This window comes from Nocardioides luteus (assembly GCF_000960475.2).
In the GTDB taxonomy this organism is placed as follows: Bacteria; Actinomycetota; Actinomycetes; order Propionibacteriales; family Nocardioidaceae; genus Nocardioides; species Nocardioides luteus_A.
Genome location: NZ_JZDQ02000043.1, coordinates 1 through 48,651 on the forward strand (window position 1 = coordinate 1; position 48,651 = coordinate 48,651).

A 48,651-nucleotide genomic window follows, 5' to 3' on the forward strand; every position below is an offset into this window, starting at 1 on the left:
CCTGACCCCTTCTCACATCAGCCCGTACGCCGCGGCCGCTCCGATCCCGGAGCGGCCGCGGTGGGTCATCGGCGCGGCGAGACCCGTCTCGTTGCATAATCGTCGGGACTCCCACGGAAGGACTGACCACACAGATGCCCCAGGTCGAGCTGCGCCTTCCCGCTGAAGGTGCCTACGTCTCCGTGCTGCGTACGACGACCGCCGCGCTCGCCGCACGCCTCGACTTCACCCTCGAGGACATCGAGGACCTGCGGATGGCGGTCAGCGAGGCGGCGGCGCTCTGTCTGGAGTGCGCCGCGGACGACGCCGATCTCGACGTCGTCTTCGACCTCGGCGAGGACACCATCGGGGTCACCGTGACCACCACCTGCGACGCCGAGGCCGAGATCGACGAGGAGAGCTTCGCCTGGCAGGTGCTCACCACGCTGGCCCGGGAGGTCACCGCCACCCCTGACGGCGACCAGCTCAGGATCTCCCTGGTCGCGGGAGCGACCCCGCTTGGAGCCGCGCGCTGACATGGCGCAGGAGACGATCCGGTCGTCGAGGTCGAGGAGCACGAGCGAGGTGGAGGACGCCCGCGCCCGCTCCCGCGAGCTCTTCACGACCCTCGCCGGCCCGGACCTGAGCGACGCCGAGCGCATCGAGGCACGCGAGGAGCTGGTCCACCTCAACATGGCGCTGGTCGAGTACTGCGCCTCCCAGTTCTACGGCCGGGGTGAGCCGCACGAGGACCTCGTCCAGGTCGGCGTGGTCGGTCTCCTCAACGCCGTGGACCGCTACGACCTCTCCCGCGACGTGGAGTTCTCGACGTACGCGGTGCCCACGATCCTCGGCGAGATCAAGCGCTACTTCCGTGACAGCCGGTGGGCCGTCAGTGTCCCCCGTCGCCTGCGCGACCTGCAGCAGAACCTGCGCGACGCGACCGCCGAGCTGTCCCAGGAGCTCGGCCGCTCCCCCACCGCCCGCGACCTCGCCACCCGCCTCGGGGTCAGCCTCGAGACCGTCGTCGAGGGCCTGGAGTCCAGCAACGCGTACGCCGCACTGTCCCTCGACTCCGAGAGCGACGAGACGGCGCCGATGCTCGACTCGCTGACCGCCCACGACCTGCGCCTCGACGACGTGGAGGTGCGGGAGTCGATCAAGCCAGTGCTCGACAGCCTCTCCGCGCACGAGAAGCAGGTGCTGATGCTGAAGTTCTTCCGCAACAAGACGCAGACGGAGATCGCGGCCGAGCTCGGCGTCTCCCAGATGCAGGTCTCCCGGCTGCTCAACCGCTCGCTCGCCCAGCTCCGCAAGGCGCTGGAGGAGGACTGAGTCAGCGCTCCTCGAGCGCGGCGATGCTCGGCGGCGCGAAGACGCCGACGAGGGCGACCACCGCGACCAGCGCGAGCCCGCCCGCGACGGCGAGATCCTCGCGCAGGTTCCAGGCCAGACCGAGCACGATCAGCTGGACGAGCACCAGCGGTGCCCGCGACCACGACTCCAGGCGCCAGAACATAAAGGCGCACCAGCCGATGCAGGCCGCGCAGAGCAGGAAGAACAGGCCGCCCGCGATCGCGGTCGTGAGCGAGGCGGCGTCGGGGATGCGTACGAAGTCCAGCGCTGCCCAGAGCAGCATCGCGGCAGCCTCGATGCCTGCGGCGAACACGGTCAGCAAGAGAGTCCAGGGACGATGCGGCGCGGTCACTTCAGCAGCCTAGGCCATGCCCGTACACTGGACCTCACGGGCGTGAGAGCGACGAGAGCATACACCACCGGTTGTGCGGGTAACTCACCGCGTTACCGAATTGTCTAGCCCCAGGAAGACTGAGTGTTACGGTCCGGTGACGAACCAGACACTGGTTAGGGGTTGTTTCGGAGTCCATTTCTTGGAACTCTAGAGACCAGCACGCACGTGAAGACATTCACACATCCCCGCCACGTGCCGACTCGCAGGGTCTCGAAGCACCAGGGCCTTGCCCATCCTACGTCAGAAAGAGGGTCTACCCAGCCATGGATTGGCGCCACCGTTCGGCTTGTCTCGATGAAGACCCGGAACTGTTCTTCCCCATCGGCAACACCGGCCCGGCCATCCTCCAGATCGAGGAGGCCAAGCAGGTCTGCCGGCGTTGCGACGTCCGGGAGCAGTGTCTTCAGTGGGCTCTTGAGGCCGGTCAGGACCACGGCGTGTGGGGCGGGCTGAGCGAGGACGAGCGTCGTGCGCTGAAGCGTCGCAACGCCCGCTCGCGTGTCCGCACCGCCGTCTGATCAACGCCCTAGAGGCCACCACCACTAGAGCTCCAACGGCAGCTCGACCGCAGCTCGTGCCCCATGGCCGTCAGGCCGGGGCCCCAGCGAGAGCCGGCCACCGAGCTCGCCTTCGACGAGAGTCTTCACGATCGACAACCCAAGATTTGTCGATGTGTCGAGACTGAACCCGTCGGGTAGTCCATGACCGTCGTCCTCGATGGTCACCTGGAGATGCCCGGCGGGTTGCTGTCGTACGGACATCACGATCGTGCCCGTCTCGGGGTCGCCGGGACCGCTGCCGCGGTAGCCGTGCTCGACGGCGTTCTGCAGGAGCTCGGTGACGACCATCGCCATCGGCGTGGCCACCTCCGAGGGCAGCAGCCCGAACGAGCCCTCACGGCGGACCCGCACCGCGACGCCGACCGAGGTGACCTCGCCGACCATGGAGGCGAGCCGGTCGGCGATCTCGTCGAACTCGACGGTCTCCTCGACGGCCTGCTGGGAGAGGATCTCGTGGACCAGCGCGATCGACCCGACGCGGCGTACGGCCTCGTTCAGGGCGTCCTGCGCGACACCGGAGTCGACCCGGCGCGACTGCATCCGGAGCAGCGCGGCCACGGTTTGTAGATTGTTCTTCACCCGATGGTGGATCTCGCGGATCGTCGCGTCCTTGGTGACGAGCTCACGATCGCGGCGGCGCAGGTCGGTGACGTCGCGCAGCAGCACCAGCGCACCGATCGCCTCGCCGCGCGGGCGCAGCGGGATCGAGCGCATGATGATCGCCATCACCCCGGTGTCGATCTCGGTGTCGCGGTGCGCCCGCCCGCCGAGGACCGCACTGAGCGTCTCCTCGTCGGGGCGCTTGCGCGGCGGCACCAGCGCCCGGGTCATCCCGGCCAGGGACTGGCCGGCGAGATCGCCGGAGAGGCCGAGCCGGCGGAAGACCGAGAGGGCGTTCGGGCTGGCGTAGTCGACGACCCCGTCGGCATCCACCCGCACGAACCCGTCCCCCACCCGCGGGGTGTCGGTGTGGTCGCTGCGCTGCCCGGCCGCCGGGAAGTAGCCGTTGGCGATCATCTGGGTCAGGTCGGCCGCCGTCTGCAGATAGGTCAGCTCGAGCTTCGAGGGCGTGCGTACGCCGAGCAGGTTCGTGTTGCGGCTCAGCACCGCGATGATGCGGCCGGCGCGGCGTACCGGGATGGTCTCGACCCGCACCGGGAGGTCGTCGCGCCACTCGGGGTCGCCCTCACGCACCAGCCGGCCGGCGTCGACCGCGTCGTCGAGGGTGGCGTGGCGGCCCTTCGGCACGAACATGCCGACGATGTCGTCGACGTAGGCCGTCGGGCCGGTCGTGGGACGCATCTGGCCGGCCGCCCAGAAGCCGTTGCCGGACTTGTCCGGCAGCCACAGCACCAGGTCGGCGAAGGAGAGGTCGGCGAGGATCTGCCAGTCGGCCATGAGCAGCTGAAGCCACCCGACATCCTCGCTGTCGAGGTCGGTGTGGCTCTGGGCAAGCTCACTCAGGGTGGGCACGCGCACAGCGTAGATGTAGACCAAGGTAGGGGCATTGCGCGGGTCGGTGGTACGCGCCTGGGCGGGTTTGGCAGGATGTTCCCCATGTCGGAGGCGTACTGGCGGGAGGTTCACTCGACCGGTCTCGCCGTACCCACGGACCGGCCCTTGGGCGATCTCACGATCGAGCTCACCCGGATGCTCGGCGACCCCGATCCGGACGTACGCAGCGGCCTGGCCGTGCCGGCCCTGTCGACGTGGATCCAGCGCGGCGTCTACGACGACCTGCTCGCGGGTCTGGGCGACGGAATGGCCGCCGGCCTCGTGGTCGGGCTCGGCGACTCCGGCAACAACGGCGTCTTCCGCCGGGCCTCCTCGGTCGAGGCCCTGGCCCAGTGCATCGCCCGCGACAACGCTCGTTCGCTGGTGCGGGCGGAGAAGGTGCTGGAGTGGGGCGACCGGATCGCCACCTGGCTGCTGCGTGAGCGCGACCTGCGCGCCTTCGTGCCCGAGCGCGGCTGGGCCCATGCGGTCGCCCGCGGCGCCGACGCGCTCGGCACGCTGGCCGCCTCCGAGCACCTCGGCAAGCCGGAGCTGACGGTCATCCTCGACGTGGTGGCCGACCGGGTGCTGGCCCGCGGGGACACCATCTACACCCACGGCGAGCCCGACCGGCTGGCGGCCGCCACCATGTCGGTGCTGCGCCGCAACCTGGTCCCGCTCAACATCATGGAGCCGTGGATCAACCGCATCGTCACCGTCGCCACCGCCACCCCGGAGACGCCCGACCGCGACCCGTTCCTGCTCACCGGCAACGCCGAGTCGTTCCTGCGGGCGCTCTACATCCAGCTCGCGCTCAGCAACGACATCCCCCAGATCCGCGGCGACCTGCTGCTGGTGGTCGTGGCTGCCCTGAAGAAGTCCAACCAGACCTATCTGACCTGACCGCGGGCCCCAGATTGGCCCTCACGCGCCTGGGTTTGAGAGACTGTCTCGAGGCCCCTCGGGGTCCACGTACCCCAATGGAGGAGATCATCATGGGCAAGACCGGCCGCAAGCGCCGCGCGCGCCGCAAGAAGGGCGCGAACCACGGCAAGCGCCCCAACAGCTGATCACGGCCCATCAGGGTCAGAGCTGTAATGACGTGAGAGCCCCAGCCGATTCGGCTGGGGCTCTCGTCGCGTCTGAGGCCGGGTCAGGACCTGGTGCGGAGCTCCTGGATCTGGACCATGATCTTGGCGCGCAGGTCGCCCGGAGCGACCTCGGTGCACGAGCGCGCGACCACCGCCTTCACGATGCGCTGCTGGTCGTAGGTCTCCAGGCAGGGGTTGCAGCTCTGCAGGTGGCGCTTGACCTCGTCGGCGTCCGGCTCGGCCAGCTCGTTGTCGATCAGGAAGACGATCTGCTCGAGGAAGTCCGCGCAGTCGGTGGGCGAGGCGTCGTGTTTGTGAGCACTCATGACGCACCTCCACGAGCGCCGGTGAGGTCGTTGGTCCGGACGTAGTCCGAGAGAAGATCACGCAGCTGGCGGCGGCCGCGGTGAAGACGCGACATCACGGTGCCGATCGGGGTTTCCATGATCTCGGCGATCTCCTTGTAGGCGAATCCCTCGACGTCGGCGAGGTAGACAGCGAGCCGGAACTCCTCCGGCAGGCGCTGCAGGGCGTCCTTCACCTGGGAGTCGGGAAGGTGCTCGAGCGCCTCCATCTCCGCCGACTTCAGACCGGTCGAGGTGTGCGACTCGGCCCGCGCCAGCTGCCAGTCCTCGACGTCCTCGGACATCGACTGCTGCGGCTGGCGCTGCTTCTTGCGGTAGGTGTTGATGAAGGTGTTCGTGAGGATGCGGTAGAGCCAGGCCTTCAGGTTCGTGCCGGGCTTGAACTGGTGGAAGGAGGAGTACGCCTTCGCGAACGTCTCCTGCACCAGGTCCTCAGCGTCGGACGGATTGCGGGTCATCCGCATCGCGGCCGAGTAGAGCTGGTCGAGGAAGGGCAGCGCGTCCCGCTCGAAGCGCAGCGCGCGCTCCTCGGGCGTCTCGGTGGCCAGGTCGACGACCTCATCATTGTTGTCGCTCATCACGTCCCAGGGTACGCGCGTGAGCACAGGTGCGCTCATCGGCGACACGTTTGCCGCGGGGCGTTCGAGGAGGATGGTCATGCTGCATGAACGCCGCGACGGCCGCCAAACATTCCCTGGTGTCAGGGATACCTGCCGGCGGCCGCCGGCTACGTCACGACGTCTGCAGGACGAACATGCTCCACGAGGCAGGAGGCAGCTCGGCCTCGAGCGCGCCACCCACGACCTTCGCCGAGTCGAACGTCGTCGGCACCACCCGGTCAGGATCCTCCATGGTGTTCACCGCGTACAGGTCCTCGCCGCCCAGGACGGCCGACTCGGCCAGCTCCACGTCGCCGAAGCGGCGCAGGTCCGTGGAGAAGGCCACGGACTCCGACGGGTGCCGGTTGACGACGAACACCGCCACCCGGCCGTTCTCCCGATCATGGGTCGCCACGGCGTCGAGGACGGAGACGTCACCGTGCTTGGCGGTCACGATCGTCGGAGCGACCACCCGCGGATCGAGCACCTCCCCCTGCGCGAAGCGGGCGGTCAGCGCGAACGGGTGGAAGATCGACTGCCGCCAGGCCGGGCCGCCGGGCTCGCACCTGATCGAGCCGATGGTGTTGACCAGCTGGGCCTGGCAGGCTGCGGTCACCCGGTCGCTGTGCTTGAGGAGCGTGATGAGCAGGGAGCCGACGACGACGGCGTCGAGCGCCGTGTAGGCGTCCTCGCTGAGCCGCGGGGCGACCGTCCACTCCTCCGGGGAGCCCTCCTGCTGGAACTTCTTCAGGTACCAGACGTTCCACTCGTCGAAGGAGATGTTGATCCGCTTCGGCGAGGAGAGCTTGGCTCCGACGTGGTCCGCGGTCGCGACGACCTCCCGGATGAAGAGGTCCATGTCGACCGACGAGGCGAGGAAGCTTGCGACATCGTCGCCCTCGAGCTCGTAGTAGGCGTGCGCCGAGACGAAGTCGACGACGTCGTAGGTGTGCTCGAGCACCGTCGCCTCCCACGCGCCGAAGGTCGGCATCGAGCGGCCCGAGCTGCCACAGGCGACCAGCTCCAGGTCGGCGTCGTACTGACGCATGCCGCCGGCCACCTCCTTGGCCAGCCGGCCGTACTCCTCGGCCGTGGTGTGGCCCAGCTGCCAGGGGCCGTCCATCTCGTTGCCGAGACACCACATCCGGATGTCGTGCGGCTCGCCGGCGCCGTGCGCGACACGACGGTCGGACAGCTCGGTCCCGCCGGGGTGGTTGGCGTACTCGAGCAGCTCGATCGCCTCCGCCAGCCCGCGGGTCCCCAGGTTCACCGCCATGACGGGCTCGATACCGGCCTTCCGAGCCCAGGTCATGAACTCGTTGAGACCGAACGCGTTGGTCTCGATGGTCCGCCACGCGGGGTCCAGGCGGGTCGGCCGCTGGTCGCGCGGCCCCACACCGTCCTCCCACCGGTAGCCGGAGACGAAGTTGCCCCCGGGGTAGCGGACAGCGGTCACCCCGAGCTCACGCACGAGATCCAGTACGTCCCCGCGCAGGCCGTCGGCGTCCGCGGTCGGGTGTCCCGGCTCGAAGATGCCGCCGTAGACGCATCGCCCCATGTGCTCCACGAACGACCCGAAGATCCTCCTGTTGACGGGGGCGACGGTGAACGCCGGATCGATCGTCAGCTTGCCGTTCTCCATGGGTTCCTCTCTCTGGTCTGGGCAGCGGTGACCCGGGCGCCGGCGACAGGCCGGCGCCCGGGATCCTTCGCGGCTACTCGAGCTGGTTCTCCAGATCGGCCTGCGCCTGGTCCAGCGCCTTCTTGGCCGGGACACCGTCCCCGAAGATCTGGTTGTACGTGCTGGTCGTGAACACCTCGTCGACCTTGGGCAGGTTCGGGTCCGCGAAGGACTCGAAGTGGCCGATGTCGCCCTTGACCTGGTTGAGCACGTCGAAGAGGTTGGTCCGGAAGTACTTGTTGAACTTGTTCTCCGGGTTGTGGGTGACCTCCTCGTCCTCCCACACGGACATGTTCACCGGGTCGAAGCCGAGCTCCTCCCAGACGGCGACGTTGGCCTCCGGCGACAGCTTCGCGAAGGCGAGCCACTCCATGGCGAACTCCTTGTCCGGGGAGCTGTCGATCACCGCGGTGCCGGTGCCGCCGCCACCGATCGTGGCGACCTCACCGCCCTCGACGATCGGTGCCGGTGCGATCGCGATGTCGCCGGCCAGGTCGGGCATGTAGTCGACGAACCGGGAGGTGTACCAGGCCGGGTAGACGACGGCCGCGTACTCGCCGTCGTTGATGGGGCCGTAGGCCTCCTCGATGTCCGGGCTGCCTCCGGGGATGGTCGAGATCGCTCCGGCCTTCTGCATGTCCTGCAGCATCTCGACCGCCTCGACGACCTTCGGGCTGTTGACGGTGACGTTGCCGTCCTCGTCGAACAGGTTCCCGCCGAGCTGCGCCATGATCAGCGGCTGCACGATGTTGGTGTCGGTGCTGGCGATGCCGAACGCCTTGCCGGTCGCCTTGTGGTACTCGGCACCGGCCGCCTTGAAGTCGTCCCAGGTCTTGATGGTCTTGTAGTCGACCCCGGCCTTCTCCATCAGCGGCACGTTGTAGAAGGCCACCTGAGCCCCGACGTGGGTCGGGAAGCCGAGCTGCTTCCCCTCCCGGTTGTACAGGTCCATCCGGGCCTGCACGATGTCGTCCTCGTACGGCTCGGCGGCCTCGGACAGGTCCGCCAGCGGCGTACGCCCGTCCTCGGAGACGAAGTTGGAGAACTTGTTCACCTCGATGTCCACGACGTCCGGGAGCCCCTTGCCGGAGTTCACCGCCAGCTGGAGCTTGTTGTGCATCTCGTCGTACGGGAAGACCGTGACGTCGAGCTTGATCTGCTTGTCGGGGTTCTTCTCGTTCCACTGCTCGGCCATCGCCTCGTAGTAGGTGCCGTGCAGCTCGGCGAACACCCACATCTCGATGCTGGTGCGACCTTGCGCGTCGGGCCCGCCTTCGTCCTCGGAGCCGCCGCAGGCGCTCAGCGCGAGCGTCGCGGCGAGCCCTGCGGCGAGCAAGGAGGTGATTCTCCGCCGTGTCGTCATGGTTCTCTCCATCTGTGAGGTGTGTACAAGGGGTCACCCCTTGAGCGCCCCGGCCGTCATCCCAGCGACGAAGAACCGCTGGAACAGCAGGAAAAGCACCAGGACGGGAAGGAGCGAGAACATGGATCCGATGATGAGAAGCTCGTAGTTGTTCTCATGCGGGGTGAGCAGGGTGTTGAGCCCGATCGGGAGGGTGAACTTCGACTCCGAACGCAGCACCAGCAGCGGCCAGAGGAAGTTGTTCCAGATGATCATCCCGTTGAGGATGGCCATCGCCGCGAACGCAGGCTTCGCCACCGGCACCACGATCTTGAAGAAGATGCCGAACTCCGTGGCACCGTCCATGCGGCCCGCCTCGAGCAGGTCCTTCGGGATGCCGAGGAAGTACTGCCGGAAGTAGAAGATCGTCACCGAGGCGGCCAGGAACGGCAGCACGATCACCGAGTAGGAGTCGGCCAGGCCGACGTCGTTCACCAGCACGTACAGCGGCAGCATCATGATCTCGAACGGCACGGCCATGAGCAGCAGCACGGCGATGAACAGCGCGGTCTTGCCCTTGAAGTCGTAGACCGCGAAGCCGTACGCCACGAACGAGCTGACCAGCAGCGTCCCGGCCACCTGCACGACCGTGAGCAGGATCGAGTTCGCGAACCACCGGAAGTACGGCCCGGAGTCGGTGAAGAGCATCACGTAGTTGTCCAGCGACAGCGAACCGAGATCGACGTCGAAGGAGAGCCCCCGCCGGATGACGTCGTTGCCGTCCTGGAACGTCGCCACGAACATGATCAGCAGCGGAGCGAGCACGACCAGGGTCAGCACCAGCAGGAACGCGGTCTGGACGGAGCCGTGGAGCCAGTAGGGCAGCTGGATCCTCGTACGTGTGGACCGCTCGCCGCTCATCGCGCACTCTCCTTCTTGAAGGTTCCGCTGAGCGTGAGGAACGTGAGGTTGATGGCCATGATCACCACGAGGAGCACGACGCCGACCGCGGAGGCGAAGCCCAGGTCGTTCTGCTCGATCCCCCGGCGGTAGAGGTAGCCGATCACCGTGAGCCCCTGGTCGTTCGGCGAGGCGTTGCCGCGGTAGAGCATGAAGCTCTCCAGGAACATCGCCAGACCGCCGTACACGCTGATGGTGGTGACGTAGACGATGGTCGGCTTCAGGTTGGGCAGGGTGATGTGGAAGAACTGCTGCAGCCGGCCGGCCCCGTCGATGGTCGCGGCCTCGTAGTACTCCTCCGGGATGGCCTGCATGCCGGCGAGGAAGTAGAGGATGTTGACGCCGGTCCAGCGCCACATCGCCAGTGCCAGCAGGGCGATCAGGCCGCCGGTGTCGATGCGGAGCCACCGCACCGGGTCGAGACCGACCAGCCCGACGATCTGGTTCATCAGTCCGGTGCCGGTCTCGGCGAACATCAGCCGGAAGATGATCCCGGCGACGACGACGGAGGTCAGCGCCGGCACGAACATCGAGGCCTTGAAGACCGCCTTGACGCGGTCGCTGCCGATCTTGGAGTTGATGAGCGCCGCCAGCACCAGCGGGATCGGGATCAGGAGCGCGATGGTCAGCACCATGTAGCGGGCGCTGTTGAACATCGCCTTCCAGAAGAGCCGGTCCTCCCAGAGCCGCTGGTAGTTGTCCAGGCCGACGAAGGCGGCCTGCCCGAACACCACCTCCTGGGTGCTCAGCATGAAGGTGCGCGCGAGCGGGAGCATCCAGAAGGCGAGCAGCGTGATCACGAACGGCGCGATGAAGAGGTAGGGCGCCGCCCTCTGCGAGTACAGCAGCCGCCGGAGAACGACCATCTGAAGACTCCTCTTCGCTGAGGCATCCCACGCGCGTGGGGGCATCGAACCACCGGTTTACGACGATGTACGCCTCTCACCAGCGGATTTACCACGTGGTAATCAGCGCATATCCTTGTCCTGTCGTCAGACCCCTGTCAAGGCTCGAACGTGACATTCGCCACATCGAGTGCTCGAAAGGGCAGGCGGGGCCGACGCAAACACCGATGTAGGCTGCCCCTGAACCGGGGGCACGAGGGAACACGAGGCGACGATGGCTGTGACGATGCGCGACGTCGCGATCCTGGCCCGCGTCTCCCCCAAGACCGTGTCCAACGTGGTGAACGACCATCCGAACGTGCACCCGGACACCCGTGCCCGCGTGCAGCAGGCGATCGCCGAACTGGGCTACCGGCCGAACCACTCCGCGCGCGGGCTGCGCTCGGGTCGCACCGGCGTCATCGGGCTGGCGGTGCCGGAGCTGAGGCAGGCCTACTTCGCCGAGCTGGCCGACGCGGTCATCGCGGCGGCGGCCAAGCGTGGGCTGAGCGTCATCGTCGGACAGCTCGGTGGCGACCGCGAGCACGAGATCGAGCTCCTCACCCACGGGCTCCCCCAGACCGACGGGCTGCTCTTCAGCCCGGAGCGGCTCGGCACCGAGGACCGCGACCTGCTGGCGTACGTCGACTTCCCGCTGGTCATGCTGGGCGAGTGGATCTTCGGCGGACCCACCGACCACGTGACGATGCACAACGTCAGCGCGGCCCGCGCAGCCGTGGAGCACCTGATCTCGCTGGGGCGCCGGCGGATCGCCGTCATCGGCGCGCATCCGGACGACGAGACCCGGGTGATGGGGCCGTCGAACCTGAGGATCCAGGGCTATCGGGAAGCTCTGGCCGCCGCCGGCATCGAGCACGACCCACGGCTCGAACGCGTGGTCGCGCCCTGGCATCCGGAGGACGGCGCCGACGCGGCCCGGCAGCTGATCGAGTCGGGGCTGGAGTTCGATGCCATCTTCACCCTGACCGACGCGCTCGGGCTGGGTGCGCTCAGGGCTCTCGGTGAAGCGGGGCGCGTCGTGCCCGACGACGTGGCCGTGATCGGCTTCGACAACATCACCATCAGCCACCTCACCATGCCCTCGCTCTCCAGCATCGACCCCGGCCGCACGGAGATCGCCGAGACCGCGGTCGGCATGCTCGTCGAGCGCATCGAGTGGGGCGCCGGGTCGTCGCGGCCGGCACGGCTGCACAAGGCTGCCTTCGACGTCATCGTGCGGGAGTCCTCCGGCGGGATGGCCTCCGCGACACCGAAGACCTCGTCGAGGCAGCCGGCCCCTCAGACCCTCAACGGGTGAGCCACGCGAAGGGCTCCTTCCCGGCCTCCACCCGGTTGACGAGCCTGCCGACCTCCGCGATCTCGATCTCCACCAGGTCTGCGGGCCGAAGGCTGAAGTCCAGGTCGGGAACGATCCCGGTGCCGGTGGCCAGCGCCGCACCGTCGGGGAAGTGGTTGGCGGCGAACAGGTAGTCGACGAGCTGCTGGATCGGACGCACGAGCTGGTCGGACGACGTCTCCGCGGCGACGACCTCGTGCCCGTTCCGGCGGACCACCAGGGTGATGGCGAGGTCGGTGGCGTCGGGGACCTCCCATGCGGGCCTGATGCCTGCCGCGAGCGCTGCTGCCCCGGCGTACACCTTGGCCTGGGACAGGTAGAGCGGGTTCTCGCCCTCGATCGAGCGGGAGCTCATGTCGTTGCAGACCGTGTAGCCGATGATCTCGCCGTGGGCGTTGACCACGACGGCGAGCTCCGGCTCGGGTACGTCGTGGCCGGAGTCGGCCCGGATGCCGACCGGCTCGCCTTCGGTGACCAGGCGCCAGGCCGGCGCCTTCAGGAAGAGCTCGGGCCGCTGCGCGGAGTAGACCTTGTCGTAGACCGACCGCTCGGCGCTCTCCTCCATCCGGGCGCTGCGCGAGCGGGCGTAGGTGACGCCCGCGCACCACAGCTCCGCCCGCCCATCCAGCGGGGCGAGCAGACGCACGGACGCGACCGGGACCGGCGCCGCGGAGGCGGACTCGACGGTGGCCCGCAGCTCATCGCGCGCCATCGCGAGGAGATCGGCCATGGGCCCGACGCTCATCGGGGTGATCGAGTCGTCCCTGCGTACGCCCACCCGGGGGCCGTCCCCGCTGTCGTACCGGACAAGATGCATCGGCTGCTCCTCAGTGGTTGTCGCGTGGGGTGCCCTGGGTCTGCGCGACGCGCTGGTACTTCACCGCGGGCTCGAGGACCATGCCGTCGGCGAGCTGGCCGACCATGGACCGCTGGATCTCCTGCCACGGGGTCTGCGACTCCGGCACCGGGAACTCCCCGAGCGCCTCGCGCCGCGCGGCCAGCTCCTCGTCGGTGACCAGCATGTCCGCCCGCCCCGTGTTGAGGTCGATCCGGACCCGATCGTCGGTACGCAGCAGCGCCAGGCCTCCTCCGGCGGCGGCCTCGGGCGAGGCGTTGAGGATCGAGGGCGACCCCGACGTACCGGACTGGCGGCCGTCGCCCACGCACGGGAGCGAGTGCACGCCCCGCTCGATGAGCGCGGCGGGAGGCTGCATGTTGACGACCTCGGCCGAGCCGGGATAGCCGATCGGGCCGACGCCCCGGATGAACAGGATGCACCCCTCGTCGATCTCGAGCGCGGGGTCGTCGATGCGGGCGTGGTAGTCCTCGGGCCCGTCGAAGACGATCGCGCGACCCTCGAAGACGTTCGGGTGCTCGGGGTCCGAGAGGTAGCGCTCGCGGAACTCGTCCGAGATCACGCTGGTCTTCATGATCGCGCTGTCGAACAGGTTCCCCGTCATCACGATGAAGCCGGCCTGCTCCACGAGCGGGTCGTCGAAGCCGCGGATGACCTCGGTGTCCTCGCTCACCGTGTCGCGGCAGTTCTCGCCGATGGTCCGTCCGTTCACGGTGAGCGCATCCTCGTGGATCAGGCCGTGACGCATCAGCTCGTGGACGACGGCCGGCACCCCACCCGCGCGATGGAACTCCTCGCCGAGGAACCTGCCGGCGGGCTGCATGTCGACCAGGAGCGGGATCCGGTGCCCGATGGTCTCCCACTCCTCGATGCCGAGGTCGACCCCGATGTGCCGGGCGATCGCGTTGATGTGGACCGGAGCGTTGGTGGAGCCTCCGATCGCCGAGTTCACGACGATCGCGTTCTCGAACGCGTCCCTGGTCAGGACATCGGAGGGCTTGAGGTCCTCGTGCACCATCTCGACGATGCGCCTGCCGGTCAGGTAGGCCACCCGGCCGCGGTCGCGGTGCGGCGCCGGGATGGCGGCGGAGCCGGGCAGGCTCATCCCGAGGGTCTCGGCGAGGCTGTTCATCGTGGCGGCGGTGCCCATGGTGTTGCAGTGGCCGGGCGAGGGTGCGGAGGAGGCGATCAGCTCGGTGAACTCCGCCTCGTCGATCTCTCCCGCGGCGAGCATCTCGCGCGCCTTCCAGATGATCGTGCCCGAACCGATGCGCTCCCCCTTGAGCCAGCCGTTGAGCATCGGCCCACCGGAGAGCACGATGGCCGGGATGTTCACGGTGGCCGCCGCCATCACGCACGCCGGCGTGGTCTTGTCGCACCCGGTCGTCAGCACCACCCCGTCGAGGGGATAGCCGTAGAGGACCTCCACCAGACCGAGGTAGGCGAGGTTGCGGTCCAGCGCCGCCGTCGGGCGTTTCCCCATCTCATGGATCGGGTGCACCGGGAACTCGAACGCGATCCCACCCATCTCCCGGATCCCGTCGCGTACGCGCTGCGCCAGCCCGAGGTGGTGCCGGTTGCAGGGTGCCAGGTCCGAGCCGGTCTGGGCGATGCCGATCACGGGCTTGCCCGACTGGAGCTCGTCCCGCGTCACGCCCCAGTTCATGTAGCGCTCGATGTAGAGCGCCGTCATCGCGGGGTTGGCCGGGTTGTCGAACCAGTCCTGGCTGCGCAGTCGATCGCCGTTTACCACGTGGTAAACCCTAGCGGCGCCGGGCATCAGCCGCCCTGGGAATCACCAGGGCTCAGCGGCGCACGTTCTAGGGGATGACCTCGCGGACCAGCCACTCCAGGGTGGACTCGACCAGGATCGCGTCGGCGTCGGCCTGCGTGATCGGGCCGCGCTTGCCGACGTTCAGGGAATGATCCGCCCCCGGGATCGGGGTCACCTCGATCCCCTCGGGGAACTCCTCGGGCCTGCCGAACCGGTCCCGGGTGCCCTGCAGCACGAGCGTCGGCACCCGCGCCTCCAGCAGCTCGTCGGCACGCGAGACCTGGGGCTTGCTGATCGGGTGCAGCGGGAAGGCCAGGCAGAGCGCCCCGGCGGCGCCGAACCCGCGCGCGGTGCGGACCGCCGAGCGGGCCCCCGCGGAACGCCCGCCGACCACCAGCGGGGTGCGCACCCGCATCCAGTTGGCCGCGATGGTCAGGGCCGCGTCGAGGGACTTCGGCGGCGTGGCCACCGGCTTCCCCTTGACCCGCCAGGGCTGCTCGAAGCGCACCACGGTGATGCCCTGGGCCGGCAGCGCGTCGTTGAGCGCCATCAGGTCGTGGGTGTCGATGCCGTTGCCGGCACCGTGGGAGAGCAGCAGCGTCGCCTGTGGTCGTCGCGCCCGGCGGGTGTAGAGCCGCCCCTCCCCGTAGGGCGTGTCGATCATCTGCGTCGTGGTTCCACCCATGTCATCCCCAGGCTTCCTCGAGCGGCAGCGGCTCGATGAGCTCACGGCCGTCGTTGCGTACGTTGCTCACCAGCGTCGAGACCGGGTAGGCCTCCAGCCGGCCGGGCGCCGCCGGGGTCAGCAGCTCCAGATCGCCCGGACGGGTCGGGTCGAGCCACTCGTCCCAGCGCTCACGCTCCACCATGAGCGGCATCCGGTCGTGGATCCGCCCCAGGGAGTCCTCCGCCTCGGTGGTGATCACCGTGCAGCTCCACAGCCACCGGCCGGGGTCGTCCTCGTCCTTGGTCGGGTCGGGCCACAGCTCGTAGAGACCGGCCATCGCGAGCACTCCCCCGTCCTTCGGGGTGATGAAGTAGGGCTGCTTGCGTGGCTTGCCCTTCGCATCGACGGCGTCGGTGGCGTACCACTCGAAGTAGCCGTCGGCCGGCAGCAGGCAGCGGCGCTTGGCGAAGGCCCGGCGATACGCCGGCTTCTCGGCGACCGTCTCCATCCGGGCGTTGATCATCCGGTTGCCGATCTTGACGTCCTTGGCCCACGACGGGACCAGGCCCCACCGTACGGAACGGAGCTGGCGCTCGCTGGACGCGTCGTCCTCGCGCGGCGGGCGCTCGAGGACTGCATAGACATCGTCGGTCGGGGCTACGTTGTAGCTCTCGGTGAGCGGCTCCTGCAGGCGCAGCTCATCGATCTCGAACTCCTCGGCCAGCTCGTCGGGTTGGCGGCTGGACGCGTAACGACCGCACATACGTTCACCTTAGCGCCGCACGGCGACGGTGTTTCCCGGTATTTCTAGGCTCCGCGGGCCAGCTCGTCGAGCAGGAACCCCGCGGACGTGTCGTTCTCCGGAAGGCCCTCGATCCAGATCCTGTCGGCGCTGTGCTCGACCATCCGCTTGAGGAGGCCGAGCCGCTTGACCAGCGTCTCGTCGCGCGGGGTGACCACGACCATCCGGCTGTGACCGACCTGTCCGACGGCGGCCGCTCCGGCGAAGACCGTGCGGGCGGTCTGGCCCAGCAACGACATCCGGCGGGCGGTGGCGATGCTGTCGGTCTTCCCTCCGGTGCCCGGGACGTGAGCGTCGGTGACCACCAGCGCGTGGCTGCACGCCTTGGCCTCGCGGTAGAGCTCGGAGATGCGTTCACGGACGTGCGCGAGGGTGGAGAGACCGGTGAGCGGGTCGGCACAGGAGATGGTGTGCAGGTAGCCGAGCGTGGCCTCGCTCCAGGCCACGGAGAGGGCGTGCACCTCGGCGAAGGCCGGGTCGCGGCTGTGGACGGTCTGCGTCGTCAGCCGGAGGTCGTCGAGGCTCTCCCCGAGCGAGACACCGGTCTCGGCGAGGTCATGACCGACCACCCAGCAGGCCTCGGCGACGTAGCTGCTGCGCTCGGCCAGCGCCTCGGCGACAGCCTCGAACCGGGGCGGCAGCGCCGCCCGCTGCTCCTCGGAGAGCTCTGTGGTCTCGGGCGAGGTGGACGCACGCGCACGCCTACCCCGGGAGAACAGCCGCACGACTCACCTCTTTCCTCGTGTTTCCTGGCGTTGCTGTGGTTCCTCGTTCGAAATCGTCGGGTGATGGATACAGTGGTGCGCGCGCCGATCTCCCCGCGCCCACATGGACGTGACGCGCGAAATCGGCAAGCATGACGCGATAGTGACCCGCATTTTCCGGGTTTCTCGAAACTTGTTGTCCGATCCCGGGAAGGGGGCGTGACGTGCGGACCGCCGCAGTCGTTAGCACAGCGCATGTCTCCCGTTGGCGCAACCCGCGTCATACCCCGGTCCTTCTAACGTCTCTGGTGCTGTGAGCGAATCGACCCCCACCTCTCTACCTACCCTCGACGCCCCCGGCGACGCCGAGCTGATCACCGCTGTCCGCGGCGGTGACCTGGATGCGTACGGGACGCTGTTCGAGCGCCATGTCGAGGCCGCCCGCCGCCTCGCCCGGCAGCTGGTGTCGTCCGGCGATGTCGACGACCTCGTCTCCGAGGCGTTCGCCAAGGTGCTCAACGTGCTGCAGAAGGGCGGCGGTCCGGACCTGGCGTTCCGCGCCTACCTGCTGACGTCGCTGCGCCGGCTCCACGTCGACAAGATCCGTGCCGCCTCCAAGCTGACCACGACCGACGACCTGACGCCGTTCGACCCGGGCGTGCCCTTCGAGGACACCGCGGTCTCAGGCTTCGACAACCAGGCCGCCGCGAAGGCGTTCCAGCAGCTCCCGGAGCGCTGGCAGCAGGTGCTGTGGCACACCGAGGTCGAGGGCCAGAAGCCGGCCGAGATCGCGCCGATGCTCGGGATGTCGGCCAACTCGGTCTCCGCGCTCGCCTACCGGGCTCGCGAGGGCCTCAAGCAGGCCTTCATCTCGATGCACGCCCAGGACGCCGGCGAGGAGGCCTGCGCGACCACGCGCGCCAACCTGGGTGCCTACATCCGCAACGGCCTGTCCAAGCGCGACGCCAAGAAGGTCGACGACCACCTGCAGGACTGCCGTCCGTGCACCGCGATCTACCTCGAGCTCACCGAGGTCAACTCCGGGATGGGTGCTTGGCTCGCTCCGGCCCTGCTCGGCACCGCCGGCGCGGGCTACCTCGCCGTCGGTGGTGGCGTCGCCGCCAAGGGCGGCGCGCTGCTCTTCCTCGGGCGGGTCAGGGACTGGGCGCTGGGCGATCCGGTGGGTCGTGTCGTCGCGGGTGGTGCCGGTGTCGCGGCCGCTGCTGCCGTCGTCGCCGGGTTCGCGCTCACCGGCGGTGACCCGGCCCCGAAGGAGCCGGCTGCCGACGAGCCTGCCGCCGAGGCGCCGGCCGACCCCGCTCCCGCGGACCCGGCAGCACCGCCCGCCGACAACCCGGCTGCTCCGCCTCCGGCGGCACCTCCGGCCGACCAGCCGGCCGACCAGCCGGCCGCCCCGCCGGCAGACCAGCCCGCGGACCAGCCGGCCGACCAGCCGGCCACGCAGACCGAGCAGGCACCGGTGATCGCGACGCCCATCCCGGAGGTCAAGGTGACCCCCGGCGGCAAGGCCGTCATCGACCTGACCCGGGGAGCGACCGACGCCAACGGCGACTCGCTCTCGGTCAAGGAGGCCAGCGTCCGCGCCCCCGCCCACGGCGTCGTCTCCTTGGGTGGCACCTCGACCTCGGGCGGCGGCAAGGGAGGCCGCCCCAGCGGCGCGATCTTCGCGGGCCTGCGGATGGCCGGCGACTCCGTCACCACCGTGACCTACCAGGCCGACAAGGGCTGGCGCGGCACCGACACGATCGAGTACGTCCTCACCGACGGCAACGGCGGCGAGGTCGAGGGCACGGTCGACGTGACCACGCCGAACGCCGACCCGAAGGCCGTCGACGACGCCGCCACCGCGACGGTGACCGGCGGGCACGGCAACGGCGAGGGCAACAACGGGAACGGCAACGGGAACCAGCCGGGGACGGCGACGACCACTATCGACGTGCTCGCCAACGACAGCGACGACAACGGCGACGCCCTCGAGCTGGTCGAGATCGTCGACGAGCCCGCGCACGGCACCGCCGAGATCGTCGACGGCAAGGTCGTCTACACGATGACGCCCGGTTACGACGGGACCGGCGACACCTTCACCTATCGAATCTCGGACGGCCACGGCGGCAAGGACGTCGGTGCTGTGGAGGTGACCTTCGAGCAAGCTCCGAAGAACGACCCAAAAGTCGGGGTCAGCCACCGTCACGAGTCCGGAGTGGGCGGGGTCTTCACGATTCCCGGCGTGTCCGACCTGCGTGACTACGAGGACGTCGTCGCCACGGTCACCGGCCTCCCCGACGCCGCCGGCGGGCAGTCGACGACGCTTCGGATCGAGATGACCGGCGTGGCCTCGCCCTACTTCGGACCCGGCTACGCCTGGTCGGCCTGCGGCTCGCCGGCCACCACGATGCCGGTGAACGGCACGGTCACCTACGAGTGCGTGCTCTCCGGCGACGGTGAGGCGGCGCACTTCGCGTTCACGGCGCAGCCGGGCGCGACGTGGACCTTCGAAGCGAGCATCGAGCCCGCCGGCTACGAGGACGGCGACACCGGCAACAACAGCGCCTCGGTCTCCGGAACCGGTCCCGAGCCCACTCCGGAACCGACCCCGGAGCCCACGCCGACCCCGAGCCCGTCGCCGACGGAGACCCCGGACGTGCCGCAGGTGCCGACGCCGCCCAGCACGCCGGACGTCCCGCAGGTGCCCGCGCCGCCGACCACACCTGACGTGCCTCAGGTGCCCACGCCGTCCTCGGAGCTTCCCTCCGACCCGGCGACTCCCAACGACAGCGCCGAGCCGGAGGATGTCCCCGGCGACGAGCCCTCCGAGTCCGAGGCGAGCGCCCACACGGGTGCACTGACCTGGAAGGGCTTCCTGGAGGCGATCGGCCTCGGCTGATCCCACATCGGCTCACCGCGCGTCCGTCGGCCTCGGCCGGCGGACGCGCTGCGGTTTTCGCAGGTCGAAGCCACTAAGGTTGAGGGGTGACTACGACGACCGACCGTGCCGCAGACATCGCCGACCCCTGGCCGGCGCCCCGAGCGCGCGGGCCGGTCACGGCGACGGTGTCCCTGCCCGGGAGCAAGTCGCTCACCAACCGGGCGCTGCTGCTGGCCTCGATCGCCGACGGGCCCAGCGTCGTACGCCGGGCGCTGCGGTCCCGCGACACGCTGCTGATGGCGGCAGCGCTGACGTCGCTGGGATCGCGGGTGGACACCGACGGAGACGACTGGGTCGTGACGCCCGGGGCCTTCGGCGCCGACGCCGACGTCGACTGCGGGCTGGCGGGGACGGTGATGCGGTTCGTACCTCCGGTGGCCGCGCTCTCCACCGGCACGGTCGCCTTCGACGGCGACCCGCACATGCGCAAGCGACCGGTCGGCGAGGTGCTGCGCGCATTGCGCGATCTCGGCGTGGACATCGAGGGTGACGGGCTGCCGTTCACGATCCGCGGCGCCGGTGCGGTGCCCGGCGGAACCGTGGTGGTCGACGCGTCGGCCTCGAGCCAGTTCATCAGCGCGCTGCTGCTGGCGGGGGCGCGCTACGAGCAGGGCGTGGACGTACGCCACGAGGGCAAGCCCGTCCCCTCGCTCCCCCACATCGACATGACGGTCGCGATGCTGCGTGAGCACGGCGTCGCGGTCGACGACTCCGACGCCAACCGGTGGACCGTGGCACCGGGGCCAATCAAGGCCCTGGACCGCACGATCGAGCCGGACCTGTCCAACGCGGCCCCGTTCCTCGCGCTGGCCGCGGTCTCGGGCGGCACCGTGACCGTGCGCGACTGGCCGGAGGCCACCGACCAGCCGGGGGACCAGCTGCGCGAGGTGCTCTCGCTGATGGGCTGCGAGGTGCGGGTGACCGACGGGCTCACCGTGACCGGGCCCGAGCGGCTCACCGGGATCGACCTGGACATGCACGACATCGGCGAGCTCACCCCGGCGGTCGCGGCCCTGTGCGCCCTCGCCACGACGCCCTCGCACCTGACCGGTATCGGCCACATCCGTGGCCACGAGACCGACCGCCTCGCCGCGCTGGCCCGCGAGCTGGGGGCGCTCGGGGCCGACGTCACCGAGCATCCCGACGGGCTGACGATCCGCCCGGCGACGCTGCACGGCGGGGTGTTCCACACCTACGCCGACCACCGGATGGCTCATGCCGGGGTGATCATCGGGGCCGCCGTCGAGGACGTCCTGGTCGAGAACATCACCACCACCTCGAAGACCTTCACCGACTTCGCGCCCTTCTGGGCTGGGCTCTTCTGAGCGGCTGATGGCGAAGGCACAGCGTCGCTACGGCACCGAGGACGTCGAGCACTACGACCGTCCCCGGCGCCGCACCCGGCCACGGACCAAGGACCGGCCCAGCTACGACGACGCCGACCTCGGCCGGGTGATCACGGTCGACCGTGGCCGGTTCACGCTGGTCATGGACGAGGCTCCCGAGGTCGAGGTGTGGGCGGTCAAGGCCCGTCCGCTCGGCCGCAAGGGCGTGGTCGTGGGCGACCGGGTCAAGGTCGTCGGCGACACCTCGGGTGCGGAGGGCGCGCTGGCCCGGATCGTCGAGGTCGAGCCGCGGGAGACGGTGCTGCGGCGTACGGCTGATGACGACGACCCCGTCGAGCGGGTCGTGGTCGCCAACGCAGACCAGCTGGTGATCGTCACCGCGATCGCCGACCCCGAGCCGCGCACCGGGTTCATCGACCGCGCGCTGGTGGCCGCCTACGAGGCGGGCATCGACCCGCTGCTGTGCATCACCAAGGCCGACCTGGCCGACCCGGAGTCGCTGGTCTCGATCTACCGGTCGCTGGGGGTCCCGTGGGTGGTGACCCAGCGGGGCGGCGACATGAGCGCGCTGCAGGCCGAGCTCGACGGGCGTACGTCGGTGCTCCTCGGCCACAGCGGCGTGGGCAAGTCGACGCTGGTCAACGCCATCGTCCCCGACGCCGGGCGCGAGGTCGGGCACGTCAACGCGGTCACCGGGCGAGGACGGCACACCTCCACGTCGGCGCTGATGCTGAGGCTGCCCGGCTCTGCCGAGAATGCCGGGTGGATCGTGGACACCCCGGGGATCCGTACGTTCGGGCTGGCCCACGTCGAGCCCGAACGGCTCATCGTCTCCTTCCCCGATCTGGAGGAGGCGACGGCCGAGTGCCCGCGCGGTTGCACGCACTCGGCGGAGGAGCCCGAGTGCGGCCTGGACGCGGCGATCGAGGCCGGCAGCCTGGATCCCGAACGGGTCGCCTCGTTCCGCCGGCTGCTCGAGGCGCGGTCGGTGCCGGCGTACGCGCTCTGACCTGGGCCGACTTCCCATGCCCTGGGCGGTGTTTTCGTGGGCAACCGGTTACCAGGGGAGGGTTCGCTCCGGAGCCGGAGCCACTAGAGTGATCCCTCGTGGCGAGCACTCCTGACTACAACGACGACCTGCGGCTGGCGCACCTGCTGGCCGACGACGCCGACTCGCTGTCGACGTCGCGGTTCAAGGCGCTCGACCTGCACGTCATGACCAAGCCCGACCTCACTCCCGTCTCGGACGCGGACAAGGCCGTGGAGGAGTCGATCCGGCGCACGCTCTCCCGCGCGCGGACGCGCGACGCGATCACCGGCGAGGAGTCGGGATCCTCCGGCTCCTCCAGCCGGCGCTGGATCGTGGACCCGATCGACGGCACCAAGAACTTCGTGCGCGGCGTCCCGGTCTGGGCGACCCTGATCGCGCTCGCCGTCGACAACGAGGTCGTGATGTCGGTCGTCTCCGCGCCGCAGCTCGGACGGCGCTGGTGGGCGGCGAAGGGGCAGGGTGCCCACACCGGCAAGTCGCTGATGAAGTCGACCCCGTGCCAGGTCTCGGACGTACGCCGCCTGGAGGACGCCTCGATGTCCTACTCCTCGCTGCACGGCTGGGAGGAGCGCGAGCGGCTCGAAGACTTCCTGGCGCTGATGCGCAGCTGCTGGCGCACCCGGGCCTACTCCGACTTCTGGTCCTACATGCTCGTCGCCGAGGGTGCCGTCGACATCGCCGTCGAGCCGGAGCTCGAGGTCTACGACATGGCCGCGCTGGACATCATCGTGCGCGAGGCCGGCGGGTCGTTCACGTCGCTGGCCGGCGACCCGGGGCCGTGGGGCGGCAACGCGCTGGCCACCAACGGCCACCTGCACGACGCGGTGCTCTCCTTCCTCGGCGGGCTGCCCGACGGCAACAACGACGCCGACTGGCCGGCCGCTCAGCCCGGGTCGGTGACGGCGTTCCGCCGTCCGGCCAGCGAGTAGCACCGTCACACCAGACCCTGGCGTGACGCCTGTCACAGCCGCTACCGTTGATGCATGAAGATCGCGGACGTACTCACTCGCAAGGCGATCGCGGAAGTCGTCACGATCGCATCAACCGCCACCGTGCGTGACCTGCTCGGGGTCCTCGCCGAGCACGGCATCGGAGCCTGTGTCGTCAGCAGCGACACCGCCGAGGTCGCCGGCATCGTCTCCGAGCGCGACGTGGTGCGACGTCTCCACGAGAACGACGCGCTGCTCGCCGCCGAGGTCTCCTCGATCATGACCGCCGAGGTCGAGACCTGCGCCCCCGAGGCGACCATCGACGAGATCCTGGGCACCATGACCCAGCGCCGGATCCGGCACATGCCGGTCGTCTCGGCCGACGGTGCCCTGGTCGGCATCGTCAGCATCGGCGACCTGGTCAAGCACCGCATCGACCAGCTCGCCTTCGAACGCGACCAGCTCGAGGCGTACGTCCACCAGACGTAGAGGTTCTTCACAGGACCTGCACAACTTCTGCAGCCTTTCCGGCGGCTCCGGCTTCTAGCCTGAGCATGTGCCAGAACATCTGACCGCCACCCGCCGGGTCCTCGTCGTCGAGGACGAGCCGGTCATCAACCAGGCCGTCTCGGACCGCCTCGCGGCGGAGGGGTACGACGTCGTGCGGGCATGGGACGGGCCCGGCGCCGTCTCCAGCTTCGAGTCGACATCCCCGGACGTGGTGGTGCTCGACGTGATGCTGCCCGGCTACGACGGCCTGGAGGTGTGCCGCCGGATCCAGGCCGTACGTCCCGTGCCGGTGCTCATGCTCACCGCCCGGGTCGACGAGGCCGATGTGCTGGTCGGGCTCGGGGTCGGGGCCGACGACTACCTCACCAAGCCGTTCCGGGCCCGCGAGCTGGTGGCCCGGGTCAACGCGCTCCTGCGGCGGGTGGAGCGGGCGGCCGAGCTGGCCGCGTCGCCGCGGCGTACGGCCGAGATCGGGGGGCTGCGGATGGATCCGGCGGCTCGGCGAGTCTGGGTCGACGGGTCCGAGGTCCGGCTGACGCCGACCGAGTTCGACCTGCTGGTCTGCCTCGCCGCCGACCCGGGCGCCGTGGTGACCCGCGAGCGGCTGCTCGCCGAGGTCTGGGGCTGGAACGACGCCTCCGGGACACGAACGGTCGACAGCCACGTGAAGGGGCTGCGCGCCAAGATCGGGTCCGCGCGGGTGCGCACGGTGCACGGCGTCGGCTATGCCCTGGAGGCCGGCGAATGACGCCGCTGGAACGGGTCTCCTCGATCAAGGTCAAGCTCGGGCTCCTGGTCGCCGCGAGCGCTCTGGTCGCGGCCGTCGTCGCCTCGCTCGGGCGGGTCGCCGGGGTCTCGCCGTGGATCTCGATCCCCGTCACGATCGGGATCGCGCTCGCCGTCACCCAGCTGCTGGCGGCGGGTATGACCTCGCCGCTGCGCCAGATGACCTTGGCCGCACGGCGGATGGCACGGGGCGACTACTCGGTCTCGGTGCCCGTCGGCGGGGCGGACGAGGTCGGTCAGCTGGGCCGCGCGTTCAACACGATGGCCAGCGACCTCGGCGCGGTCGACCGCCAGCGCCGCGACCTCGTCGCCAACGTCTCCCACGAGCTGCGTACGCCGCTGGCTGCTCTCACCGTCGTGCTGGAGAACCTCGTGGACGGTGTCGGCTCCGACCCCGCCGCGCTCCAGACCGCGCTCGGCCAGGCCGAGCGGCTGAGCCGGCTCGTCGAGGACCTGCTCGACCTGGCGCGCGTCGATGCCGGCAAGGCGCCGTTGAGCACCGCCTCGGTCGAGCTCGGCCCGCTGCTGGAGGCCTGTGTCGCGGAGGTCCGGGCCAACGGGCGGCCGGTCTCCTACGAGATCGACGTGCCGGCCGCTCTCGTCGTCGACGCCGACGCCGATCGGCTCAGCCAGCTCGTCGTGAACCTGCTCGACAACGCCTCCCGGCACAGCCCGCGCGGCGGCGTGGTGACCGTGCGCGCCGGGCTCGACGAGCCCGACGGCTACCACCTCGAGGTGCTCGACTCCGGGCCCGGTGTCCCGGTCGCCGACCGGGGTCGCGTCTTCGAGCCCTTCGGCACGCTCAGTGCCTCCGCCGAAGGCGGTGGCACCGGGCTCGGGCTCGCCATCGCCCGGTGGGTCACCGACCTGCACGGCGGCTCCATCGCCTTCCTCGACCCGCTTCCTGGTGCTGGTGCTGGTGCCGCTGGTGCCGCTGGTGCCGCTGGCGCCCGGGTGCGCGTCGATCTTCCGCTGCGGCCACCCGCACGCACCGTTGCCAGTCATCTCACCCCCACCCACGAGGAGAGCCAGATGCCCACCACTCCCCCGGCGGCCGAACCCGCCGAACCCGCGAAACCGGCCGAGCCGACTCCCACGACCACCCCGGCCGACGCCAAAGCCGATGCCACCCCGTCGGTCCTCGACGACATCTTCGGCACCTACTGGCCCGACTCCGGTGTCGTGGGCCGGTTCGGACTCTTCATCGGCGCCGTGGTCGCCGGCCTGCTCGGTGGCCTCCTGATCCCCGACCGCAACGCCGGGCTCGGAACCGTCGTCGTCATGCTCGCCGCCGGCGGGGTCGTGATGGTGGCGGGCAGGGAGCGCCGCGGCTGGTTCCCGATCGTCTGCTACGTCCTGTTCGCGCTGCTCTCCTCGGTCGCGGTGTTTCGCGACGCCGAGTGGATCGTCGCGCTGTGCCTGCTCACCGCGGTCGCCGTGCTGCTGTGTGCCTCGACCCGGGCGAAGACACTGCTCGGCATCATGCTCACCGGGATCTCCTGGCCGCTGGCCGGGCTGCGCGGGATCCCGTGGCTGGGACGTACGCTCACCAGCGTCTCCGGCAAGGGTCACGGGGCCGCGGTCGCGCGCACCACGGCGCTCTCGCTGCTCGGCCTGGTGATCTTCGGGCTGCTGTTCACCACCGCCGATGCGGTGCTGGGCAGCTGGGTCGACCAGTTCGTGCCGGACGTACGCCCCGACACCTTCGCGGCTCGGATCTTCATGACCGTCTTCGTCTTCGGGGTGGTGCTGGCCGCGGCGTACCTGGCCGTGAACCCGCCGCGGATCGACCGCAACGAGCGTACGTCCCAGCCCGTCGCCAACCGCTACGAATGGCTGGCGCCGGTCGGTGTCGTCGTGGGCGTCTTCGCCGCGTTCCTGGTCGCGCAGGCGACCGCGGTCTTCGGCGGCGAGGACTATCTGCGGAAGACGACGGGGCTGACCTACGCCGAGTACGTCCACCAGGGGTTCGGGCAGCTCACCGTCGCGACCGCCCTGACCCTGCTGGTGATCTGGGCGGCGGCGCGGAAGGCGCCGGTGGAGACCGCCGCCGACCGGCTGTGGCTGCGGGTCGCGCTCGGGCTGCTGGCCGCCGAGGCCCTGGTCGTCGTCGGGTCGGCCCTGTATCGGATGCACCTCTATCAGGAGGCGTACGGCTTCACGCAGCTCCGGATGCTCGTCGACGTCTTCGAGGCCTGGCTGGGGCTGCTGGTCATCGCCGGGCTGGTCGCCGCGGTGACCGGCACCGCGATCGGCGGCGGGCTCTGGCTCGGCCGGTTCGCGCTGGTCAGCGGGGCGGTCGCCCTGCTCGGGATCGCCGCGATCAACCCCGACGCGTGGATCGCCGAGCACAACGTCACCCGCTATAACGAGACCGGGAAGATCGACACCCAGTTCCTCCGCGGGCTCTCCGACGACGCCGTGCCGGCGCTGGAGAAGCTCCCCGAGGATCTGCAGCGCTGTGTGCTCGGGCCCAACGATCGCGACGGCGACTGGCTCGAGTGGAACCTCGGCCGGCACCGCGCCGACGGCCTGACCCCTGGCTACAACCCGCCGATCGGCTCCGAGGCCGACCCGGCCGCGGTGTGCCCCGACGAGCCTCGCTACATAGACTGACGTCATGAGCCAGAAGCCAGAGATCGACTTCGTCGACCCCACCCCTCCGACCGACCTCGTCATCAAGGACATCACCATCGGCGACGGCGAGGAGGCCACCGAGCGTGACCGCGTCTCGGTGCACTACGTCGGTGTCGCGCTGTCCACCGGCGAGGAGTTCGACGCGTCCTACAACCGCGGCGAGCCGCTCGACTTCCGGGTCGGCATCGGCCAGGTCATCCAGGGCTGGGACCAGGGCATCCTCGGCATGAAGGTCGGCGGCCGCCGTCAGCTCGTCATCCCGCCCCACCTCGCCTACGGCGACCGTGGCGCCGGCGGCGCGATCAAGCCCGGCGAGACCCTGATCTTCGTCTGCGACCTGGTCAAGGTCGAGAAGTAAGCAGCTCCTACGCAGCGAGGCGGTGACCCATCCGGGTCACCGCCTCGCGCTCGTTCCGGCCGGAGTCACCAGGGGACGTCGAAGTCGGCGTCGTCGGAGACGCGGGCCGCCTGGCCGGCGTACTCGACGACGTCGCCGACCCGGAGCTGCCGCCCGCGGCGGAGCTCGACCTCACCGTTGACCTTCACCTCGCCGGCCGTGATCGCCGGGCGCGCCTCGGAGCCGGTCTCGACCAGATTGGCCAGCTTCAGGAACTGACCGAGGCGGATGACCTCGTCGGTGATGGGTACGTCGAAGGGCTCGCTCACCCCCTCATCCTCCCCCACCCCGCCGAGGCGTCACAAACGACGGCCGAAGCGGCACCAGATGACATCTGGGGCGACGTACGTGACTTCTCGGCCGACCGCGGTGACGCCTCGGCTGGGGCCGGTCAGGCGACGAGGACGGTGATGGTGTGGATGATGACGCCGACGAGGCCACCGACGATGGTGCCGTTGATACGGATGAACTGCAGGTCACGGCCGACGAAGAGCTCGATGCGGCGGGCGGCCTGCTTGCCGTCCCAGCGCTGGATGGTGTGGGTGATGACGGTGGTGGCCTCGCGGCCGTAGCGCTTGACGACGTAGACGGCCACGTCGGAGGCGAGGGCGTCGTAGCGGCGCTGGAGGGTCTCGTCGAGGACGACCTTCTGGGCGTAGCGGACGACCTCGTCCAGGGCGCGGCGGCGGACGACGCCGTCAGGGTCGCGCAGGGAGGTGGTGAGCGCGCGGCGCAGCGCGTCCCAGATGGAGATGGCGGTGTTGATCACGCCGGGGTGGTCGAGCACGCGCTCCTTGAGCCGCTCGGCGCGCTCCATGGTGGCCTCGTCGTGCTGCAGGTTGTCGGCGAGGTCGGCGAGCATGGTGTCGATCGCCTTGCGGGCGCGGTGCTCGGGGTCGTCACGGATGTCGGCGATCCAGCGGACCAGCTCGACGTGGATGCGGGCGGTCACCGGCTCGCGCAGCACCTGCGGTGTCCACCACGGCGCCCGCTCCCCGAGCACCTCGGTGACGATCTCCTCGTTCTCCTCGAGCCAGCCGTGCAGCTCGACCAGGGCCAGGTCGACCAGGCCGTGGTGTACGCCGTCGTCCAGCGCCGCCTGCAGGGTGCCGCCGATGAGCGGTGCGATCTGCTCCTCGCGCAGGCGGGGTACGAACCCGTCCTGAATGATCTCGACGATGTGCCGGTTGTTGATCCGGGAGAGCCCGTCGGCGACCACGGTGGAGACCTCGTCGACGACGCGCTTGGCGTTGGGCTCCTCGGAGAGCCACAGCGCGAGCCGCAGCGAGGGCATCGCGACGCCGAGCCGCTCGCGGATGGTCTCCTCCTGCAGGAAGTTGTCCTGGACGAACTCCTCCAGGCTGGCGCCGAGCTCGTCCTTCCGCTTCGGGATCAGCGCCGTGTGCGGCACCGGCAGCCCCAACGGGTGACGGAACAGCGCGGTGACCGCGAACCAGTCGGCCATCGCACCGACCATCGACGCCTCGGCACCGGCGTTCACGAACCCCCAGAACCCGTCCATCCGCAGGGTCAGCAGATAGACGATCGCGGCCACGACCAGCAGCCCGGTGGCGACGATGCGCATGCGGCGCAGTGCCTGGCGACGTACGACATCGGCCTCGGTCTCGACCATCAGACCGCCGATCCCGGCGCCCCCAGGAGAACTCATGGGCTCCATTGTGCCGGGTCGTCCCACGCGACGCCCGGCAACACCGGGCGGCAACACCAGATCCCGAGTTTCTATAGGTTACTCACGGGTCGGCCCACAGGTGGGTTACAAAGCACCCAAGGGCGTCACCGATCCCTTCCCCTGCTCGTTGGAGTGGGCGAGAGTGCCTCGGGGGAGGCACACGTCCCACCGAGGAGATACATGTCGTCGCACAACGCGGACGGTGTGGGGTCGCATCTGTTCGACTCGTCGAGGAGCGCTATGTCGTTGACCACCGCCGCCAAGGTGGAGGTTCTCAGCGTCCTCGTCCGCGCCGGCCGGGAGGCCCGCGCCCCACTCACCCCGCACGACTGCAACACCGTGGTCGAGACCAGCGCCCATCTCGCCGAGATCGCGCCCACCCTCACCGAGGGCACACCCGGCGAGCGCGCCCGCGCGACCCGCTCCGCGATGGAGCTGTTCCTCTCCGTCGACTGCCCGCAGCTCGCGCCCGAGCTCCGCGAGGAGCTCGCCCGGGCGGTCGAGCACGTGGTCGTACGTCATCCGGCGACCGCCGCCTAGAGCAACAGACTTTCAAGCACCGCCTCCGTCGAGGCAAAAATGCCGTCGTGGCCCCACGGGCCGCGGCGGCATGTTTCTATTGACGAGGGAGGTAGTTGGATGACCATCGTCAGAGCCGCAATCAGCCAGACCACCTGGACCGGGGACAAGGCCTCCATGCTGAACAAGCACGAGGGCTTCGCGCGTGACGCCGCCGCGCAGGGCGCCCAGGTGATGTGCTTCCAGGAGCTCTTCTACGGGCCCTACTTCGGGATCACCCAGGACAAGAAGTACTACCGCTACGCCGAGCCGACCGATGGCCCGATCGTGCAGCGCTTCGCGAGCCTGGCCAAGGAGCTGGGCATGGTGATGGTGCTGCCGATCTACGAGGAGGCCGACACCGGGATCTACTACAACACCGCCGTGCTGGTCGACGCCGACGGCACGATCCTCGGCAAGTACCGCAAGAACCATCTGCCCCACGTGGAGAAGTTCTGGGAGAAGTTCTACTTCCGCCCCGGCAACCTCGGCTACCCGGTCTTCGAGTCCGCGGTCGGGAAGGTCGGGATGTACATCTGCTACGACCGCCATTTCCCCGAGGGCTGGCGCGAGCTCGGCCTCAACGGGGCCCACATGGTCTTCAACCCCAACGCCACCAAGCCCGGGCTCTCCAACCGGCTCTGGGAGATCGAGCAGCCCGCCGCCGCGGTCGCCAACGGCTACTTCGTGCTGGCCCCCAACCGGGTCGGCCTCGAGGACAACGAGTACGGCGCCGAGGCGGTCAACTTCTACGGGATGTCGCAGATCGTCGACCCCCGCGGCAACTACGTCGGCGAGCTCGGCTCGGGCGAGAAGGAGGAGCTGCTCGTACGCGACCTGGACATGAACATGGTCCAGGAGATGCGCGACGACTGGCAGTTCTACCGCGACCGGCGGCCCGATTCGTACACCGCCATCCCCCGGCCCTGAGGAGGCCCGCATGACCACCACGCTCATCACGGGCGGCACGGTCGTCTCCGCGACCGGGCGCACCGAGGCCGACGTGCTCGTCGACGGCGAAAGGATCGTCGCGCTGTGCTCACCCAGCGCCTCCGGCGCTGACACCCGCGAGAAGACGTACGCCGGGATCGGCACCATCGACGCCGACGTCACGATCGACGCGACCGGGAAGTACGTCATCCCCGGTGGCGTCGACGCCCACACCCACATGCAGCTGCCGTTCGGTGGCACCAACGCCTCCGACACCTTCGAGACCGGCACCCGAGCCGCGGCCTGGGGCGGCACCACGACGATCATCGACTTCGCGGTGCAGCGCTACGGCGAACGCGTACAGGACGGGCTGGCGCACTGGCACGAGCTGGCCGCCGGCAACTGCGCGATCGACTACGGGTTCCACCAGATCATCGGCGGGGTCGACGACGACGCGCTCAAGGCGATGGACACCCTCGTCGACGAGGGGATCACCTCCTACAAGCTGTTCATGGCCTACCCGGGCGTCTTCTACTCCGACGACGCCCAGGTGCTACGCGCGATGCAGAAGGCGACCGACCACGGGCTGCTGACCATGATGCACGCCGAGAACGGGCCGGCGATCGACGTGCTCGCCGCGCAGCTCGCGGAGTCCGGGAAGACGAGCCCCTACTACCACGGCATCGCGCGTGCCTGGCAGATGGAGGAGGAGGCCACCCACCGGGCGATCATGCTCGCCGACGTGACCGGGGCACCGCTCTACGTGGTGCACGTCAGCGCCAAGCAGGCCGTCGAGCAGCTCGCCGGTGCCCGGGACCGCGGCAAGAACGTGTTCGGCGAGACCTGCCCGCAGTATCTCTACCTCTCCCTCGAGGAGCAGCTCGGCGCCTCTTCCGAGGAGTGGGGCGACTTCGAGGGCGCCAAGTGGGTCTGCTCCACACCGCTGCGCTCGCGCGCGGAGGGCCACCAGGACGCGATGTGGCAGGCGCTGCGCACCAACGACCTGCAGATGGTCTCCACCGACCACTGCCCCTTCTGCATGAAGGAGCAGAAGGAGCTCGGCAAGGACGACTTCCGGGCCATCCCCAACGGCATCGGGTCGATCGAGCACCGCGTCGACCTGCTCTACCAGGGCGTGGTGACCGGGCAGATCACCCTGGAGCGGTGGGTCGAGCTGATCGCGACCACACCGGCGCGGATGTTCGGGCTCTACGGCCGCAAGGGCGTCATCGCGCCGGGGGCCGACGCCGACATCGTCGTCTACGACCCGGCCGGCCACACCTCCATCGGCGTCGGGGAGGGCAGGACCCATCACATGAACATGGACCACTCCGCCTGGGAGGGCTACGAGATCGACGGGCACGTCGACGTAGTCCTGTCCCGTGGGTCCGTCGTCGTCGCCGACGGCGAGTTCCAGGGCACCAAGGGCCACGGCAGCTACCTCAAGCGCGACCTCTCCCAGTACCTGGTCTGACGTCATGGACTTCGGTGTCGTCCTCCAGACCAACCCGCCCGCCTGGCGGGTCGTGTCGCTGGCGAAGCAGGCCGAGGCGTACGGCTTCGACTACGTGTGGACCTTCGACAGCCACCTGCTGTGGATGGAGCCGTACGTCATCTACAGCCAGATCCTCGCCGAGACCCGCACGATCAAGGTCGGTCCGTTCGTCACCAACCCGGCGACCCGCGACTGGACGGTGACCGCATCGGTCTTCGCGACGCTCAACGAGATGTACGGCAACCGCACCGTGTGCGGGATGGGGCGCGGCGACTCCGCGGTGCGGGTGCTCAACGGGAAGCCCTCGACGATCCGGGAGATGCGCGAGGCGACCCGGGTGATCCGCGAGCTCGCCAGCCGGCGTCCGGTCGAGATCAACGGCACCACGCTGCAGTTCCCCTGGGCCAAGCGCTCCGAGCTGGAGGTGTGGATCGCGGCCTACGGCCCGCTCGCGCTGAAGGCGGCCGGCGAGGTCGGCGACGGGTTCATCCTGCAGCTCGCCGACCCCGACATCACCGAGTGGATGATCGGCGCGGTCAAGAAGGCGGCCACCGACGCCGGCCGCGACCCGGAGTCGCTGACGTTCTGCGTGGCCGCACCGGCGTACGTCACCGACGGCTCGCCCGAGACGCTCGCACACGCGCGGGAGCAGTGCCGGTGGTTCGGCGGGATGGTCGGCAACCACGTCGCCGACATCGTCGCCAAGTACGGCAGCGGCGCGGTCCCGCAGGCGCTCACCGACTACATCAAGGACCGCGAGGGCTACGACTACAACGAGCACGGCCGGGCCGAGAACACCCATACCCGCTTCGTGCCCGACGAGATCGTCGACCGGTTCTGCCTCCTCGGCTCGGTCGAGGAGCAGGTCGCCAAGCTCGAACGGCTCAGGAGCCTCGGCGTCGACCAGTTCGCCGTCTATCTGCAGCACGACGCGATGGACCAGACACTGGCGGCGTACGGAGACCTGGTGATCCCCCGGGTGAACCGGCCGGGGACCGCGAAGACATGAGCGCGTGATTTCGTTGCCTGCGGCATGAGAATGTAACGAAAACGTGGCCATTCGCCTGATATACCGTCGTAATCAGTATCCCGGATCAGCGGCGTCAACGCCGCTCCCGGCGTAGAGTGAAATCAGATCCATGTCCATCCACGCACCCCAGGGGACAGCCTTGACCAGCGCCAGCGACACCCGCGCCTACGACCTCGACCGATCCCATGTCTTCCACTCCTGGTCCGCCCAGGCGTCGCTGAACCCGCTCGTCATCGCCGGCGGGCAGGGCTCTCGGGTGTGGGACGACTCGGGGCACACCTACCTGGACTTCTCCTCCCAGCTGGTCAACACCAACATCGGCCACCAGCACCCGCGGGTGGTGGAGGCGATCAAGAAGCAGGCCGAGACCCTGACCACGATCGCGCCGACGACGGCCAACCTGGCTCGCGGCGAGGCCGCCGAGCGGATCACCGACATCGCGCCGGTCGGCTTCAACAAGGTCTTCTTCACCAATGCCGGCGCCGACGCGGTCGAGAACGCGATCCGGATGGCCCGCATCCACACCGGCCGCGACAAGGTGCTCTCGACCTACCGCTCCTACCACGGCAACACCGGCGCGGCGATCGTCGCTACGGGCGACTGGCGCCGGATCCCGAACGAGTACGCCCGGGGCCACGTCCACTTCTTCGGCCCCTACCTCTACCGCTCGGAGTTCTGGTCGACCACGCCGGAGCAGGAGGCGGAGCGCGCGCTGCACCACCTGCGCCGGGTCATCGAGTCCGAGGGACCCGCCTCGATCGCGGCGATCCTCCTCGAGACCATCCCCGGCACCGCCGGGATCATGATGCCGCCGCCGGGCTACCTCCCCGGGGTCCGGGCCCTGGCCGACGAGTTCGGGATCATGCTCATCCTCGACGAGGTGATGGCCGGCTTCGGCCGCACCGGCGAGTGGCTGGCCCTGGACGCCTACGACGTCGTCCCCGACCTGATCACCTTCGCCAAGGGGGTCAACTCCGGCTACGTACCCGCCGGCGGCGTGATCATCTCCGACCCGGTCGCGGCGACCTTCGACGACCGGGTCTTCCCCGGCGGCCTCACCTACTCCGGCCACCCGCTCGCGATGGCGTCGATCGTGGCGACCATCGAGGCGATGAACGAGGAGGGCATCGTCGACAACGCCGCGACCATCGGCACCGACCACATCGCCCCGGGCCTCGCATCGCTGGCCGAGAAGCACGACGTGATCGGCGAGGTGCGCGGCACCGGCGTCTTCTGGGCCCTCGAGCTGGTCGCCGACCGTGGGACCCGGGAGCCGCTGCCGGCCGCGACGATGGGCCGGATCAAGTCCGAGCTGATCGCCCGCAGGCTGATCCCGTTCACCATGGAAAACCGCATCCACGTGGTGCCCCCGTGCGTCGTCACCCCCGACGAGGTCGCCGAGGCGATCTCGATCTACGACGACGTGCTCGGCTCGCTCTGAACAGCTCTGTAAGGACCCATGACATGACCGATCTCCCCATCCTCGACCACTGGATCGGCGGCGCCGCCAACCCCGGCACCGGCACCCGTCTCGGCGACGTCTACAACCCCGCGTTGGGCACCGTCCAGAAGCACGTACGCTTCGCCTCGGCCGCCGACGTCGACACCGCGGTCTCCGCGGCCAAGAAGGCCTACGAAGAGTGGAGCGAGACCTCGCTCACGCGGCGTACGGCCGTGCTCTTCGCGTTCCGCGAGCTGCTCAACGCCCGCAAGGGCGAGCTCGCCGAGATCCTGACCGCCGAGCACGGCAAGGTCCTCTCCGACGCCGCCGGCGAGATCGCCCGCGGGCTCGAGGTCGTCGAGTTCGCCTGCGGGCTCTCCCACCTGCTCAAGGGCACCGTCTCGGAGCAGGTCTCGAACGGTGTGGACGTGACCACCCTCAAGCAGCCGCTGGGCGTGGTCGGCATCATCAGCCCGTTCAACTTCCCGGCGATGGTGCCGATGTGGTTCTTCCCGATCGCGATCGCGGCCGGCAACACGGTCATCATCAAGCCCTCGGAGAAGGACCCGACCGCGTCGAACTGGATCGCGGAGCTGTGGGCCGAGGCGGGGCTCCCCGACGGTGTCTACAACGTCGTCCACGGCGACAAGGAGGCCGTCGACGCGCTCCTCGACAACCCCGACGTCGCCTCGATCTCCTTCGTCGGCTCCACCCCGATCGCCCGCTACGTCTACGAGCGCGGCACCGCCGCGGGCAAGCGCGTCCAAGCGCTCGGTGGCGCCAAGAACCACATGCTCGTGCTGCCCGACGCCGACCTCGACCTGGTCGCCGACTCGGCGGTCAACGCGGGCTTCGGGTCGGCCGGGGAACGCTGCATGGCGATCTCGGTGGTGCTCGCGGTCGACTCGGTGGCCGACACCCTGATCTCGAAGATCACCTCCCGGATGGCCACGCTCAAGACGGGCGACGGCACCCGCGGCACCGACATGGGGCCGCTGATCACCGGCGCCCACCGCGACAAGGTGGCCAGCTACGTCGACGTGGCTGCGGCCGACGGCGCCGAGGTCGTCGTCGACGGACGAGGGATCGAGGTGGACGGCGACCCGAACGGGTTCTGGGTCGGGCCGACGCTCGTCGACCGCGTGCCGACCACCTCGACCGTCTACACCGAGGAGATCTTCGGCCCGGTGCTCTCGGTCGTCCGCGTCTCCGGCTACGAGGAGGGCCTGGAGCTGATCAACTCCGGCCAGTTCGGCAACGGCACCGCCATCTTCACCAACGACGGCGGTGCCGCCCGCCGGTTCCAGCGCGAGGTGCAGGTCGGGATGGTCGGCGTGAACGTGCCGATCCCGGTGCCTGTCGCCTATCACTCCTTCGGCGGCTGGAAGGCCTCCCTGTTCGGGGACGCGAAGGCGTACGGCCCCGCAGGGCTGGACTTCTTCACCCGCGAGAAGGCCGTCACCACCCGGTGGCTCGACCCCTCGCACGGCGGGATCAACCTCGGGTTCCCGCAGAACTCCTAGTAGTCGTAGTCGTCGTCGGGGCCGCCTGCGTCGAGCTTCTGCTCGGTGTAGTCGGCCTCGTCGACGTCGTCCGGCGTCGAGGTCACCGTCTCCGTGGCGTCCAGCGGCGCCTCGTCGTCGACGGTCTCCTCGACGACTCCGGTCGCCTGCTCCTCGAGGTCTGCCTCTGCTGCGTGCTCGCTCATCTGCCCTCGCTCAGATCGATCGATGTGCTCGGTCCCAGTAGACCACCGCCGCCCGGGTGCCGCCACGGATCCGCCGCGGCTCAACGCCGGCGCGGAGCCCCCAGGGCCAGGCGGAGGTCCTGCTTCAACGTCGTGTAGGCCTCCTTCGGCCGGCGGTTCACGTCCCAGAGCAGCGCGTAGCCCTCCCCGTCGAACCAGCCCGGTACCCAGGAGTGGGCGTCGTCGATGCCCCAGACCGTGAACGAGGTGCAGGCGCGTACGGCGAGGCAGGCCTGGAGCATCTGGGAGAACTCGTAGGGGTGGGCGAAGAGGGCCAGGTCGTCCGTGGGGACCTGGGTCTCGGCGGAGTCGACGAAGGTGCGTACGTCGGCCTCGGTCACCGCGACCTCGAGACCGAGGTCGGCATAGCGCTGCAGGTCGGCACGGAAGCGCTCGCCGGAGAAGCCGTACTGGGTGTCGAGGTGACCCTGGTTGCCGATCCCGTGGATCGGGACGCCCTGGGCGAGGAGCTCCTTGGCCCAGGCGTGGACCGCGGTCGACTTGGCGCTGTTCCCGTCCTCACCGGCGACGTTGTAGTCGTTGTAGAACAGCTTGGCCTTGGGGTCGGCGGCATGCGCCCAGCGGAAGGCGTCGGCGACGATGCCGGTGCCGAGGTGCTTGATCCAGAAGCTGTCGCCGTTCATGCCGTTGGGGAGCGGGTTCGGGCTCCAGGAGTCGGCGAAGAACTCGTTGGCGACGTCCCACTGGTAGATCTTGCCGCGGAAGTGGGACACCTCGTCGGTGATGTGCTTCTCGAGGATCGCGCGGAGCTCGTCGTCGCTGATCGTGCCGTTCTCGACGCCCTCGGTCAGCCAGGCGGGGTTCTGGTTGTGCCAGAGCAGGGTGTGGCCGCGCACCTTCTGGCCGTGGGCGCGGGCGAAGTCGACGACCTCGTCGGCACCGGACCAGTCGTAGGTGCCCCGCGTCGGCTCGACGCTCTCCCACTTCATCTCGTTCTCGGGGGTGAGGCTGGAGAACTCGTCGGCGGCGATGCCGGCGAGCTCCTCGTCGGCCAGGACCTCGGGGTTGACCGCGACACCGACGCGCAGACCGATCGGGGAGGCGTAGGAGCGCAGCGAGTCGGACGGGGGCTGGAAGCCCCGCGGCTCAGCCTGGGCCGCGGATGATGCGGTGACAGCGACGGTCGCGGCCGCGGCGACGACGGCGGCCAGTTGACGAATTCTCACGGTACCTCCAAGCGATGAATGTGATCGGCATCACAGATTGGCTGGTAGGTGTCCCGGTTGTCAATCGTTGTCGATAACGTTTTCCGAAGACGCGCACCAGGCCCCGTTCCCGGCTACGATCCGGTCCATGCGCACCGAGACCTCTCTCCGCGAAGCCCCCGGCTCGACCTGGGCACGCAGCTACGACTACACCGCGCGCGAGCTCGTGCGGCCGCGCTCCGTGGAGGACGTACGCGACCTCGTGCTGCGCGAGCCACGGCTGCGCGCGCTGGGGTCCCGACACTCCTTCACCGACCTCGCGGACACCTCCGGCGTGCTGGTGTCGCTCGAGGGGCTGTCGGGGCCGCCGACGCTCGACGGCGACGTGGTCCGGGTGCCCGGCGGGATGCGCTACGGGGAGCTCGCCGCCTGGCTGCAGCAGCGCGGACGCGCGCTCCCCAACCTCGCCTCGCTCCCCCACATCTCGGTCGCCGGCGCGGTCGCGACCGGCACCCACGGCTCGGGGGTCGGCAACGGCTCTCTGGCCACCTCGGTGACAGCGCTGGAGATCGTGGACGGCCGCGGTGATCTGGTGCGTGTGGAAACCGGGTCACCGGACTTCGCCGGAGCCGTGGTCGGCATCGGCGCCCTGGGGATCGTGACCCATCTCGAGCTGCTGACGTCGCCGACCTATCAGATCGCGCAGACGGTCCACGAGGGGCTCACCTACGTTGACCTGCGCGAACACCTCACCGAGATCCTCGCCGCGGCCTACTCGGTGTCGATCTTCACGCGTTGGGGCGACGAGCCCGACGGGTCCGTCGGCCGGGTCTGGGTGAAGTCGCGCTCGACGACGCCAAAGATCCCGGGCACGGTGCTCGCGACCGAGCCGCGCCACGTCGTCCCGGGCCTCGACCCGGCCCCGTGCACCGAACAGCTCGGCGTGCCCGGCCCGTGGCACGAGCGGCTGCCCCACTTCCGGCTCGAGTTCCAGCCGAGCGTCGGCGCGGAGTTGCAGAGCGAGTACCTGGTGCCGCTCGAGCGTGCCCAGGAAGCGGTCGACGCCGTCCGGTCGCTCGCCGACCGGGTCCAGCCGCTGCTGCAGGTCGGCGAGATCCGCGCCGTCGCCGCCGACGAGCTGTGGCTCTCCCCCGCCTACGGCACCGACACGCTGGCGCTGCACTTCACCTGGAACGCCGACCCGGTCGGTGTGGGAGCGCTCCTGCCCGACCTCGAGCAGCGGCTCCCGGAGGGCACCCGACCGCACTGGGGCAAGCTCTTCGCCGCCCCCGATCCGGGTGCCACCTTCCCGCGCTGGGACGACTTCAAGGACCTCGTACGCCGCTTCGACCCCGACCGCAGGTTCTGGAACGCGTGGCTGGCCCGGGTGCTCGGCTGACCTGGCCGGGGTAGTCCGGTAGCGAACTGCCTATTACCGGCGGGTATATGGGCAGCTCGCTACCGGACTACCCGACAGACGTCCTCAGTCCTCGACGAACTGGCGGTGGTTGCGGATGACCTCGGCGATGATCACGTTGAGGATCTTCTCCGCGAACTCGGGGTCCAGGCCGGCGTCGTCGGAGAGCCGGCGGAGCCGCTCGATCTGGACCGCCTCACGGTTGGGGTCGGCCGGCGGGAAGCCCGCGCGCGCCTTCAGCCGCCCCACCTGCTCGGTGCACTTGAAGCGCTCGGCGAGGAGGTGGACGAGGGCGGCGTCGAGATTGTCGATGCTGCCGCGCAGACGGAGGAGCTCTTCGTGGGCGGCGCTATCGGGTTCGGTCACAGCGCTATCAAACCTGATGCGGGCCCCGGAGCCACGACGAGTCTTACTCGCCGGACTCCTTCGAGGCCTGCTCGGCCAGCGCCTTGTCGATGTCGAGGTCGACGACGGCGTCGATGACCTGCTTGAGCGCGGGCGCCGGGAGCGCACCGGGCTGGGAGAAGACGAGGTTGCCCTTCTTGAAGGCCATCAGCGTCGGGATCGAGGTGATGTTGGCGGCGCCGGCGAGCGCCTGCTCGGCCTCGGTGTTGACCTTGCCGAAGACGATCTCGGGGTGCTCCTCGGAGGCGGCGTCGTAGATGGGGCTGAACTGGCGGCACGGGCCGCACCAGGACGCCCAGAAGTCGACGAGGACGATCTCGTTGTCGGTGACGGTGCTCTCGAAGTTCTCTGCGCCGAGCTCGACGGTGGGCATGGGGCTCTCACTTCCGGTCTGGAGTCGTGTGCGCGCCGGATCGGCGGGCACGTACGTCTCAACGCACGCGTGTCACCGACGATTCCCGCAGCGGATGTCTGCCGGGATCAGGGAAGACGCTTGGCCTTCGGCCCGATGTGCCGCTCGATCCGGCTGCGTGGCTGCCCGGTCAGCTTGGCGACGATCGGCACCCGGTAGACGTAGCCACCGACAGCCGCTGCGACGAGGAGGAGGATGATCCAGAACATGTGAGCAAGCGTACGCCGCAGCACCCAGGCCCCACCTCAGGATTCTCCCTGAGATGGGGCCCGGATCGGGTCCCGGAGACCGGGTCAGGCGGCGCGGCGACCCCGGCGACCCGACTCGCGCTTGCGGAGCGCGTCGGTGAGCAGCGAGACCAGGGCCTCGAGCTGCACGTCGGCGGAGTCGGTGACCTCCTCGTCGGAGCCGTCCAGGGCACGAGCCGCGAGGCCGGCCTTGGAGTCGATCAGCTCGGCGATCCGGGTGTCGATGGTCTGGCTGGCGATGATGCGCCAGGCCGTGACGGGCTCGGTCTGGCCGATGCGGTGGACCCGGTCGATCGCCTGGGTCTGCTCGGCGTCGGTCCAGGAGAGCTCGGCCAGGACCAGGTTGGAGGCGGCCTGGAGGTTGACGCCGACGCCCGCTGCGGTCAGCGAGCAGACGATGATCTCGACCTCGGGGTCGTTCATGAACTCGTCGATGGCCTTCTCGCGTGCCTTCGAGGTCTGGTCGCCACGGATCGTGGAGTAGCGGATGCCGCGCTCCTCGAAGAGCTTCTGGGCGGTGTCCATGACCTCGATGTGCTTGGCGAAGAAGACGACCTTCCCGACGTTGCGCGCCAGCTGGGCGGCGTAGTCGGCGGCCAGCGTGGCCTTCGCCTTGCCGATGCGGCGCATCATGCCGAAGACGTTCTCGCCGGTGGAGGCGTCCTGGTCCTCGCGCTCCCAGGTGGCCACGCGGCGGATCAGCTCGAGGTCGAGCTCGCCCGGCGCCGGCTTGGCGCCGGTCACCCGGGTCTCGATCGCGGTGTCGTAACGCTGCATCATCCGCTTGGCCAGCTCGGCCTCGGCGGCCCGGATCGAGCGGCCCTCGGCGTCGTCGAGCTCGACCGGGAGGTCGGCCACGCGCCGGGCCGGGATGTCGCTGGCGACATCGATCTTGCGGCGGCGGACGATGCCCTGGTTGACCACGACGCGGCGGGCGGCGCCGTAGAAGCTGTTGTCCTGCGGGGTCAGCCCGGTCTCCTCGAGCCCCTCGAGCAGACCGCCCAGCGGCTTGACGTCGTCGATCCAGCCGAGGAACTGCCAGATCGCCCGGAAGTCCTCGATGTCGTTGATCAGCGGGGTGCCGGTCAGCGCCATCAGCAACGGGTTGGCCGTACGCTGCCGGATCTTCTCCGAGAGGGCCAGCACGTGCTGGGAGCGCTGGGAGGACTTGTTCTTGATGAAGTGGGCCTCGTCGACGACCATGCCCTTGAAGCCGAAGTCGCCGAGCCAGCCGACGTGGCGGTCGAGGATCTCGTAGTTGACCACGATGATGTCGGCGAAGCCGTCGATGTCCTCACCGTTGCCGTGCACGACGGTCGCCTTCTTGGACGGCGTCCAGAGGCTGACCTCGCGCGCCCAGTTGGCCTTGACCACGTTGGGCACGACCACGAGGAGCGGGTAGGCGTTGGCCGCCTCGGCGGCGAGCAGGGCCTGCGCGGTCTTGCCGAGGCCGGGCTCGTCGGCCAGGAGGTAGGAGCGGTGGCCGGCGGCCGCCGATGCGACCAGCTGGGCCTGGTGGTGCATGAGCTCGCGGGTGCCGGGCGCGTCGACGTGACCGGGCCCGTAGGCGGGCGGGTCGGGCAGCGGCATGCAGGACGGCCCGGAGTCGGCGTACTCGAAGCTGCGGAACAGCGGCCCGAGGAGCTCCCAGCCGGAGAGGCGGCGGGCGTGCACCGGCGGCCGGGCGTTGGTGAAGTCGGGGACCAGGAACGGGTTGGAGAGCTGGCGCTGGATGACGCTCGTCGGGACCACGCGCTTGTCGGGGACCACGACGGCGGGCGTCTCGTCCTCGTCCTCCTCCTCGTCCTCGGGGACGTCGACGCCACCACGGGCCATCAGCTCGTGCTTGAGGTCGACGGCGGCCTCGGAGATCTCGGCGTCCTCGGCGAGGAGCTCGAACAGGCGCGAGTCCATGGTCGCGGTCTTGGCGAGGATCGTGGCGATCCCGTCGAGACGCTTGAGCTGCTCGGCGCGTCGTCCCTCGTTGAGGGTCTCGTCCTCGAGCACACGGTGGCGCTCGTCTCGGGCGAGGAGCGCGACGACCTGGAACTTGGTGCGCACGTCGGGCATGGCCGAACGGCGCTGCACCGCCGACTCCACCTCACGGACGACCTGGGCGAGCACCGGGATGATGCCCTCGTTGTCCTTGTGGACGCCCTTGCGGCGACCGTTCTGCCCGGACCTGCCGGCGCTGCCGTTGCTTCGCGAACGGCCGGACCGGTTGTTGCGCCGGGTAGCGGCTCCCTGAGCCAACTGAATCCTCCTTGGGGCCACGCACGGGTGAGTGGCATGTCCAAATGCCGACCCTCATCGGCCGGTCGCCCTCCCAGGGCTCACGCAGATCGATGGCAGACGACTGACGACCGCGTGCCAAACAGCGGATACGCGCGATCGGCGCCTCATCGACCGGGCCAGTGACTCATTCGGTCCCCACGACGAACGTCCACGAGCCGGGCGCTTGCAGCGAGTGTAACCCCACCCACACCTGTTAGTGGAAGTCTCGTTCGGTGTTTTCTGTCAATTGATCAAACGTGGGTGTCAGGAGGACCTCGGACGAGTCCGGTAGAACTCGCGTGCGCGCCTTCCGAGACGCTTGGTGGCGACGTCGGAGAGCACCACACCGAGCGGGATGTTGAGCACCGGGATGCCGCGCAGGACGACACGCCGGGCCACCCGGGCACCGACGAGCTGCGCCATCCCCTTGGTCGCCTCGACCGTCTTGCTCGCCGCCCAGCGGGAGGCGGCACGGACGCCGAACCGGCTGCCGGCAGCTCCCGCGGCACCCCCGCCACCGCCGAAGAGCAGCTCCACGCCGGCCAGCCTGAGGAACTCGTCGATCCGGGCCGGATCCTCCAGATCATGCCCGTACGCCGCGGCGATGTGCATCACCAGGCGCTGCTCGATCCACGCCAGCGCGACCAGGTCCCCCAGGATCGCCGTGCCGGCGGCCGCCACGACCGCGGCCGGCCCGCCGATGACGGCCGGCACCTCGGCGACCGCGATCATCGCGCCACCGCCGGCCCCCTGCGCGCGGGCGAACCAGCGGTGCCGGCGGATCAGCTCGTCGACGTACGCCTCGGGGTCGAAGCCGGGCTCGGCGCGGTCCGCGGCCACCTTCTCGGCGATCTCCGGGCCCTGGGTCGCGACCAGGTGGCCCACCAGCACCTGCGGCGCTGCCGGACCGGCCTTGATCAGCTCCTTGATCGGGAACTTCGGCTTCTTGACCATGGCCCGAACCTATCGGAGGCCGGAGCCGGTCCGGCGCAACGACATCAGTCGTTCAGGTACTGGTCCGCCCAGGCCGAGATGATCCGGGCGGCACGCTGGGCCTGGCCCTTCTTGGTGAGGAGGTGGTCGGAGCCCTCCAGCGCGACGAAGGAGCGCGGGTGACGGGCGGTGTTGAAGATGTCGGAGGCGTTCTCGATGCCGACCGTGGTGTCGGTGGGGCTGTGCATGACCAGGAGCGGCTTCTTGAGCTGCATGATCTTCTGGCGCAGGTCAGCGCGGCGTACGTCGTCGACGAAGGCCTTGCGCAGGGTCAGCGACTTGCCGCCCGCCATCCACGGGGCCTCGCCGTCCTCCAGCACCCGGGAGAGCACGGCGTCGTAGTTGTGCTCCACGTGGGCCGGCTGGAACGGTGCGCCGACGGTCGCCACGGCGTCGACCCCGACCGCATCGCGGGCCGCGGCCAGGACCGCCGCGCCACCGAAGGAGTGCCCGACGAGCAGCTCGGCCTGGGTGCCGCGCTCGGCCATGAAGCGGGTGGCCTCGACGGTGTCGGCGACCTTGTGGGTGAACGAGCCGTTGCCCCAGTCGCCCTCGGAGTCGCCGAGACCGAGGTTGTCGAAGCGCAGCATCCCGATGCCCTCGGCGGCGAGCTGCTTGCAGATCCGCGCAGCCGCCGGCGACTCCTTGCCGAGGGTGAAGCCGTGGCTGAAGACTCCCCAGCCGCGTACGTCTCCCTCCGGGAGGTCGATCAGACCGGCCAGCTTCGGCCCGGACGTGCTCTTGAACCACACCTTTTCTGTTGCCACGTGCCACATCGTCCCGTGCCGGAGCGCTACGTGCGAGTACCCGTGCTGAATTTCACTGGACGCCAGTAGGTCGCGGCCGTATATTCGTCTACGAATATACGGAGGTGAGTGATGGCACGACGCAAGGTGAGCAACCTGACCGGGCTCGCGGTGCTCGGCACGGTGGTGCAACGTCCGATGCACCGCTACGAGATCGCCTCGCTCATGCGCGCCCGCGGCAAGGGCGACGACGTCGACATCAAGTGGAGCTCGCTCTACACGGTCGTGGCCAACCTGGAGAAGCACGGCCTGCTCGAGGTCGCCGGCACCGACCGCCAGGGCGCGCGCCCCGAGCGCACGATCTACCGCATCACCGAGGCGGGGCGCAGGGAGCTGGTCGAGTGGACCCGCGAGCTGCTCACCACCCCGGTGAGCGAGCAGTCCGGCTTCGTCGCCGGGCTCTCGATGATGGCCGCGCTCACCCCCGACCAGGTCGCCGACGCGCTGCGCGACCGGCTGACCGCGCTGGAGCAGATGGTGCGCGAGCTGCGGGCGGCGTACGAGGAGGCGGAGATCCCGCGCCTCTTCCTGGTCGAGACGGAGTACGCGATCGCGATGCGCGAGGCCGAGGCCGCCTGGGTCCGCACGCTGCAGGCCGAGCTCACCGCTGGCACCTACCCGCTCGTCGAGGAGTGGCGCGAGTGGCACCGCTCCGGCGCGATGCCGGACGAGCTCGTCGATCTCGCGGAGCGGGGCGCCGAGCAGGACTGAACCCAAGAACGACCTGGCGGCGGTGCGGCAACACCGCCACCAGGCCCACCGAAAAGAACCGGCACCGCGGCAACGGCGACACGGCTCGGATGGCACTGAGCAGACTATCCGCCCGACGTCGCGGTCCTCACCCAAGGAGTAGAACCGTGGCATCCATCTCATCAGCACTCGTGATCGGCGGCGGCGTCGCCGGTCCCGTGACCGCGGCCGCACTGGCGAAGGCCGGAATCGAGGCGACCGTCTACGAGGCCTACCCCGAGCCCACCGAGGGCATCGGCGGCCTGCTCGCGCTCGAGCCGAACGGCGTCGTCGCCCTCGAGACCATCGGCGCCGCCGCCGGCGTGCTCGAGGCCGGCACCCCGATCACCCGCTCCCGGATGGCGATCGGCGGCCGTACGTTCGACCTGGTCGCCTCGCCGTCCGGACTGCCGGCGCGGCAGGCGATCGAGCGCGCCGACCTGCACCGCGTCCTGCGCGAGCAGGCGGTCGCGGTCGGCGTACGCCTCGAGCACGGGCGACGGCTCGTCTCGGTCTCCGAGGAGGCCGACGGCGTGGTGGCGCACTTCGACGACGGGTCCTCGGCACGCGGTGACGTGCTCGTCGGCGCCGACGGGGTGCGCTCGACCGTGCGTACGCTCATCGACCCGGGCGCGCCCGGCGCGGGCTACACCGGGCTGCTCGGCTTCGGCGGGTACGCCGACGTCGACCTCGACGTCGAGCCGGCGACGATGACCTTCGCGTTCGGGAAGCGCGCCTACTACCTCTACTGGCGCCACGGCGACGGGCGGGTGGCGTGGGGCGTGAACCTGCCCTCGCCCTACCTCAGCCTCACCGAGGCCCGCCGGACATCGCCCGAGGAGTGGCTGCGCACGCTGCGCGAGGTGTACGCCGACGACGACCCCGGTGCACTGCTGGCCGCCTCGACGTCGCCCGAGTCGCTGCAGGTGGTCGGGGCGCTGCACATCATGCCGCCGGTGCCGCACTGGCACCGCGGCCGGATGGTGCTGGTCGGCGACGCGGTGCACGCACCGTCGAACAGCACCGGCCAGGGCGCCTCGCTCGCGATCGAGAGCGGCATCCAGCTGGCTCGCTGCCTGCGCGACCTGCCGTCGGTGGAGTCGGCGTTCGCGGCGTACGAGGGTCTGCGGCGTACGCGGGTGGAGAAGATCGCGGCGCGCGGGGCGAAGATCAGCCACGCGAAGGCACCCGGCCCGCTCGCCCGGCGGGTGATGCCGCTGGTGCTGCCGCTCGTCTTCCGGGCGCAGGCGGTGGCTCGCGTCGCCGAGGAGGAGCAGCGCTACGCGATCGACTGGGACGCGAAGGTCGCCTGAGGGGTCGGAGCCTGTCGAGACCGCCCGGTCTCGACAGGCTCCGACGACCGTCAGCGCTCGACGTAGAACAGGCGCTTGTTGAGGAACTCGTCGATCCCGAGCGGCCCGAGCTCGCGACCGAAGCCGGAGCGCTTGGTGCCGCCGAAGGGGACGTCGGCGCCCTCGCCGGCCGGGGTGTTGACGTTGGCCATGCCGACGTCGAGCTGCTGGGCGACGGCGATCGCGCGGGCCTCGTCGGTGGAGAAGACGGCGCCGCCGAGGCCGTACTCGACCGCGTTGGCCAGCTCGACCGCCTCCTCGTCGGTGCTCACCTTGTAGACGACGGCGACCGGGCCGAAGAGCTCCTCGGTGTAGGCGCGCATCTCCGGCGTGACGCCGGTGAGGACGGCGGGCGCGAAGAAGGCGTCGGGGCCGTCGGAGATCTCGCCGCCGGCGTGGAGGGTGGCGCCCTTGTCGACCGCATCCTGGATCTGCGCGTGCAGCGCCTCGGCCGCCTTGCGGGCCACCAGCGGGGAGTAGACGGTGTCGTCGCCGTCCTCGCCCTCGAGTGGCGTCATCGCGGCGGCACGCTTGGTGAGGGCCGCGACGAAGTCGTCGTAGACACCCTCGTTCACGATCATCCGCTTGTTGCCGTTGCAGACCTGGCCGACGTTCTCCATCCGGGTCGCCCACGCCGTCTCGGCGGCCGCGTCGATGTCGTCGGAGTCGAGGATGATGTAGGGGTCGGAACCACCGAGCTCGAGGACGACCTTCTTCAGGTTGCGGCCGGCGGCCTCGGCGACCGCCGTGCCGGCGCGCTCGGAGCCAGTCAGGGAGACCGCGCGGACCCGCGGGTCGGCGATCATCGTGGCGATCTGCTCGTGGGTGGCGTAGAGGTTCTGGTAGACGCCCTCGGGAAGGCCGGCGTCCTCGAAGATCTTCGCGATCGCGGCCGAGGAGCGCGGGCAGTTCTCGGCGTGCTTGAGGATGACGGTGTTGCCCGCGACCAGGTTGGGCGCGGCGAAGCGGGCGACCTGGTAGTAGGGGTAGTTCCACGGCATCACGCCGAGCACCGGGCCGAGCGGCAGGCGCTGGATGACCGCCTTGCCCTCGTGACCGGGCAGGTCGGTCTCCTTGAGGAGCTCGGGGCCGTGGTCGGCGTAGTAGGCGGTGATCTCGCCGGAGAACTCGGCCTCACCGGCACCCGAGGAGGCCTTCTTGCCCATCTCGGTGCGGATGATCCGGCCGAGCTCCGCGGCGCGCTCGGTGAAGAGGTCCGCGGCGCGCTTCACGATCGCGGAACGCTCCTCGATCGGGGTCGCGCGCCAGGCTTCGTACGCCTTCTGGGACCGCGCCAGCGCCTCCTCCACCTCGGCGTCGGTGGCGAACGGGAAGGTCTCGATCACCTCGCCGGTAGCGGGGTCGGTCACCTGGTAGGGAGGCGTGGTGCTCATCGTCGTCCTCTTCGATCGGGGCTGCTTTGGGTGCGATGGTACGTGGTTTTAGGCCGGTTGTAACGACGGAAACGTCACTATTTACCGGTTTCGACAACTGAATCCGAAGTTAGGACACGTTCTAGAATGTGCGCATGGATCTCGCATTCTTCCGGCGCACCGATGACGGCTTCGAGCCTACGCCGATGGCTCGCAGCATGTGGGCCGAGGACCACATGCACGGGGTGGCCGCCAGCGGCCTGATCGCACGCGGTCTCGAGGACCAGATCGAGGTGCTCGGCCGCGCCGCCGAGCTGGTGCCCGCGCGCTATCACGTCGATCTGTTCCGGCCACCGCGGATGGTGGTGACGAGGATCCGCACCAGCGTCGTACGCAACGGCCCACGCATCGCGCTGCTCGATGCCGAGATGGTCCAGTCGGCCGGGGACGGCTCGGAACAGGTCGTGGCGCGGGCGACCTGCACCTACCTGCTCGCCGGGGAGAACCCGGCCGGCGATGTCTGGTCGGCCAGCGAGCGCGCCACTCCCCCACCGGTCTCCGTGGCGCCCCCGACCTCCGAGCCGCACGTACCCTTCTTCGTCTCCGACAACCCCTGGTCCGACGACTTCGGCAAGCACCAGAACGCTGGGCGTCACATCACCTGGCAGGTCGCGGTCCCGACCGTCGCCGGCGAGCCGATGACCCCGTTCCAGACCGTCGCCTCCATCGCCGACGCCACCTCGATGGTCACCAACTGGGGCAGCAACGGCGTCGAGTGGATCAACACCGACATCTCGCTCGCCCTCGCCCGCCGCCCGGCCGGGATGGAGGTCGGCCTCGCCACCATCGACCACGTCGCGCACGAGGGCATCTCCGTCGGTACCGCCGAGGTCTTCGACCGTGAGGGCACCATCGGCACCGCCACCGTCACCGCTCTCGCCAACGCCAAGCGCACCGTCGACTTCACCGCTCCTGTCGAGGGTGGCCCCGCCACTCCTGTCTAGCCCTGCCGAGCCGTCGGCCCCGTCGGCCGAGGCGTCACTCCCGTCGGGCGAGGCGTCACTCCCGTCGGGCGAGGCGTCACTCCCGTCGGGCGAGGCGTCACTCCCGTCGGGCG

Annotated in this window: 48 protein-coding genes; 24 read left to right on the plus strand and 24 right to left on the minus strand. The window is 69.8% G+C overall.

Translation table 11 applies throughout. From position 1 onward, the window contains the following. Positions 1-134: 134 nt before the first annotated feature. Entirely contained in the window at positions 135-515 is a 381-nt protein-coding gene (locus UG56_RS23725) for an anti-sigma factor (protein WP_045548787.1), read from the plus strand. Positions 516-564: 49 nt separating this feature from the next. Then, positions 565-1,314 carry a SigB/SigF/SigG family RNA polymerase sigma factor gene (locus tag UG56_RS23730; RefSeq protein ID WP_256206863.1) on the plus strand — a complete coding sequence of 250 codons (750 nt, stop codon included), beginning with the start codon at positions 565-567 and terminating at the stop codon, positions 1,312-1,314. A 1-nt stretch (position 1,315) separates the two neighbouring features. Here UG56_RS23730 and UG56_RS23735 read toward each other — a convergent pair whose 3' ends face one another. Then, positions 1,316-1,687 carry a hypothetical protein gene (locus UG56_RS23735; RefSeq protein ID WP_143055171.1) on the minus strand — a complete coding sequence of 124 codons (372 nt, stop codon included), beginning with the start codon at positions 1,685-1,687 and terminating at the stop codon, positions 1,316-1,318. Positions 1,688-1,992: 305 nt separating this feature from the next. On the opposite strand from UG56_RS23735, the gene UG56_RS23740 reads away from it, so the two are divergent. Further along, a complete protein-coding gene (locus UG56_RS23740) occupies positions 1,993-2,247 on the plus strand; it encodes a WhiB family transcriptional regulator (RefSeq protein WP_008362075.1) in 255 nt (84 codons plus the stop codon). Positions 2,248-2,271: 24 nt separating this feature from the next. Here UG56_RS23740 and UG56_RS23745 read toward each other — a convergent pair whose 3' ends face one another. After that, entirely contained in the window at positions 2,272-3,762 is a 1,491-nt protein-coding gene (locus UG56_RS23745) for a sensor histidine kinase (RefSeq protein WP_177191545.1), read from the minus strand. An 84-nt stretch (positions 3,763-3,846) separates the two neighbouring features. Here UG56_RS23745 and UG56_RS23750 point away from each other — a divergent pair, with 84 nt between their 5' ends. Together UG56_RS23750 and UG56_RS29185 are read left to right on the plus strand one after the other, a co-directional pair. Beyond that, positions 3,847-4,686: a DUF2785 domain-containing protein gene (locus tag UG56_RS23750; protein ID WP_045548790.1), complete on the plus strand. Its 840-nt coding sequence runs from the start codon at positions 3,847-3,849 to the stop codon at positions 4,684-4,686. A 92-nt stretch (positions 4,687-4,778) separates the two neighbouring features. Beyond that, on the plus strand, positions 4,779-4,853 hold the full coding sequence (locus tag UG56_RS29185; RefSeq protein WP_370249596.1) for a 50S ribosomal protein bL37: 75 nt from the start codon (positions 4,779-4,781) through the stop codon (positions 4,851-4,853). Positions 4,854-4,936: 83 nt separating this feature from the next. Here UG56_RS29185 and rsrA read toward each other — a convergent pair whose 3' ends face one another. The 6 genes from rsrA to UG56_RS23780 all read right to left on the minus strand — a co-directional run bounded on the left by rsrA (position 4,937) and on the right by UG56_RS23780 (position 10,687). Beyond that, positions 4,937-5,200 (minus strand): mycothiol system anti-sigma-R factor, encoded by a 264-nt coding sequence (gene rsrA / locus UG56_RS23755; RefSeq protein WP_045548791.1) that lies wholly within the window; start codon positions 5,198-5,200, stop codon positions 4,937-4,939. Then, positions 5,197-5,898 (minus strand): sigma-70 family RNA polymerase sigma factor, encoded by a 702-nt coding sequence (locus UG56_RS23760; RefSeq protein WP_143055172.1) that lies wholly within the window; start codon positions 5,896-5,898, stop codon positions 5,197-5,199. The genes rsrA and UG56_RS23760 overlap by 4 nt, the downstream gene beginning before the upstream one ends. Before the next feature lie 73 nt (positions 5,899-5,971). After that, complete coding sequence (gene arfA, locus UG56_RS23765; RefSeq protein ID WP_045548792.1) at positions 5,972-7,480, minus strand: arabinosylfuranosidase ArfA; 1,509 nt, start codon at positions 7,478-7,480, stop codon at positions 5,972-5,974. A gap of 73 nt (positions 7,481-7,553) precedes the next feature. Next, positions 7,554-8,882, minus strand: a complete 1,329-nt coding sequence (locus tag UG56_RS23770) for an ABC transporter substrate-binding protein (protein ID WP_045548793.1) — start codon at positions 8,880-8,882, stop codon at positions 7,554-7,556. A gap of 33 nt (positions 8,883-8,915) precedes the next feature. Further along, positions 8,916-9,782: a carbohydrate ABC transporter permease gene (locus tag UG56_RS23775; RefSeq protein ID WP_256206865.1), complete on the minus strand. Its 867-nt coding sequence runs from the start codon at positions 9,780-9,782 to the stop codon at positions 8,916-8,918. Continuing rightward, positions 9,779-10,687 carry a carbohydrate ABC transporter permease gene (locus UG56_RS23780; protein ID WP_045548794.1) on the minus strand — a complete coding sequence of 303 codons (909 nt, stop codon included), beginning with the start codon at positions 10,685-10,687 and terminating at the stop codon, positions 9,779-9,781. The genes UG56_RS23775 and UG56_RS23780 overlap by 4 nt, the downstream gene beginning before the upstream one ends. Positions 10,688-10,940: 253 nt before the next feature. Between UG56_RS23780 and UG56_RS23785 the strand changes: the two genes are divergently transcribed. After that, positions 10,941-12,023 (plus strand): LacI family DNA-binding transcriptional regulator, encoded by a 1,083-nt coding sequence (locus UG56_RS23785; protein WP_045548795.1) that lies wholly within the window; start codon positions 10,941-10,943, stop codon positions 12,021-12,023. On the opposite strand, the gene UG56_RS23790 is transcribed toward UG56_RS23785, so the two are convergent. From UG56_RS23790 to UG56_RS23810, 5 genes are all read right to left on the minus strand, one after another. Next, positions 12,013-12,879, minus strand: coding sequence for a fumarylacetoacetate hydrolase family protein (locus UG56_RS23790; protein WP_045548796.1), 867 nt, complete (start codon positions 12,877-12,879; stop codon positions 12,013-12,015). The genes UG56_RS23785 and UG56_RS23790 overlap by 11 nt on opposite strands. Before the next feature lie 10 nt (positions 12,880-12,889). After that, positions 12,890-14,671 carry an IlvD/Edd family dehydratase gene (locus tag UG56_RS23795; RefSeq protein WP_305728742.1) on the minus strand — a complete coding sequence of 594 codons (1,782 nt, stop codon included), beginning with the start codon at positions 14,669-14,671 and terminating at the stop codon, positions 12,890-12,892. A gap of 67 nt (positions 14,672-14,738) precedes the next feature. Then, on the minus strand, positions 14,739-15,377 hold the full coding sequence (locus tag UG56_RS23800) for an alpha/beta hydrolase family protein (protein ID WP_071327289.1): 639 nt from the start codon (positions 15,375-15,377) through the stop codon (positions 14,739-14,741). A 1-nt stretch (position 15,378) separates the two neighbouring features. Then, positions 15,379-16,122: an SOS response-associated peptidase gene (locus UG56_RS23805; protein ID WP_045552009.1), complete on the minus strand. Its 744-nt coding sequence runs from the start codon at positions 16,120-16,122 to the stop codon at positions 15,379-15,381. A 44-nt stretch (positions 16,123-16,166) separates the two neighbouring features. After that, the gene (locus tag UG56_RS23810) at positions 16,167-16,886 is read right to left on the minus strand and encodes a hypothetical protein (RefSeq protein ID WP_045552008.1); all 720 of its coding nucleotides are present in this window, start codon (positions 16,884-16,886) and stop codon (positions 16,167-16,169) included. Between the two features lie 292 nt (positions 16,887-17,178). Between UG56_RS23810 and UG56_RS23815 the strand changes: the two genes are divergently transcribed. The 8 genes from UG56_RS23815 to UG56_RS23850 all read left to right on the plus strand — a co-directional run bounded on the left by UG56_RS23815 (position 17,179) and on the right by UG56_RS23850 (position 27,429). Further along, a complete protein-coding gene (locus tag UG56_RS23815; protein WP_071327290.1) occupies positions 17,179-19,770 on the plus strand; it encodes a sigma-70 family RNA polymerase sigma factor in 2,592 nt (863 codons plus the stop codon). A gap of 86 nt (positions 19,771-19,856) precedes the next feature. Then, the gene (gene aroA / locus UG56_RS23820; protein ID WP_084101537.1) at positions 19,857-21,137 is read left to right on the plus strand and encodes a 3-phosphoshikimate 1-carboxyvinyltransferase; all 1,281 of its coding nucleotides are present in this window, start codon (positions 19,857-19,859) and stop codon (positions 21,135-21,137) included. A gap of 7 nt (positions 21,138-21,144) precedes the next feature. Beyond that, positions 21,145-22,167: a ribosome small subunit-dependent GTPase A gene (rsgA, locus tag UG56_RS23825; RefSeq protein ID WP_045549340.1), complete on the plus strand. Its 1,023-nt coding sequence runs from the start codon at positions 21,145-21,147 to the stop codon at positions 22,165-22,167. Positions 22,168-22,265: 98 nt separating this feature from the next. Then, the gene (locus UG56_RS23830) at positions 22,266-23,138 is read left to right on the plus strand and encodes an inositol monophosphatase family protein (RefSeq protein WP_045549341.1); all 873 of its coding nucleotides are present in this window, start codon (positions 22,266-22,268) and stop codon (positions 23,136-23,138) included. A gap of 54 nt (positions 23,139-23,192) precedes the next feature. Continuing rightward, positions 23,193-23,627, plus strand: a complete 435-nt coding sequence (locus UG56_RS23835) for a CBS domain-containing protein (RefSeq protein ID WP_045549342.1) — start codon at positions 23,193-23,195, stop codon at positions 23,625-23,627. A 67-nt stretch (positions 23,628-23,694) separates the two neighbouring features. Further along, positions 23,695-24,396: a response regulator transcription factor gene (locus UG56_RS23840; RefSeq protein WP_045549343.1), complete on the plus strand. Its 702-nt coding sequence runs from the start codon at positions 23,695-23,697 to the stop codon at positions 24,394-24,396. Beyond that, a complete protein-coding gene (locus UG56_RS23845) occupies positions 24,393-27,050 on the plus strand; it encodes a DUF4153 domain-containing protein (protein WP_045549344.1) in 2,658 nt (885 codons plus the stop codon). Before UG56_RS23840 ends, UG56_RS23845 begins: the two co-directional genes overlap by 4 nt. Before the next feature lie 4 nt (positions 27,051-27,054). Then, entirely contained in the window at positions 27,055-27,429 is a 375-nt protein-coding gene (locus tag UG56_RS23850; RefSeq protein WP_045549345.1) for an FKBP-type peptidyl-prolyl cis-trans isomerase, read from the plus strand. Between the two features lie 65 nt (positions 27,430-27,494). Here the strand turns inward: UG56_RS23850 and UG56_RS23855 are convergent, their stop codons facing one another. Next, a complete protein-coding gene (locus tag UG56_RS23855; protein WP_045549346.1) occupies positions 27,495-27,737 on the minus strand; it encodes an RNA-binding S4 domain-containing protein in 243 nt (80 codons plus the stop codon). Positions 27,738-27,859: 122 nt separating this feature from the next. After that, entirely contained in the window at positions 27,860-29,137 is a 1,278-nt protein-coding gene (locus tag UG56_RS23860) for a DUF445 domain-containing protein (RefSeq protein ID WP_045549347.1), read from the minus strand. A 261-nt stretch (positions 29,138-29,398) separates the two neighbouring features. Between UG56_RS23860 and UG56_RS23865 the strand changes: the two genes are divergently transcribed. The 6 genes from UG56_RS23865 to UG56_RS23890 all read left to right on the plus strand — a co-directional run bounded on the left by UG56_RS23865 (position 29,399) and on the right by UG56_RS23890 (position 36,135). Then, positions 29,399-29,698, plus strand: coding sequence for a hypothetical protein (locus tag UG56_RS23865; RefSeq protein ID WP_045549348.1), 300 nt, complete (start codon positions 29,399-29,401; stop codon positions 29,696-29,698). Positions 29,699-29,797: 99 nt separating this feature from the next. Next, complete coding sequence (locus UG56_RS23870) at positions 29,798-30,646, plus strand: nitrilase-related carbon-nitrogen hydrolase (RefSeq protein WP_045549349.1); 849 nt, start codon at positions 29,798-29,800, stop codon at positions 30,644-30,646. 10 nt (positions 30,647-30,656) lie between these two features. Next, complete coding sequence (hydA, locus tag UG56_RS23875; RefSeq protein WP_045549350.1) at positions 30,657-32,120, plus strand: dihydropyrimidinase; 1,464 nt, start codon at positions 30,657-30,659, stop codon at positions 32,118-32,120. 4 nt (positions 32,121-32,124) lie between these two features. After that, entirely contained in the window at positions 32,125-33,150 is a 1,026-nt protein-coding gene (locus tag UG56_RS23880) for a TIGR03842 family LLM class F420-dependent oxidoreductase (protein ID WP_045549351.1), read from the plus strand. Positions 33,151-33,310: 160 nt separating this feature from the next. Further along, positions 33,311-34,612 (plus strand): aspartate aminotransferase family protein, encoded by a 1,302-nt coding sequence (locus UG56_RS23885; RefSeq protein ID WP_177191546.1) that lies wholly within the window; start codon positions 33,311-33,313, stop codon positions 34,610-34,612. A 23-nt stretch (positions 34,613-34,635) separates the two neighbouring features. Further along, positions 34,636-36,135 carry a CoA-acylating methylmalonate-semialdehyde dehydrogenase gene (locus UG56_RS23890; protein ID WP_045549353.1) on the plus strand — a complete coding sequence of 500 codons (1,500 nt, stop codon included), beginning with the start codon at positions 34,636-34,638 and terminating at the stop codon, positions 36,133-36,135. Here UG56_RS23890 and UG56_RS23895 read toward each other — a convergent pair. Both UG56_RS23895 and UG56_RS23900 read right to left on the minus strand, forming a co-directional pair. Continuing rightward, positions 36,132-36,320, minus strand: a complete 189-nt coding sequence (locus UG56_RS23895; protein ID WP_045549354.1) for a hypothetical protein — start codon at positions 36,318-36,320, stop codon at positions 36,132-36,134. The genes UG56_RS23890 and UG56_RS23895 overlap by 4 nt on opposite strands. Before the next feature lie 80 nt (positions 36,321-36,400). After that, on the minus strand, positions 36,401-37,546 hold the full coding sequence (locus tag UG56_RS23900; RefSeq protein WP_045549355.1) for an endo-1,4-beta-xylanase: 1,146 nt from the start codon (positions 37,544-37,546) through the stop codon (positions 36,401-36,403). Positions 37,547-37,673: 127 nt separating this feature from the next. Between UG56_RS23900 and UG56_RS23905 the strand changes: the two genes are divergently transcribed. Further along, positions 37,674-38,924, plus strand: a complete 1,251-nt coding sequence (locus UG56_RS23905; RefSeq protein ID WP_045549356.1) for an FAD-binding protein — start codon at positions 37,674-37,676, stop codon at positions 38,922-38,924. An 84-nt stretch (positions 38,925-39,008) separates the two neighbouring features. Here UG56_RS23905 and UG56_RS23910 read toward each other — a convergent pair whose 3' ends face one another. The 6 genes from UG56_RS23910 to UG56_RS23930 form a co-directional block, all read right to left on the minus strand. Continuing rightward, complete coding sequence (locus UG56_RS23910) at positions 39,009-39,308, minus strand: chorismate mutase (protein WP_045549357.1); 300 nt, start codon at positions 39,306-39,308, stop codon at positions 39,009-39,011. 43 nt (positions 39,309-39,351) lie between these two features. Beyond that, the gene (trxA, locus tag UG56_RS23915; RefSeq protein ID WP_045549358.1) at positions 39,352-39,720 is read right to left on the minus strand and encodes a thioredoxin; all 369 of its coding nucleotides are present in this window, start codon (positions 39,718-39,720) and stop codon (positions 39,352-39,354) included. Between the two features lie 107 nt (positions 39,721-39,827). Further along, positions 39,828-39,968 carry a hypothetical protein gene (locus tag UG56_RS28530; protein WP_177191547.1) on the minus strand — a complete coding sequence of 47 codons (141 nt, stop codon included), beginning with the start codon at positions 39,966-39,968 and terminating at the stop codon, positions 39,828-39,830. A gap of 84 nt (positions 39,969-40,052) precedes the next feature. Continuing rightward, positions 40,053-42,260 carry a DEAD/DEAH box helicase gene (locus tag UG56_RS23920; protein ID WP_045549359.1) on the minus strand — a complete coding sequence of 736 codons (2,208 nt, stop codon included), beginning with the start codon at positions 42,258-42,260 and terminating at the stop codon, positions 40,053-40,055. A 285-nt stretch (positions 42,261-42,545) separates the two neighbouring features. Beyond that, positions 42,546-43,235, minus strand: a complete 690-nt coding sequence (locus UG56_RS23925) for a hypothetical protein (protein ID WP_071327291.1) — start codon at positions 43,233-43,235, stop codon at positions 42,546-42,548. A gap of 44 nt (positions 43,236-43,279) precedes the next feature. Beyond that, positions 43,280-44,041 (minus strand): alpha/beta hydrolase family protein, encoded by a 762-nt coding sequence (locus UG56_RS23930; protein ID WP_256206867.1) that lies wholly within the window; start codon positions 44,039-44,041, stop codon positions 43,280-43,282. A gap of 111 nt (positions 44,042-44,152) precedes the next feature. On the opposite strand from UG56_RS23930, the gene UG56_RS23935 reads away from it, so the two are divergent. Then, the gene (locus UG56_RS23935; RefSeq protein WP_045552098.1) at positions 44,153-44,791 is read left to right on the plus strand and encodes a PadR family transcriptional regulator; all 639 of its coding nucleotides are present in this window, start codon (positions 44,153-44,155) and stop codon (positions 44,789-44,791) included. 146 nt (positions 44,792-44,937) lie between these two features. Then, positions 44,938-46,122 (plus strand): FAD-dependent monooxygenase, encoded by a 1,185-nt coding sequence (locus UG56_RS23940; RefSeq protein ID WP_071327292.1) that lies wholly within the window; start codon positions 44,938-44,940, stop codon positions 46,120-46,122. Between the two features lie 50 nt (positions 46,123-46,172). Here UG56_RS23940 and UG56_RS23945 read toward each other — a convergent pair whose 3' ends face one another. Then, the gene (locus UG56_RS23945; protein ID WP_045551965.1) at positions 46,173-47,555 is read right to left on the minus strand and encodes an NAD-dependent succinate-semialdehyde dehydrogenase; all 1,383 of its coding nucleotides are present in this window, start codon (positions 47,553-47,555) and stop codon (positions 46,173-46,175) included. Positions 47,556-47,689: 134 nt separating this feature from the next. Between UG56_RS23945 and UG56_RS23950 the strand changes: the two genes are divergently transcribed. Beyond that, positions 47,690-48,538: an acyl-CoA thioesterase domain-containing protein gene (locus tag UG56_RS23950; protein WP_045551966.1), complete on the plus strand. Its 849-nt coding sequence runs from the start codon at positions 47,690-47,692 to the stop codon at positions 48,536-48,538. Positions 48,539-48,651 lie beyond the last annotated feature (113 nt).

Coding starts and splice junctions, on each gene's coding strand:
- UG56_RS23725 (WP_045548787.1), top strand. CDS start 135: ATGCCCCAGGTCGAGCTGCGCCTTCCCGCTGAAGGTGCCTACGTCTCC.
- UG56_RS23740 (WP_008362075.1), top strand. CDS start 1,993: ATGGATTGGCGCCACCGTTCGGCTTGTCTCGATGAAGACCCGGAACTG.
- UG56_RS23750 (WP_045548790.1), top strand. CDS start 3,847: ATGTCGGAGGCGTACTGGCGGGAGGTTCACTCGACCGGTCTCGCCGTA.
- rsrA (WP_045548791.1), bottom strand. CDS start 5,200: ATGAGTGCTCACAAACACGACGCCTCGCCCACCGACTGCGCGGACTTC.
- UG56_RS23760 (WP_143055172.1), bottom strand. CDS start 5,898: ATGACCATCCTCCTCGAACGCCCCGCGGCAAACGTGTCGCCGATGAGC.
- arfA (WP_045548792.1), bottom strand. CDS start 7,480: ATGGAGAACGGCAAGCTGACGATCGATCCGGCGTTCACCGTCGCCCCC.
- UG56_RS23770 (WP_045548793.1), bottom strand. CDS start 8,882: ATGACGACACGGCGGAGAATCACCTCCTTGCTCGCCGCAGGGCTCGCC.
- UG56_RS23775 (WP_256206865.1), bottom strand. CDS start 9,782: ATGAGCGGCGAGCGGTCCACACGTACGAGGATCCAGCTGCCCTACTGG.
- UG56_RS23780 (WP_045548794.1), bottom strand. CDS start 10,687: ATGGTCGTTCTCCGGCGGCTGCTGTACTCGCAGAGGGCGGCGCCCTAC.
- UG56_RS23785 (WP_045548795.1), top strand. CDS start 10,941: ATGGCTGTGACGATGCGCGACGTCGCGATCCTGGCCCGCGTCTCCCCC.
- UG56_RS23790 (WP_045548796.1), bottom strand. CDS start 12,879: ATGCATCTTGTCCGGTACGACAGCGGGGACGGCCCCCGGGTGGGCGTA.
- UG56_RS23800 (WP_071327289.1), bottom strand. CDS start 15,377: ATGGGTGGAACCACGACGCAGATGATCGACACGCCCTACGGGGAGGGG.
- UG56_RS23805 (WP_045552009.1), bottom strand. CDS start 16,122: ATGTGCGGTCGTTACGCGTCCAGCCGCCAACCCGACGAGCTGGCCGAG.
- rsgA (WP_045549340.1), top strand. CDS start 21,145: ATGGCGAAGGCACAGCGTCGCTACGGCACCGAGGACGTCGAGCACTAC.
- UG56_RS23835 (WP_045549342.1), top strand. CDS start 23,193: ATGAAGATCGCGGACGTACTCACTCGCAAGGCGATCGCGGAAGTCGTC.
- UG56_RS23845 (WP_045549344.1), top strand. CDS start 24,393: ATGACGCCGCTGGAACGGGTCTCCTCGATCAAGGTCAAGCTCGGGCTC.
- UG56_RS23850 (WP_045549345.1), top strand. CDS start 27,055: ATGAGCCAGAAGCCAGAGATCGACTTCGTCGACCCCACCCCTCCGACC.
- UG56_RS23860 (WP_045549347.1), bottom strand. CDS start 29,137: ATGAGTTCTCCTGGGGGCGCCGGGATCGGCGGTCTGATGGTCGAGACC.
- UG56_RS23865 (WP_045549348.1), top strand. CDS start 29,399: ATGTCGTTGACCACCGCCGCCAAGGTGGAGGTTCTCAGCGTCCTCGTC.
- UG56_RS23870 (WP_045549349.1), top strand. CDS start 29,798: ATGACCATCGTCAGAGCCGCAATCAGCCAGACCACCTGGACCGGGGAC.
- hydA (WP_045549350.1), top strand. CDS start 30,657: ATGACCACCACGCTCATCACGGGCGGCACGGTCGTCTCCGCGACCGGG.
- UG56_RS23880 (WP_045549351.1), top strand. CDS start 32,125: ATGGACTTCGGTGTCGTCCTCCAGACCAACCCGCCCGCCTGGCGGGTC.
- UG56_RS23890 (WP_045549353.1), top strand. CDS start 34,636: ATGACCGATCTCCCCATCCTCGACCACTGGATCGGCGGCGCCGCCAAC.
- UG56_RS23895 (WP_045549354.1), bottom strand. CDS start 36,320: ATGAGCGAGCACGCAGCAGAGGCAGACCTCGAGGAGCAGGCGACCGGA.
- UG56_RS23905 (WP_045549356.1), top strand. CDS start 37,674: ATGCGCACCGAGACCTCTCTCCGCGAAGCCCCCGGCTCGACCTGGGCA.
- trxA (WP_045549358.1), bottom strand. CDS start 39,720: ATGCCCACCGTCGAGCTCGGCGCAGAGAACTTCGAGAGCACCGTCACC.
- UG56_RS28530 (WP_177191547.1), bottom strand. CDS start 39,968: ATGTTCTGGATCATCCTCCTCCTCGTCGCAGCGGCTGTCGGTGGCTAC.
- UG56_RS23925 (WP_071327291.1), bottom strand. CDS start 43,235: ATGGTCAAGAAGCCGAAGTTCCCGATCAAGGAGCTGATCAAGGCCGGT.
- UG56_RS23935 (WP_045552098.1), top strand. CDS start 44,153: ATGGCACGACGCAAGGTGAGCAACCTGACCGGGCTCGCGGTGCTCGGC.
- UG56_RS23945 (WP_045551965.1), bottom strand. CDS start 47,555: ATGAGCACCACGCCTCCCTACCAGGTGACCGACCCCGCTACCGGCGAG.
- UG56_RS23950 (WP_045551966.1), top strand. CDS start 47,690: ATGGATCTCGCATTCTTCCGGCGCACCGATGACGGCTTCGAGCCTACG.